A 56,897-nucleotide genomic window follows, 5' to 3' on the forward strand; every position below is an offset into this window, starting at 1 on the left:
GATTATGGGGAAGAACGGTTTGCTTTTCAGATTGCAAAGGCGCTTGTTGCTCGCCGGGCAGAGTCCGACCGTCTCGGGCCTCTCGACAGCACGGGCGAGCTTGCCCAAATCGTGGCTAACGTCGTCAAAACCCGTGAGAAGGGTAAGGACCCGGCAACCCGCACCTTTCAGGCTATACGGATTCACGTCAATCAAGAGCTTGCGGAGCTGCAAGTCGTTCTAGAAGCAGCGTTGTCCGCGCTGGAGCAGGGGGGGCGGCTGGTGGTCATCAGCTTTCATTCGCTCGAAGACCGGATCGTCAAGCGGTTCATGCAGGCGCATGCGAGCGCGCCCGCCGTTGACCGCCGTCTGCCGATCCGCGCAGTCGATCTGCCGAGCCCGCCGCTCAAGCTGCTCGGCCGCGTGTTCGCGAGCGACGCCGAAGTCGCCGCGAACCCGCGCGCCCGCTCGGCCGTGATGCGCATTGCGGAGCGCGTCGCGCCATGAACCGCCTGAATATCTTCCTGCTGATCGTCGTGATGGGCTGTGCGTTGTCGGTCGTCAACGCCACCAATCAGCAGCGCCAGATCTTCATCCAGCTGCAGCGTGCGCAGTCGCAGGAGCGCCAGCTCCAGCAGGACTACGCACAACTTCAGTATCAGCAGAGCGCGCTGTCGAGGACATCGCGCATCGAACAGATCGCCACCGATTCACTCAAGATGCAGGCCGTCGCGACCGGACGCACGCAATACCTGACTCTCGCGCCCGGGGCGACTACCGCTTCGGACGCGCCGGTGCCCACGTCGGCGCCGGCCTCCGCCCCGGCCGCTCCCCCCAGCCGTCGCGGAGGCACGCGATGAAAAAGGGCAATAGCCGCAAGAGCGTCGCCTTTTCGTCGAATCCGATCCTGTCCGTGCGCCTGCCGATGTGGCGCTCGAAGCTCGTCGTGTTCCTGCTGTTCATGGCGTTCGTCGCGCTTGCCGCGCGCGCGTTCTGGATCCAGGGCCCGGGCAACGCGTTCTACCAGAAGCAGGGCGAAAGCCGTTATCAGCGCACGGTCGAGTTGCCCGCTACGCGCGGCAAGATCCTCGACCGCAACGGGCTCGTCCTCGCGACGAGCCTGCCCGTGCGCGCCATCTGGGCCATTCCCGAAGACGTGCCCGACGATCTCGGCGCCGACAAGCTCACGCAGCTCGGCCAGTTGCTCGACATGTCGACAACCGATCTGCGCAAGAAGCTCTCCGAGGATAAAAACTTCGTCTACGTGAAGCGCCAGGTGCCGCTCGAGGTCGCCGCCAAAGTGGCGGCGCTCGACATTCCGGGCGTCTATCAGCGCAACGAATACAAGCGCTTCTATCCGGAAGGCGAGGTGACCGCTCACCTGATCGGCTTCACGAACGTCGAGGACGAGGGTCAGGAAGGCGTCGAGCTCAGCAACCAGAAGATTCTCGAAGGCATGCCGGGCATCCGTCACGTGATCAAGGACCGCATGGGTCACGTCGTCGAGGATCTGGACGAGCAGGTCGTGCCGCACGACGGGCAGGACGTGCGTCTGTCGATCGACAGCAAGATCCAGTACATCGCCTGGTCGAACCTGAAGGCCGCCATCGAGAAGTTCAAGGCGAAAGCCGGCGCGGCGATGGTCGTCGACGTGCGCACGGGCGAAGTGCTCGCGCTCGTCAATTTCCCGACCTACAACCCAAACGACCGCTCGCACCTCACGGGCGAGCAGTTGCGCAACCGCATCCTCACCGACGTGTTCGAGCCGGGCTCGATCATGAAGCCGTTCACGGTGTCGCTCGCGCTGGATTTGCACCGCGTCTCGCCGACTACACTGGTGGATACGGGCCCCGGTCACTTCACGCTGGACGGCGCGACCATCACCGACGACGCCGCATTCGGCGTGCTCACGGTGGGCGGCGTGATCCAGAAGTCGAGCAATATCGGCGCGACCAAGATCGCGATGACGCTCAAGCCCGAAGAAATGTGGGACATGTACACGAGCATCGGACTCGGTCAGGCGCCGAAGGTCGGGTTCCCCGGCGCGGCGGCGGGCCGCCTGCGTCCGTGGAAAAGTTGGCGCCGCATCGAACAGGCGACGATGTCGTACGGCTACGGCCTTTCGGTGTCGCTGTTCCAGCTTGCGCGCGCGTACACGGCGATCGCCCACGACGGCCAGATCCTGCCCGTCACGATCTTCCGCCACCCGGGCGACGATCAGCCCGTGGCCGGCACGCAGGTGTTCTCGCCGACCACGGCGCGCGAAGTGCGCACGATGCTGGAAAGCGTGGTGTCGACCCAGGGCACGTCGCCGGCTGCAGCCGTGCCCGGCTATCGCGTGGGCGGCAAGTCGGGCACCGCGTACAAACATGAGGCCCACGGCTACGACAAGTCGAAGTACCGCGCGTCGTTCGTCGGCATGGCGCCGATGCCCAATCCGCGCATCGTCGTCGCGGTGTCGATCGACGAGCCGACTGCCGGCAGCCACTTCGGCGGCGCGGTGTCGGGCCCGGTGTTCTCGGCGATCGCCGGCGACACGCTGCGCTCGCTGAACGTGCCGCCCGACATGCCCGTCAAGCAGCTCGTCGTATCCGACGACACCGCACGCGATACGGCTTCGAACACGCCGGCTTCCGGTGCAGCCGTCGCCGCGCCGGACAAGCGCGCAGTAGCCACCCCGATTGCTGCACCGAATGCCGCAGCGAATGCGGCAAGGAAACCGGCCGCAACGGCGCGACGCCTGACCGTCGCCGAGAACGCCAGGAACAGCCCAGGAGTCGTCCGATGAGCGCCATGCGCAACCGGCACCCCGCGCACCAGCAGATCGCGGACGCACTCGCGTGGCTGCGTGCGCACGCCGCGCCGCAGGCCGCCCTGCACGCCGATACGCGCGGTTTGAAGCCGGGCGACGTGTTCGTCGCCTATGCCGTCGAGGGCGCTGACAATCGCGCGCACATCGATAACGCGATCGAACGCGGCGCGGCCGCCATTCTTTATCAGCCGGAAGGGTTCGCGGGCCAGCCGGATGAATCGATGTCGCTCGCGGTGCCGCAGCTCGACATGTTGGCCGGTGAGATCGCGAGCGGCTGGTATGGCGACCCGAGCGACACGATGCTGATGGTCGGCGTGACCGGCACCAACGGCAAGACGTCGTGCAGCCAGTGGGTTGCCTCGGCGCTCACGGCAATCGGCCAGAAGTGCGCGATCGTCGGCACGCTCGGCAGCGGTTTTCCCGGCCAGCTCGTGCATACCGGTTTCACCACGCCCGACGCGCCGCAACTGCAGCGCAGTCTTGCGCAGCTGCGCGAATCCGGCGCGCGCGCGGTGGCGATGGAGGTGTCGTCGCACGCGCTGCATCAGGGGCGCGTGGACGGCACGTCGTTCGACGTGGCGATCTTCACGAATCTCACCCAGGATCACCTCGACTATCACCGCACGTTCGCGGCCTACGAGACCGCGAAGGCGCGGCTCTTCGCTTGGCCCGGCCTGCGCGCGGCAGTGATCAACGCCGACGACGAAGCGGGCCGCCGCCTGATCGCATCGACGCGCGGTCACGCGCGCACGATCGCCTATAGCGTGGCGACGACCGCTGCCGAAGCGCCGGTCGCCGATGCCTCGCTGCGCGCCTCGAATGTGCGCGCGACGGCTACGGGCACGGCGTTCCACCTCGAAACCTCCGACTGGGGCGAAGCCGAAGTCGAAGTCGAGACGCTCGGCCTCTTCAACGTGAGCAACCTGCTGGGCGTGCTCGGCGCGCTGCTCGTAGCGAACGTGCCGCTCGTCGCGGCGCTCGGCGAACTGGCGAAGCTGCAGCCCGTGAACGGCCGCATGGAGCGCCTGGGCGGCCGCGTCGACCATGACGAGCCGCTCGTCGTGATCGATTACGCGCACACGCCCGACGCGCTCGAAAAAACGCTCGAAGCGCTGCGCCCGATTGCAGCGGCGCGCGGCGGCCAGCTCGTGTGCATGTTCGGCTGCGGCGGCGACCGCGACGCGACCAAGCGTCCGCTGATGGGCGCCATCGCCGAGCGTCTGGCCGACCAGGTCGTCGTGACGAGCGACAACCCGCGCAGCGAATCGCCTGCCGCGATCATCGACCAGATCGTCGGCGGCATGCGCGATGTAGAGCACGCGCGCCGTGTCGAGGACCGCGCGAGCGCGATCCTGCAAGCGGTGCGCGGCGCGGCGCGCGAAGACGTCGTCGTGCTGGCCGGCAAGGGGCACGAGGCGACTCAGGAAATCATGGGCAAGAAGCGTGCGTTCTCCGACCAGGACCACGCGCGGCTTGCTCTCGCTGCCCGTGCCACGCACGGGCGCGGAGGCGGTGAATGACGATGTTTTCCCTGCTCGAAGCGGCAGCGCTGATTCCGGGTGCGAGTGTGCTGGGCGACGAGCACGCCACGTTCGAGCGCGTGTCGACCGATAGCCGCACGGCCGGTCCCGGCGATCTGTTCGTTGCCCTCAAGGGCGAGCGGTTCGACGCGCACGAATTCCTGCCCGAAGTCGCGAACCGCCACGTGAGCGCGGTGCTGGTGTCGCGCAGTCCCGGCGACTGGCGCATTCCGGCGCTGCGCGTGGGCGACACACGCACGGCGCTCGGCGCGCTCGCGCTCGGCTGGCGGCGGCGCTTCGCGCTGCCGCTCGTCGCGGTGACGGGCAGCAACGGCAAGACGACCGTCAAGGAAATGATCGCGTCGATCTTCGCTGCGGCAGTCGGCGAGTCAGCTCGTCTCGCGACGGCCGGCAACCTCAACAACGATATCGGCGTGCCGCTCACGCTGCTGCGCCTGTCCGGTGCACATCGCCTCGCCGTCGTGGAACTCGGGATGAACCATCCGGGCGAAACGGAGTTGCTCGCACAGTTCGCGGAGCCGACTGTCGCGGTGATCAACAACGCGCAACGAGAACATCAGGAATTCATGGCGACGGTGGAAGCTGTCGCGCTCGAACACGCGAGCGTGATCCACGCCTTGAAGCCCGAAGGCGTCGCGGTGTTTCCCGCCGATGACGCGTACGCGGGCCTCTGGCACATCGCCGCGACCGGCTCGCGGGTGCTCGATTTTGCGCTTCATACCGACGAGCGCGCGGTCGATGCCGCTGTCACGGGCAAGCGCGCGGACAAACTCGCGGGCAATCGCCTCTCCATCGCCACGCCGGACGGGCATCTCGAAGTCGAACTGCAGGTGCTCGGCGCGCACAACGCACACAACGCGCTTGCCGCGACGGCGGCGGCGCTCGCAGCCGGTGTTTCGCTCGACGCGATCCGCCGCGGGCTCGAAGCGTTCGTGCCGGTGAAAGGGCGCTTGCAGGTGAAACATGCGCTGCTCGGGGAACTTGCGGGCGCCACGGTGATCGATGACACCTACAACGCGAACCCGGACTCCGTGCGCGCGGCGATCGACGTGCTCGCGCAGTGCGCCGCACCGCGCGTGCTGGTGCTCGGCGACATGGGCGAAGTCGGCGACGACGGTCCGGCGTTTCACCGCGAGGTGGGCGCGTATGCGAAAGAGCGCGGCATCGACGCGCTTTACACGCTCGGCGACGCCGCGCGCGACACCTCGGCGGCATTCGGCGCGAACGCGCTGCATGCGGCCGGTGTCGGCGAACTGGTGAATGCGCTCTCGGCGGCCGGTTACGGTTCCGGCGCAACGTTACTCGTGAAAGGCTCGCGCTTCATGCAGATGGAACGCGTGGTGGCGGCACTCACGAATCCGCACAATCCTGCGCCGGATGCCAAATCCGGCGCGCACTGAAATACGAAGGAATCCAAGGCATGCTACTGGCGCTGGCGCAATGGCTGCAGAATGACGCAAGCTTCTTGCGCGTGTTCAGTTATCTGACGTTCCGTGCGGTGATGGCGACCATCACCGCGATGGCGATCGGACTTTTCTGCGGCCCGTGGGTCATCCGCAAGCTGACCGAGATGAAGGTCGGCCAGGCGGTCCGCACGGACGGTCCGCAGACGCACCTCGTGAAATCGGGCACGCCGACGATGGGCGGCGTGTTGATCCTCATGGGCATCGCGGTATCCACGCTGCTCTGGGGCGATCTCACGAACCGCTTCATCTGGATCGTGATGCTCGTCACGTTCGGCTTCGGCATGATTGGCTGGGTGGACGACTATCGCAAGGTCGTCTACAAGGATCCGCGCGGGATGTCTTCGCGCGAGAAGTATTTCTGGCAGTCGGTGATCGGTCTTTTCGCGGCCGTGTATCTCGCGTTCAGCGTGTCCGAGGCGAGCAACGTACGCGTGTTCGACCTCTTCATGGCGTGGGTCCGAAGCGGTTTTTCGATCGGCCTGCCCGCGCGCGCCGACCTCTTGCTGCCGTTCCTCAAGTCGATCAGCTATCCGCTCGGCGTGTGGGGCTTCATCGCGCTCACGTATTTCGTGATCGTCGGCGCGAGCAATGCCGTCAATCTCACCGATGGCCTCGACGGTCTCGTCATCATGCCGGTCGTGCTCGTCGGCGGCTCGCTCGGCGTGTTCGCCTATGTGATGGGCAGCTCGGTGTATTCGAAGTATCTGCTGTTCCCGCACATTCCCGGCGCGGGCGAGCTGATGATCTTCTGCTCGGCGATGGGCGGGGCCGGGCTCGCGTTTCTCTGGTTCAACACGTATCCCGCACAGGTGTTCATGGGCGACGTGGGCGCACTCGCGCTCGGCGGCGCGCTCGGCACCATCGCCGTAATCGTGCGCCAGGAGATCGTGCTCTTCATCATGGGCGGCATTTTCGTCGCGGAAACGCTCTCCGTGATGCTGCAGGTCACATGGTTCAAGTACACGAAGAAGCGTTTCGGCGAAGGCCGCCGCATCTTCAAGATGGCGCCGCTGCATCACCACTTCGAATTGTCAGGCTGGAAGGAGACGCAGGTCGTCGTGCGTTTCTGGATCATCACGCTGATGTTGTGTCTGTTCGGTCTGTCCACGCTCAAGCTGCGCTGAGTCAGCAGGCTACACAAGCAGTCCAACGGGTAAGTAACCAAGGGAATCAAGCGATGTTTGGCGAGAAGTTTCGGGATCGGCAAAAGCCGATGGTGCTCGTGCTGGGGCTCGGCGAATCGGGCCTCGCGATGGCGCGCTGGTGCGCCAGGCACGGTTGCCGCCTGCGCATTGCCGACACGCGCGTGGCGCCGCCCGGCTTGCCCGAACTCGCCGCATGCGGCATCGACGCCGATTTCATCGGCGGGGCGTTTTCGACCGCGTTGCTCGACGGCGTCGATCTCGTCGCGATCAGCCCGGGTCTTTCGCCGCTTGCCGCCGACCTCGTGCCGCTGATCGCGGCCGCCCGCGAGCGCGCCATCGATGTCTGGGGCGAACTCGAACTCTTCGCTCAGGCGCTGCGTCATCTCGGCGAGAGCGGCTACACGCCGAAGGTGCTCGCGATCACCGGCACGAACGGCAAGACCACGACGACGAGCCTCACGGGCATGCTCTGCGAGCGCGCGGGCAAGCGCGTCGCGGTCGCGGGCAACATCAGCCCGGCGATGCTCGACAAGCTTGCGGACGCAATCGACAACACCGCGCTGCCCGATATCTGGGTGCTCGAATTGTCGAGCTTCCAGCTTGAGACATCGCAAACGTTCGCTCCGGACGCGGCCACCGTCCTCAACATCACGCAGGATCACCTCGACTGGCACGGCGGCATGGATGCCTACGCCGCCGCGAAGGGCCGCATCTTCGGGCCGCAAACCACACGCGTACTCAACCGCGACGACGCGCGCGTGATGGCGCTCGCGCCCGTGGCCGACAGCGCTGCGCGCGCCGTGACCGCCGTGACCTTCGGCGTCGACGAACCGCAGCGCGATGGCGACTACGGCCTGTCACGCGAGAACGGCATGCTGTGGCTCGTGCAGGCGTATGACCGCGACGCGACGGACGAACCGGTTTCCGCGCGCCGCCGCAAGCAGCAAGAAAGCGCGCCCGCGAACCTCGGCATCAAGCGTCTGATGCCTGCGGACGCGCTGCGCATTCGCGGCCTGCACAACGCGGCGAACGCGCTGGCGGCGCTTGCGCTCACGCGCGCGATCGACCTGCCTGCCGCGCCGCTGCTGCACGGCCTGCGCGACTATCGCGGCGAGCCGCATCGGGTGGAGTTGATCGCGTCGATCGAAGGCATCGACTACGTTGACGACAGCAAGGGCACGAACGTCGGCGCGACGGTCGCCGCACTCGACGGCCTCGCGCAGCGCACGGTGCTGATCGCGGGCGGCGACGGCAAGGGCCAGGACTTCGAACCGCTCGCGGCTCCGGTCGCGCGCTGGTGCCGCGCGGTGATGCTGATCGGCCGCGACGCGCCGCAGATTCGCGCCGCGCTGGAGTCGACGGGCATCGTCATCGACGATCACCCGACGCTCGAAGCCGCGACGCGCGCCGCCACGGCGCTCGCGCAACCCGGCGACGTCGTGCTGCTCTCGCCCGCGTGCGCGAGCCTCGACATGTTCAAAAACTACGCCCATCGCGCGGCCGTGTTCCACGACACGGTCGAGGAAATCGCCGCTGAACGGGGGACGATGATATGAGCTGGTCCGAACGGTTCGGTTCGCGATTCCTCGGCGAGCGTGGCGGCCAGGACGGTGCGTCGAGTGGCACATCGGGCGGCGCGGCGGCGCGCGCGAGCGGGCTTGCGAGCGTCGTCAGCGGCGTGCGGCCCGCGCGCTCGCGCATGCTGGACTACGACCACTCGCTCGTGTGGGCCGTGATCGCACTGCTCGGGCTCGGCGTCGTGATGGTGTATTCGGCGTCGATCGCCATGCCCGATTCGCCGAAGTACGCCTCGTATCACGACTACGCGTTCCTCTTGCGCCACCTCATTTCGCTTGTGGTCGCCGGGATCGCGGCGCTGATCGCGTTCCGCATCCCCGTTTCGACGTGGGACCGCTACGCGCCGAAGCTCTTCATCATCGTGCTCGCAATGCTTGTCGTCGTGCTGATTCCGCACATCGGCAAGGGCGTCAACGGCGCGCGCCGCTGGATTCCGCTCGGCATCACCAACATGCAGCCGTCGGAAATCATGAAGCTCGCCGTGACGATCTACGCGGCGAACTACACGGTGCGCAAGCAGGAATACATGCACAGCTTCGCCAAGGGCTTTTTGCCGATGGCGTTCGCGGTCGGCGTCGTCGGCGCGCTGCTGCTGCTCGAACCCGACATGGGCGCGTTCATGGTGATCGCCGCGATCGCGATGGGCGTGCTGTTTCTCGGCGGCGTGAACGGCAAGCTGTTCGGCGGCCTCGTCGCGACGGCGGTCGGCACGTTCTCGCTGCTCGTGTGGGCATCGCCCTGGCGGCGCGAGCGGATCTTCGCGTATCTCGATCCGTGGGACGACCGCTACGCGCAGGGCAAGGCCTATCAGCTCACGCACTCGCTGATCGCGTTCGGGCGCGGCGAGTGGTTCGGCGTCGGGCTCGGCGTCAGCGTCGAGAAGCTCAACTATCTGCCCGAAGCGCACACCGACTTCATCCTCGCCGTGATCGGCGAGGAACTCGGTTTTGTCGGCGTGCTGATCGTGATCCTGCTGTTCTACTGGATCGTGCGCCGCTCGTTCGAGATCGGCCGCCAGGCGCTCGCGCTCGACCGCACATTCGCGGGGCTCGTCGCGAAGGGCATCGGCGTGTGGTTCGGCGCGCAGGCGTTCATCAACATGGGCGTGAACCTCGGCCTGCTGCCGACCAAAGGTCTCACCCTGCCGCTCGTGAGCTACGGCGGCTCGGGCATTCTGCTCAACTGCGTCGCCGTCGCGCTACTGTTGCGCGTGGATTACGAAAATCGCGTGCTGATGCGTGGGGGGAAGGTATGAACCGCACGCTCATGGTGATGGCCGGCGGCACGGGCGGACATGTGTTCCCCGGGCTCGCGGTCGCGCACCGCATGCAGTCGTGGGGCTGGCGCGTCGTGTGGCTCGGCAATCCCGCAGGCATGGAAGCGACGCTCGTGCCGAAGCACGGCATTCCGATGGAATTCGTGCGCTTCGGCGGCGTGCGCGGCAAGGGCATCAAGACGAAGCTGATGCTGCCGCTCAACCTGCTGCGCGCATTCACGCAGAGCCGCGCGGCGCTCGCGCGCGTGAAGCCCGATGTCGTGCTCGGGATGGGCGGCTACATCACGTTCCCGGCGGGCGTGATGAGCGCGCTTTCGGGCGCGCCGCTCGTGCTGCACGAGCAGAACTCGATTGCGGGCCTCGCCAACAAGGTGCTGGCGAAGCTTGCGAAACGCGTGCTCGTCGCGTTTCCCAGCGCACTGCCGCACGCCGAGTGGACCGGCAATCCGATTCGCGAGGAACTCGAACACGTCGGCGAGCCGCAGGCGCGCTACGCGGCACGCAGCGGTCCGCTGCGCGTGCTCGTCGTCGGCGGCAGCCTCGGCGCGCAGGCGCTCAACGACGTGGTGCCCCGCGCGCTCGCGCTCATCGCGAAAGACGAGCGTCCGCGCGTCGTGCATCAGGCCGGTGCGAAGCACATCGACGCGTTGAAGGCCAACTACATCGAAGCGGGCCTGCTCGATCCGGCAGCATCCGACGACGCGGTGCGGCTCGTGCCGTTCATCGATGACATGGCGAGTGCCTATGAGGACGCGGATCTCGTGATCTGCCGCTCGGGTGCGATGACCGTGGCCGAGATCGCGGCGGTGGGCGTGGCGGCGTGCTTCGTGCCGTTCCCGTTCGCCGTGGACGACCACCAGACCACCAACGCCGCATTCCTCGCCGACAAGGGCGCGGCGCGCGTGGTGCAGCAACGCGACCTGACGGCGGAATCGCTCGCCGGATGGCTGCGGCAACAAACCAGACAATCGCTGGCAGAAATGGCTGGGCGCGCCCGCGCGCTCGCGAAACCCGACGCCGCCGATCAGGTCGCAAGCATTTGCGCGGCCGTGGCCGGTGCCAGTCCGGGAGGAAAGCAATGAAACACATCGTCAAACATATTCATTTCGTCGGAATCGGCGGCGCGGGCATGAGCGGCATTGCCGAAGTGCTCGTCACGCTCGGCTATCAGGTCAGCGGCTCGGACCTCACGAAGAACGCGGTCACCGACCGTCTCGCCGCGCTCGGCGCGCGCATCGCCATCGGCCATGACGCGCAGAACATCGAAGGCGCGAACGCCGTGGTCGTCTCGACCGCCGTGCGCAGCGACAACCCCGAAGTGCTCGCGGCGCGCCATCTGCGCGTGCCGATCGTGCCGCGCGCGGTGATGCTCGCGGAACTCATGCGCCTGAAGCAGGGCATTGCGATTGCGGGCACGCACGGCAAGACCACGACCACGTCGCTCGTCGCGAGCGTGCTCGCCGCGGGCGGACTCGATCCGACCTTCGTGATTGGCGGGCGCCTCATCAGCGCGGGCGCGAACGCACGGCTCGGCACGGGCGACTTCATCGTCGCGGAAGCCGACGAGTCGGATGCGTCGTTCCTCAATCTCCTGCCGGTGATCGAAGTCATCACGAACATCGACGCCGATCACATGGACACCTACGGGCACGACTTCGCGCGACTGAAGCAGGCGTTCATCGAATTCACGCACCGGCTGCCGTTCTACGGCATCGCGGTGCTCTGCGTCGACGACCCGAACGTGAAGCAGATCCTGCCGTTCGTCTCGAAGCCGATCATCCGTTACGGCTTCGCGCCCGAGGCGCAGGTGCGCGCGGTCAACGTCGTCGCGCGCGACGGCAAGATGTACTTCACGGCGATGCGCGAAGACGCGCCGTCGCTCGACATCGTGTTGAACCTTCCCGGTACGCACAATGTCCAGAACGCATTGGCCGCGATTGCGATTGCGAGCGAACTCGAAGTGAAGGATGTGGACATCCAGCGCGCGCTCGCCGAATTCAACGGCGTGGGCCGACGTTTCCAGCGCTACGGCGAAATTGCGGTCAACGGCGGCGGCACTTACACGTTGATCGACGATTATGGCCATCACCCGGTGGAGATGACCGCGACCATCGCCGCGGCGCGCGGCGCGTTTCCAGGACGCCGTCTCGTGCTCGCGTTCCAGCCGCACCGCTATACGCGCACGCGCGACTGCTTCGAGGATTTCGTCAAAGTGCTGTCGACCGTCGATGCGCTCGTGCTGACCGATGTCTACGCCGCCGGCGAAGCGGCGATCGTCGCCGCCGATGGCCGCGCGCTCGCGCGTGCGATCCGCGTGGCGGGCAAGGTCGAGCCGGTGTTCGTCGAAACGGTGGATGAGGTGCCGAACGCGCTGGCCGCAATGGTGCGCGACGGCGATGTGGTGATCACGATGGGCGCGGGGTCGATCGGCAGTGTGCCGGGTCGCGTCGCTGCCCACGAAGAGAAGGTGTGAGATGAGCGGCATTGATCCCAAGCGGTTCGGCAAGGTGGCGGTGTTGTTCGGCGGCGTGTCCGCCGAACGCGAGGTTTCGCTCAAGTCCGGCCGCCTCGTGTACGAAGCGCTGCGTGGCGCAGGCATCGACGCACATCTGTTCGACCCGTCCGAGCGGCCGCTTTCGGCGCTCAAGGAAGAGGGCTTCGTGCGCGCGTTCAACGCGCTGCACGGCGGCTATGGCGAAAACGGCCAGATCCAGGGCGCGCTCGACTTCGAGGGCATCCGTTACACGGGCACGGGCGTGCTCGGCTCGGCGCTCGGCATGGACAAATTCCGCGCCAAGCTCGTGTGGCAGCAGCTCGGTATTCCGACGCCGCCGTTCGAAACCGTGCTGCGCGACGACGACTACGCGGCGAAGTCGCCGGCTATCGTCGCGAAGCTCGGCCTGCCGCTCTTCGTGAAGCCGGCGTGCGAGGGTTCCAGCGTCGCGGTCATCAAGGTGAAGACCGCCGACGAACTCGCACCGGCGCTCGAAGAGGCCGCGAAGTTCGACAAGATCGTGCTGGTGGAGAAGAGCATCGAAGGCGGCGGCGAGTACACCGCGTGCATCGCGGGCGACCTCGACTTGCCGCTCATCAAGATCGTGCCCGCGGGCGAATTCTACGACTACGACGCGAAGTACCTGCTCGACAGCACGCAATACCTGATTCCTTGCGGCGTGGCGCCGGAGGAAGAGGCGCGCCTGAAAAAGCTCGCGCGCCGTGCGTTCGAGGTGCTCGGCTGCACCGAGTGGGGCCGTGCCGATTTCATGATCGACGGCGCGGGCAACCCGTATTTCCTCGAGGTGAACACGGCGCCGGGCATGACCGATCACTCGCTGCCGCCGAAGGCGGCGCGCGCCATCGGCATCCCGTATCAGGACCTGGTCGTGCAGGTGCTCGCGCTTACGTTGAAGGATTGACGCCACTAACGGACCTTTACCGACGAATTGAATTAAGCCAATTGACGCAACAATCTCGACATGTGGAATAACGTACGCCAGCTCAACCTCGCCGCCAATGCCATGCATGCGCTTCTCGCGCTCGCATTGCTGGTGGCCGGTGGTTTCTGGCTGGTGCAGCGGCCGAATTTTGCGCTGCGCGAAATCCGCATCGAGGGCGACACCGATCACATCAATGCGCCGACCGTACGCGCGAGCGTGGTGGGCCGTCTGAAAGGCAACTTCTTCACCGTCGATCTCGATGCCGCGCGCCAGGCATTCGAGCAGATGCCGTGGGTGCGCCACGCGAGCGTGCGCCGCGTGTGGCCGAACGCGCTGGCGGTGAACCTCGAAGAGTACAAGCCGATCGCCACCTGGGGCAGCGATCAGCTCGTGAGCACGGACGGCGAGTTGTTCACCGCGAACCAGGCCGAACTCGACGAGGAGCTGCCGGCGTTCGACGGTCCTGAAGGCAGTGCGAAAGAGGTCGTTGCGCGTTACCGCGATTTCGTCAAATGGTTTGCACCGCTTGGCCTTACCCCGGACGAAGTGACGCTCTCGCCGCGCTACGCATGGACCGTAAAGCTTTCGAACGGCACGCAGGTGGAACTGGGCCGCGAGCGCAACGCGGATACGCTCGGGGAGCGCTCGCGCCGGCTCATCGCGGCATGGGCGGCGGTCACGCAACGTTGGGGGGAAGACGTCGAGTATGCGGATTTGCGCTATCCGAATGGATTTGCGATTCGAGCGGCCGGCATGCGCTTTATCAGCGACACGGCCACCGGCAAGAAGTAACAGCACATCACACGCAACGAGCACGCTATGAGTAAAGACTACAAAGATCTGCTGGTCTCCCTCGACATCGGGACGTCGAAGGTGGTGGCCGTTGTCGCCGAGTTGAAGGGCGAAGGTCACTACGAGGTGATCGGACTCGGCCAGAGCGAATCGAAGGGGCTCAAGAAGGGCGTCGTGGTGAATATCGAGGCCACGGTGCAGTCCATTCAACGCGCGCTCGAAGAAGCGGAGCTGATGGCGGACTGCAAGATCACGAACGTGTTTACCGGCATCGCGGGCAGCCATATCCGCAGCTTCAATTCGAGCGGGATGGTCGCGATCAAGGAGAAGGAAGTCACGCAGGCGGACGTCGCGCGCGTGATCGAGACCGCGAAGGCGATCAACATCCCGACCGACCAGCAGGTGCTGCACATCCTCACGCAGGAATTCATCATCGACGGCCAGGAGGATGTGCGCGAGCCGATCGGCATGAGCGGCATCCGTCTCGAAGTGAAGGTGCACATCGTCACGGGCGCGGTGAGCGCGGCCCAGAACGTCGTGAAGTGCGTGCGCCGCTGCGGGCTCGAAGTGAACGATCTGATCCTGCAGCCGCTGGCGTCGTCGCTCGCGGTGCTGACCGAAGACGAGAAGGAACTGGGCGTCGTGCTGGTGGACGTGGGCGGCGGCACGACCGACATCGCGATTTTCAGTGAAGGCGCGATTCGCCAGACGGCGGTGATTCCGATCGCGGGCGACCAGGTGACGAGCGACATCGCGATGGCGCTGCGCACGCCGACGCCCGACGCGGAAGACATCAAGGTGAGCTACGGCATCGCGAAGCAGGCGCTGGCCGACCCGGACGAGATGATCGAAGTGCCGGGGCTCGGCGAGCGCGGTCCGCGCACGCTGTCGCGCCAGGCGCTGGCGGCCGTGATCGAGCCGCGCGTGGAAGAGCTTTTCTCGCTCGTGCAGCAGGTGGTGCGCGAGTCGGGTTACGAAGAACTGCTGAGCTCGGGTGTCGTGCTGACGGGCGGCGCCGCGATGATGCCGGGCATGGTCGAACTCGGCGAGGACATTTTCCTCAAGCCGGTGCGCATCGGCGTGCCGGAGTATGCGGGCGGTCTCGCCGACGTCGTGCGCAATCCGCGTTACTCGACGGCGATGGGCCTGCTCGCGGAAGGCCGCTCGCAGCGCATGCGCGGTCGCAAGGTTGCAGTGCAGTCGGGATCGATGGGCCAGGTCTTCTCGCGGATGAAGGACTGGTTCCTCGGCAACTTCTGACGGCAGGGCTGGAAACAAGAAGTGAAAAAGCAGTGAAAAAGCAGGGAACAAGCAGTGAAAAAGCGGGAAACAAGTGATTAACAGATGAGAATACGCGCCGGTGACGGCGGCTGGCGCGCACAGGAAGGTTGCCCGATCTTCCTGCGGATAACGGCCGAAGAGCGGTATCTCTTTCTTGACGGAGGCAACATGGAATTCCAGATGCTGGAAACGGAAACCAACGGCACCATCATCAAGGTGGTGGGCGTAGGTGGCGCTGGCGGCAATGCCGTGCAGCACATGATCAACCGCGGCGTTCAGGGCGTCGACTTCATCGTGATGAACACGGATGCGCAGGCGCTTTCGCGTTCGCGCGCATCGGCCGTGATCCAGCTCGGCAACACTGGCCTTGGCGCCGGTGCGAAGCCGGAAATGGGCCGCTCGGCGGCTGAAGAAGCACGCGAGCGCATCGCCGACGCACTGCTCGGCGCGCACATGGTGTTCATCACCGCGGGCATGGGCGGCGGCACCGGCACGGGCGCAGCCCCGGTCGTGGCGCAGATCGCCAAGGAAATGGGCATTCTGACGGTTGGCGTCGTGAGCAAGCCGTTCGAGTTCGAAGGCGGCAAGCGTATGCGCGTGGCAGAGGCCGGTGCGCAGCAACTGGAGGATCACGTCGACTCGCTGATTGTCGTGCTCAACGACAAGCTGTTCGACGTGATGGGCGATGACGCCGAGATGGACAAGTGCTTCCAGTGCGCGGACGACGTTCTGAACAACGCAGTGGCCGGTATCGCCGAAATCATCAACGTCGACGGTCTCGTGAACGTCGACTTCGAAGACGTGAAGACGGTGATGGGCGAGCAGGGCAAGGCGATGATGGGCACGGCGACGGTTGCCGGCGTCGATCGCGCGCGCCTCGCAGCCGAACAGGCCGTGGCGAGCCCGCTGCTCGAAGGCGTCGATCTGTCTGGCGCGCGCGGCGTGCTCGTCAACATCACGTCGAGCCGTTCGCTGCGTTTGTCGGAAACGCGCGAAGTGATGAACACCATCAAGAGCTACGCGGCGGAAGACGCCACGGTGATCTTCGGCGCGGTGTACGACGACGCGATGGGCGACGCGCTGCGCGTGACGGTGGTCGCAACAGGCCTCGGCCGCGCGGCGAAGAAGCAGCAGTCGGCGGCGCCGATGACGCTGCTGCGCACCGGCACGGACAACCATCCGGTTCCGGCGATGCAGACGTACGCACCGCAGTCCTCGGCGGGCACGACGGCCGATTACGGCGCGCTCGATACGCCGGCTGTGTGGCGCACGTCGCGCGACACCGCGGCTTCGCACGTTCAGGCGCTGCAGGAAAAGGGCGTCGATACGTACGATATCCCGGCGTTCCTGCGCAAGCAGGCGGACTGAGGACTGGCGTACATGGGACCAGCGTGCGGTGCGGCCAGGCCGGAGTGAGCACGGCGAGATCCGGGTGAGCGATGTGGGACCTGAGTGAGCGTTGAAGCACAGCTCCGGTCGGCACGCCTGCTCCGGTCGTCAGGCAGACATGCGCCAGCTCCGGCCGACGCGCGCGAAGCGTCGCTATGAAGGCCAGCAGGGCCGCGTCCGCGAGGACGAACGGCAGGGCCGGTTGCCCGCTGCGTTTTATGCGAGCAGCGAGGACGGCATGCCGTCTGACGATCCTGAAAGCCTGATGGCAGATAATGGCGGGATATCGCGCATTGAACGCTGGCGCACCGATGCGAAGGACGCGTAGCAGGACGAGTAGTGATCAAACTGGGTGAATCGCTGCCGGACGTGAACCTCCACGAATTCGTCGAGGACATGCACGAAGGCTGCACGCAGGGGCCGAAAAGCCTGAGCGTGCGCGAAGAGGCGGCGGGCAAATGCGTGGTGATCTTCGGATTGCCGCGTGCATTCACGCCCGCGACTTCGGCGAGACAGGTGCTGGGATACGTCGAGTGGGCCGAGGCGATTGCCCCGGTCGGCATCGACGAAATCTGGTACGTGTCGGTTAGCGATGCGTTCGTGATGGGCGCGTGCGGACGCGATCTGCGTACCGCGGGCAAGGTACGCACGATGGGCGACGGCAGTGCAACATTCACCCGGGCGCTTGGTCTGGAGCAGGATTTGTCGGCGCGTGGCATGGGCATTCGTTCCCTGCGTTACGCAATGGTGGTCGACGGCGGTGTAGTCAAGACGCTGGATGTCGAAGCACCCGGCAAGTTCGAAGTAAAGGATGTGTCGAACATCCACGCAACGTTGAGGCCCGAATGAGCGCTTCGACCGGCGACACGTTGCCGCAGCGCAACGAGCCGACGGCGCAAATGTGACGGGCCATTACGTCGCACCCGGCGGGCCGATGACCGAAAACGCCTCCGTTTCGGACATCGGCTCCGCTGTTTTTCCCGCTGACGTAATAGCGGGAAACAGATTGTCACGCCGGGGGAAACAGCGAAAACCCTATATCTGGAGTATAATTCGCGCTATTAGTTAAAAAGTCCCGATTGGGATTTTCAATGGGCAGAGTTATGTTGAAGCAGCGAACCATCAAATCGATCGTGAAAACGGTCGGCATCGGCCTGCACTCGGGCCGCAAAGTCGACTTGACGCTCCGTCCGGCTGCGCCGGATACGGGCATCGTGTTTTCGCGCGTGGATTTGCCGACTCCGGTGGATATTCCCGCGTCGGCGATGTCGATTGGCGACACGCGTCTCGCGTCGGTGCTGCAAAAAGACGGCGCGCGCGTATCGACTGTCGAGCACCTGATGTCCGCGTGCGCGGGCCTTGGCATCGACAACCTCTACGTCGACGTGACCGCCGAAGAAATCCCGATCATGGACGGCAGCGCGGCCTCGTTCGTGTTCCTGATCCAGTCGGCAGGAATCGAAGAGCAGAACGCCGCGAAGAAATTCATCAAGGTCAAGAAGCCCGTGGAAATCCGCGAGGGCGACAAGTTTGCGCGCCTCGATCCGTATTTCGGCTTCAAGCTCAAGTTCACGATCGATTTTCGCCATCCGGCTGTCGACAAGACGGGCCAGGCGCTCGAAGTCGATTTCGCCAACACGTCGTATGTGCGCGAAATCGCGCGCGCCCGCACGTTCGGCTTCGCGCATGAGGTCGAAATGATGCGCGAGCTGGGCCTTGCGCGCGGCGGCAGCATGGACAACGCGATCGTGCTCGACGAGTACCGCATCCTGAACAACGACGGCCTGCGCTACGACGACGAATTCGTGAAGCACAAGATGCTCGACGCCATCGGCGACCTTTATGTGGTGGGGCACCCGCTGCTCGCGTCGTACACGGCGTACAAGTCGGGCCACGGCCTGAACAACTTGCTGCTGCGCGAATTGCTCAAACACGAAGACGCTTACGAGATCGTCACCTTCGACGACATGCACAAGGCGCCGCGCGGCTTCGGCTACGAAGCGCAGACCGCATTCGCCTGAGCGCGAACGCGTCAGACGATCAGCGAAAAGGGCGGCATCATGCCGCCCTTTTTCATTTTTAGCGCTTCGGTTCTCAGCGCTTCAGTTCTCGCCGCTTCAATTCCCGCTCGCCTCGCCGCGTGCCGCTATCGCAGCACAACCGGATAGCGCGGATCAGCGCTTGTTCGAATGGCGCGCCGCCATTTTCGCCAGCGCGATTTGCAGCGGCGAAGGCGGCAATTCCTCGCTGAGCGCCTGCAGCGCCGCCGCGCCGACCGGCGTCATGCGCGCCTGCTTGGGCGGTTTCGCTTCCTTGACCGACTGCGGACGCACGCGAATCCGCACGGAATCGAGCGGCCAGCCGCGCGCCTGCAGATCGGCAACGAGTCGCGGTTCCAGATGCCGCAGCCGCGCCGCGAGCGCATTATGGGCGGTGAAGAGTGCGAGCTTGCCGTCCTTGATGAAGCCCGGCTCCACGCTGGCCGCGAGGTATTCGGGCAGCAGTGCTTCGAGGTCGCGCTGCATCGCCGCCATCTGCTCGACGCCGGCGCGCAGCGGCGCGAACGCGTCGGTGCGACTCAGCAGTTCGCCCACGGGCTGGGCGTAGCGCGGCGCAGACGGCCTTGAAAATGGCGAGAAGCGGCTCATGTTGGGAAGAGGACGGGCGCACACGTAAAGTCACGTGCAATTGCCGCCATTGTAGCTTGCACGGCAAGCGCCCACGCGCCTTCCGGCCGTCTGGCCCGGACCTGCCAGCAGGCGGGGCCACACAGCCGGGAGGCTTTCCGTGCGGGCATTTGGCGCGCCATCTCGTCTCGCCGCTGACACAAGCGGGCATGAGGGTGCGTGCTAAAATGCCCGATTCGAATCCACCATTTTGGGCTTAAGCCGCCGAGGTCTTTCCGATTCGGGTGCAGCCGCAGGTTTGGCAGGTTGAACGCCGAAAACCACGCACGAATCCCGACCGAAGCCGCGACGCAGACACCGATCCGATGACCACCGGTTTCTTACAGAAAATCTTTGGCAGCCGCAATCAGCGCCTGATCAAGCAATATCAGAAGACGGTCGCGGCGATCAATGCGCTCGAACCGCAGATCGAGCAGTACAGCGACGAGCAACTGCGCGCGAAGACCGTTGAGTTCCGCGAGCGCGTAGCGAACGGCGCGTCGCTCGACGAGCTGCTGCCGGAGGCTTTCGCGGTCTGCCGCGAGGCCAGCAAACGCGTGCTCAAGATGCGCCATTTCGACGTCCAGCTGATCGGCGGCATGGTGCTCCATTACGGCAAGATCGCCGAAATGCGCACGGGCGAGGGCAAGACGCTCGTCGCAACGCTCGCTGCCTACCTGAACGCGCTCTCCGGGCGCGGCGTGCACGTCGTGACGGTGAACGATTACCTCGCGCAGCGCGACGCCGAATGGATGGGCCGCCTCTACAACTTCCTGGGCTTGAGCGTCGGCGTCAACCTGTCGCAGATGGACCACGCCATGAAGCAGCAGGCGTACAGCTCGGACATCACGTACGGCACGAACAACGAGTTCGGCTTCGACTACCTGCGCGACAACATGGTCTACGAGACCGACGCGCGCGTGCAGCGCGCGCTGAACTTCGCCGTCGTCGACGAAGTGGACTCGATCCTGATCGACGAAGCGCGTACGCCGCTCATCATCTCCGGCCAGGCCGAAGATCACACCGAACTCTACGTGCGCATGAATGCGCTGCCGCCGCTGCTCGAGCGCCAGATCGGCGAAGAGAAGGCCGACGGCACGGGCGTCGAAAAGCCGGGCGACTACACGCTCGACGAAAAGGGCCGCCAGGTGTTCCTCACGGAGTCCGGTCACGAGAAGGCCGAGCGCATGCTCTCCGAGTGGGGCCTGATCGGCGAGGGCGAAAGCCTTTACGCGCCGCAGAACATCACGCTGATGCACCACGTGTACGCGGCCCTGCGCGCGCACACGCTGTTCTTCAAGGACCAGCACTACGTCGTGCAGAACAGCGAAGTCATCATCGTCGACGAATTCACTGGCCGTCTGATGTCCGGCCGCCGCTGGTCGGACGGTCTGCATCAGGCCGTCGAGGCGAAGGAACACGTGAAGATCCAGAGCGAGAACCAGACGCTCGCCTCGATCACGTTCCAGAACTACTTCCGCATGTACGCAAAGCTGTCGGGCATGACCGGCACCGCCGACACGGAAGCGTACGAATTCAACGAAATCTACGGCCTCGAAACCGTCGTGATCCCGACGAACCGCGTGCCCAAGCGCGCTGACAAGCAGGATCAGATCTACAAGAGCGCGAAAGAGCGCTACGACGCCGTGATCCGCGATATCCGCGAGTGCTTCGAGCGCGGCCAGCCGGTGCTGGTCGGCACGACGTCGATCGAGAACTCGGAACTGCTCTCCGACCTGCTCACGAAGGCCGGGCTGCCGCACGAAGTGCTCAACGCGAAGCAGCACGCGCGGGAAGCTGCGATCGTCGCCGAAGCGGGCCGTCCGCAACGCATCACGATTGCCACGAACATGGCGGGCCGCGGTACCGACATCGTGCTCGGCGGCAACGCCGAAAAGCAGGCGTCGTTCATCGAAGCCGACGAATCGCTCGCCGACGACGAAAAGGCGCGCCGCGTCCAGCAGCTCAACGACGAATGGCAGACGCTGCACGATCAGGTGAAGGCCGCGGGCGGTCTGCACATCATCGGCACCGAGCGCCACGAGTCGCGCCGTATCGACAACCAGCTGCGCGGCCGTGCGGGCCGTCAGGGCGATCCGGGTTCGTCGCGCTTCTATCTGTCGCTCGAAGACCCGCTGCTGCGCATCTTCGCTGGCGACCGCGTGCGCTCGATCATGGACCGCCTGAAGATGCCCGAAGGCGAGGCAATCGAGGCAGGCATCGTCACGCGTTCGATCGAGTCGGCGCAGCGCAAGGTCGAAGCCCGCAACTTCGATATCCGCAAACAGCTGCTCGAATACGACGACGTGTCGAACGACCAGCGCAAGGTGATCTACCAGCAGCGCAACGAACTGCTCGAAGCGCACGACATCACCGAAACCATCGGCGCGATGCGTCACGGCGTGATGTCCGAACTCGTGCGCGAGTTCGTGCCCGCGGGCAGCATCGAGGAACAGTGGGACGTGCCGGAGCTGGAGGAAGTGCTGCGCAACGAGTGGCAGCTCGACCTGGCGATTCAGGAGATGATCAACGAGTCGTCGTCGATCGACGCCGACGAGATTCTCGAAGCCGTGCTCGCCGCCGCCGACGAAGCCTACGAGCAAAAGGTCGCGCTCGTCGGACGCGAATCGTTCAGCGCATTCGAGCGCTCGGTCATGCTGCAGACGCTCGATCGCAGCTGGCGCGAACACCTCGCTGCGCTCGACCATCTGCGCCAGGGCATCCATCTGCGCGGCTATGCGCAGAAGAATCCGAAGCAGGAATACAAGCGCGAGGCGTTCGAACTGTTCGCCGCGATGCTCGACGCCGTGAAGAACGAAGTCACGAAGATCGTGATGAACGTGCAGATTCAGTCGCCCGAGCAGCTCGAAGAGGCCGCCGAGCAGCTGGACGAGCAGGGCGGTCATCTCGAGAATGTCGAGTTCCGCCACGCCGAATTCGCCGAAGCCGATGCAGTGGCGGCGGCGCCGGTTGCAGCCGACGCGGCTGCGGCGATGGTCGGCGCGGCCATGAGCCACGCGCACGCCGCCGCGCCGGACGGCCAGACCATGCCGAAGGTGGGCCGCAACGATCCGTGCCCGTGCGGCAGCGGCAAGAAGTACAAGCAGTGCCACGGCAAGATCGCGTGATGCCGGGCGGCGCGCGCACCGTACGTACCGAACGAACGATGCGCGCCGCCGTTAGCCGCTGTTAGCTTCATGCGGCCCCGCGGTTGACCTTGCAGTTGATTCCGTGGCCCGGACTTCGTGTCCGGGCCTTGCCTTTTGATTCCCAATGCCGGCCAGGCTGTAAGCGCCTCGGTCGGCATTGCCTTTTCGACAGGTCGCTACCATGGCTGTCAATTTTCCCTCGATCGATCCCGCGCAACTTCATCCGGTCGCCGGCGTGACGCTTGGCTGGGCTGAAGCCAACATCCGCAAGCCCAACCGCAAGGACGTGCTGGTGATTTCCGTCGACGAAGGCGCGAGCGTCGCGGGCGTGTTCACGCTAAACCGCTTCTGCGCGGCGCCGGTGACGGTGTGCCGCGAGCATCTCGCGAAGGTGCGCGGCGGCGGCAAGGGAATCCGCGCGCTCGTCATCAACACGGGCAACGCGAATGCGGGCACGGGCGAGCCCGGTCTTGCCGACGCTCGCGCGACCTGCGATGAACTCGCGCGTCTCGCGGGCATCGAGCCCGCGCAGGTGCTGCCGTTCTCGACCGGCGTGATTCTGGAGCCGCTGCCCATCGACCGCCTGAAGGCCGGTCTGCCTGCCGCGCTCGCGAACCGCAAGGCCGCGAACTGGTACGACGCGGCGCAATCGATCATGACCACCGACACGCTGCCGAAGGCCGCGTCGCGCCAGGTCGTGATCGACGGCCACACGGTCACGCTCACGGGCATCAGCAAGGGTGCGGGCATGATCAAGCCGAACATGGCGACGATGCTCGGCTTCCTCGCATTCGATGCGAACGTGGCGCAACCGGTGCTCGACGAACTCGTGAAGCACGTCGCGGACCGCTCGTTCAACTGCATCACCATCGACGGCGATACGTCGACGAACGACTCGTTCATGCTGGTCGCATCGGGCAAGTCGAGCCTGCCGGCCATCGCGTCGACGGACTCGCCCGCCTACGCGGCGCTGCGCGATGCCGTGACCGAAGTGGCGCAGACGCTCTCGCAGCTGATCGTGCGCGACGGCGAAGGCGCGACGAAGTTCATGACCGTGCAGGTCGAAGGCGGCAAGGACGTCGCCGAATGCCGCCAGATCGCCTACGCGATCGGCCACTCGCCGCTCGTGAAGACGGCCTTCTACGCGTCGGATCCCAACCTCGGCCGCATCCTGGCCGCAATCGGCTATGCGGGCGTGACGGATCTCGATGTCGGCAAGATCGACCTGTATCTCGACGACGTGCTCGTCGCGAAGAGCGGCGGGCGCAACCCGGCGTATCGTGAGGAAGACGGCCAGCGCGTCATGAAGAAGAGCGAGATCCTGATCCGTGTGCTGCTCGGCCGCGGCAATGCGCAGGCCACGATCTGGACCTGCGACCTCTCGCACGACTACGTGAGCATCAACGCCGACTACCGCTCCTGATCCGGCGGCTTACGGTAATTCAAGCCTTTACGCACATGGACAAGCTCGAACAGTTTCTGAAGCGCGCCGAAGCATTGATCGGCCGCCTCGAAGCGGTGCTGCCGCCGGCCGCTCCGGTCGTCGACTGGAACGCGGCAGTGGCGTTTCGCTGGCGCAAGCGTCAGGGCCGCGGCTATCTGCAGCCGGTGCCGTCGGTGTCGCCGATTACGCTCGACGACCTGCAGAACATCGACCGCCAGAAAGATCTCATCGAACGCAACACACGCCAGTTCGTGCAGAACAAGCCCGCGAACAACGTGCTGCTTACCGGTGCGCGCGGCACGGGCAAGTCTTCGCTGATCAAGGCGTGCCTGAACGCGTTCGCGAACGACGGCCTGCGCCTCATCGAAGTCGACAAGGACGATCTGCACGATCTGGGTGACATCGTCGATCTGATCTCGGGGCGCACCGAGCGTTTCATCGTGTTCTGCGACGACCTCTCGTTCGAGGAAGGCGAATCGGGCTACAAGGCGCTCAAGGTGGCGCTGGACGGCTCGGTGGCCGCGCAGGGCGACAACGTGCTGATCTACGCGACCTCGAACCGCCGCCACTTGCTGCCCGAGTACATGAGCGAGAACGAGACGTACCGGCATATGCCGGACGGCGAAATCCATCCGGGCGAGGTGATCGAGGAGAAGATCTCGCTGTCCGAGCGCTTCGGCCTGTGGGTGAGCTTCTATCCGTTCAAGCAGGACGACTATCTGACGATCGTCGGCCACTGGCTGCGCCATTTCGGCTGTGGCGACGCCGATGTCGAAGCCGCGCGCGGCGATGCGCTCGTCTGGGCGCTGGAGCGCGGCTCGCGCTCGGGCCGCGTCGCGTGGCAGTTCGCGCGCGACTGGTCGGGCAAGAAGGTGCAAGACGCATGAGCGGCGCCAACGGAGCAGGCAAGGCGCAGACGCGCCCGGTGACCGAAGTGGCGGTTGGCGTGATGGTGCAGCCGGACGGCCGCTATCTGCTCGCGCAGCGCCCCGACGGCAAACCCTACGCGGGCTACTGGGAGTTTCCGGGCGGCAAGCTGGAGGCGGGCGAGTCGGTCGAGGCGGCGCTTGCGCGCGAGCTGCACGAGGAACTGGGCATCGACGTGAAGGCGTGCCATCTGTGGCACACGCTCGAACACGATTACCCGCACGCCTATGTGCGCCTCTATTTCTGCAAGGTGACCGAGTGGAGCGGCGAGCCGCACGGACGCGAGGGCCAGGCGTTCGTCTGGCAGTCGCTGCCAGCGAGCGTCGAACCGCTTCTGCCAGCTGCAATTCCAGTGCTGGAATTGCTGGCCGCCGAGTGAGGCGACAAAAAAAGCCGCTGCGTGAATTGAACTGCACCCCGTAAGTTGGACACCGATCCAACCTTTGGGGGGCAGTTCAGAATCGCGTAGCGGCTTTTTGCTTTTGGGTGCGCCTGCTTGTTGACCCGCTTAGTGGCCTGCTTATTGGCTTGATTACTGGCGCGTGTCGGTGGGGGGCGCGTCGTCGGGCGGCGTCTCGTCGTCGTTACCGCCGATGCGGTACTTTTCGGCGGCCCAGGCGCCCAGGTCGATTTGCCTGCAACGTTCGGAGCAGAACGGGCGGAACCGGTTTTCCGGCACCCAGCGGACATCCTTGCCGCAAGTCGGACATTTGACGACGGTGACCATTTGCTTAGTCGGCTGCTGCCGCGTTGGTGAACATGTTGCCGCGGCGCGACATCAAAGGCTGCACAGCGTCAGCTGGAACGGCACGTCGACATCGACGGCGCGCGGCCGCAGATCGCCGTCCTGCACGGTGAAGCGCACCCACAGCATGTACTTGTTGGCGCTCGCTTCCGGGATCATGCGCAAATCCGGTGCCACGCGTACCTGCATCAGCTGATAGGCACGGCCCGCGAGCATCTGCTGGTAGCTGCCCTGCATCGCCATCACCTTCGACGCCTGACCCGATTCGCGTGCGAGACGCAACACGATCGAGGCCGCGTCGCGTAGCGGCAGCAGCGGCATCACCCACTTGGCAATGTCTTGACGGCGCTGGTCGGGATGCAATTGTTGCCATGCGTAGTACGACGGCAGGTCGAACTTGCAGGTGCCGCCCGGAATGATCGCGCGGCTGCGGATGCTCGTGAGCCACTCGTTTTCGGAGAGATGCTGGCCGGTCTTGCCCTGCATCTGCGTGAGGCCCGCGAGTGTCTGCTCGATCTCGCCGAGCACGGTTTCGAGCGCGTTCTGTTCGATGCCGGGATTGCCGCGGAACGGTGCGAGCGTCTGACGTTGCCTTTCGAGTTCCTTCATCAGGTCCGACTTGAGGTCGGCGCGGCCTGCGACTTCCGCAATTTCGAAAAGCGTGGTGAGCGCGACGTGGTGTTCCCTCGGATCCTCCTGCGTCAGGAAAAACGTGAAGCGCTCGAACAGGTCTTCGAGGCGCAGCAGCGTACGGATTCGCTCGTTGAAGGGATACTCGTAAAGAATCAAGCGCGCTCGCCTCTGGCGTGGTCGGTGAAGGATTGCAGCACATTCTAATGCCGCAAGACTACGGTCGCAATCGCGAGGGGACCGAGCAGTTGCGCGTAATTTCCGCAGACCGCACGTTGATCACCGCCCGATCACGCGCGGATCGCCGGCTTGTCACCGGGTTATCACCAGCATGACGCGCTCGTGTCGCAACGCTTAAGTACGACGAACGCTTCTTTGCACGCCTATGGCGCAGGCTTGTCGAGGCTGCTGCAGCTCAGGCGTGCGGGCCTGCTGCCTGTTCCTGTGCAAGCGCGACGAACTCCGCGTGCAGTGCGTCCACGTCGCGGCCGAGCGTTTCGAGCGATGCGCCGTCGTTGATCACGACGTGGTCCGCTGCGGCGAGACGCGCCTCGCGCGTAGCCTGGCGCGCGATGATGGCCAGCACCTGCTCGCGCGTGAAACCATTGCGGCGCATCACGCGTGCGATCTGTGTCTCGACGCTGCAGTCGACATCGAGTACACGGTCGACGCGTTTCTTCCAGGTACCGGACTCCACAAGAAGCGGCACCACGACGATCACATAGGGCCCGCTCGCGGCGCGCGACGCCCGCTCGGTCTCCGAGCGGATCAGCGGATGCGTGATCGCTTCGAGACGCTTGCGCGCCGATTCGTCGCTAAAGACCAGCGCGCGCATGCGGGCGCGGTCCATCGAGCCGTCGGGTGCAACGAATTCGGGTCCGAATTGTTCCAGGATCTGTGGCATCGCGGCGCCGTGGGGCGCCGTGATCCGATGGGCGATCAGATCGGTGTCGATCACCGGCACACCGCGTGCCGCAAACAGATCCGCCACAGTCGATTTGCCGCTGCCTATGCCTCCTGTCAGTCCGACTAGGAACATCGATCAGTTCCCCCACACAAAATAGAGCGGCGTGCCTGCGAACAGCGTGACAAACGCGCCCAGGGCGAGATACGGACCGAACGGCAGCGGCTCTTCGAAGCGCATGCGACCGGTCCATGTGGCCGCGAGTCCAATTACGGCGCCCGCGACGGCGGCAATTGCGACGATCTGGGGCAGCGCGCCCCAGCCGAGCCACGCGCCGAGCGCAGCCAGCAGCTTGAAGTCGCCCTGGCCCATGCCTTCGATGCCGCGCAACAGCCGGAACAGCCAATAGATGCACCAGAGTGCGAGATAGCCCGCGATCGCACCGATCACGGCATCGTGCAGGCTGACGAACGTACCGGACAGATTCACGATCAGTCCGCACCAGAGCAGCGGCTGCGTGATTTCGTCGTAAAGCATCTGATGTTCGAGATCGATCGCGCTTGCAGCGATCAGCGCCGCGCATAGTGCGAACGCGGCCAGCGCCTTGCCCGAAGGGCCGAACACGGCGAGCGCGAGCAGTGCACAAATCGCACCCGCGAGTTCGATGAGCGGATAGCGAATGCTCACGCGTGCGCGGCAGTGGCTGCAGCGTCCGCGCAGTACGAGCCAGCTCAGCACGGGAATGTTCTCCCACGCGCGCAGTACGTGGCCGCAGTGCGGGCAGGCGCTGCGCGGAAGCCACAGGTTGTAGCGGCCGGGCAGGCCGTCGTCGGCGAGGTGCTCGCCGGTGGTTTTCGCGACGTCGGCGGAATCGGCGGAGTCGGCGGCATCGGCGCGCCAGGCGCGTTCGAGCATGATCGGCAAGCGATGCACGACCACGTTCAGAAAGCTGCCCACGACGAGCCCCAGCACGATTGCCAGGCACGCCAGAACGGCGGGCGGTAACGCACCGAGTGGTCCGTCAGACGCGAACCCTGTAGTGAACAGAATATGAGCGGGCATGGGCGGTATTGGAATCTGGCAGCGATGCTACACCACGTTGCCGAGTTGGATGATAGGAAGATACATCGCGACGACAAGTCCGCCGACGAGCGCGCCGAGCACGACGATTACGAGCGGCTCGCACAAACTCGAAAGCAGCCCGATTTTTTCGTCAACCTGACGGTCGGCGAGCGACGCGACGTCGAGCAGCATCGCGTCGAGCGCACCCGACTCTTCCGCGACGGCAACCGGCTGGATCACTTCGGCAGGAAAGCAGCCGGCAGCGCGCATGGCGGCCGCGAGCCGCTCGCCATGCCGCAACCGTGCGCTGATGCCCGCACTCGCGTGGTCGAAGTGAGCGTTGCCGCTGGCATGGGTGAGCGAGTCGAATGCGTCGGCGAGCGGCGTGCCCGCGGCGAGTAGCGTTCCGAGCGCCCGGCTCCAGCGCGCTGCGCAGAGTGCGGTGAGCAGCGTGCCCGCGAGCGGTAGTTTCAGCGCGAGGCGACCGAAGGCGATGCGAGCGCGCGCGGAACGGCGCATTGCGCTACGCGACACGAACACGGCTGTTGCGCAGCATGCAGTGACGGGCAAGCTCCAGCGTGCCGCCGCCGCGGACAGCATCAGCACGAACTGCGTGGGCGCTGGCAATGCCGCGCCGAAGCCTTCGAAGATTTGCTTGAACGTTGGGACGACCCAGATGAGCAATGCCGCCGTGATCGCGACCGCGAGCAACAGCACGGCAACCGGATAGGTGAGTGCGGCACGCACTTTGGTGCGCTGTGTGGCGGCGCGCTCTCGATCGTCGGCAATGCGCGCGAGCACCGCGGGCAGCGCGCCCGACGCCTCGCCGACCGCTACCAGCTGGCAATACAGTGCGCCGAAACGCCGAGGATGGCGTGCGAGTGAATCGGAAAAGCGCATGCCGGCCGAGATATCGCGCGCGAGTGTGCCGACGATGCGCGGCATGCCCTGCGGTCCCGGTGACTGTGCAAGCAGGTCGAGTGCGGGCGCAAGCGGCAGGCCGGCGCGCAGGAGGCTCGACAACTGGCGTGTGAAACGCGTGATGTCTGCGGGACTGGCGTGTGGGACCGGTGCTGCGCGCTGTCGTGCGAGCACTGTGACCGTGATGCGTTCGCGCTTGAGCGCGTCGCGCACGGCAGCGGCGTCGATAGCGATCGACGTGCCGCGCCTGGGTGCGCCCGTCGCGTCAATGCCGCGCCATGCGAACCGCCATTCAGACGGCTCGCGATCCGGACGAGGGCGTGCGGGCGTCATGGCGAATCCGTGGCCGAAAGCGCTTCGGCGAGGCTCGTCGTGCCGTCGCGTACGCGTGCCAGTGCGGCTTCGCGCAGCGTCGCCGCGCCGTCAGCGCGCGCCTGCTGCGCAATGACGTGTGCGCCTTGCTTCGCGACGATCCGTTCGCGCATCGCGGCCGTGACCGGCATGACCTCATGGATTCCGATGCGCCCGCGATACCCGATGCCGTGGCACGATTCGCAGCCGCATGCTTCGTAAATCGTTTGATCGCCGTCCAGCCCGGCTTCCAGGCCGGCCGCGCGCAACGCCGCTGCCGATTCGCGGGCCGGCACGCGACATTGCGGGCATAGCCGACGCACGAGCCGCTGCGCCGTGACGAGCCGCAGCGCGCCCGCGAGGTTATACGGCGCGACGCCGATATCGATCAGGCGCGCGGCTGCCGCGGGCGCGTCGTTGGTGTGCAGTGTCGAGAGCACGAGGTGTCCGGTCTGCGCGGCCTTCACCGCGACGCTCGCGGTTTCCTCGTCGCGAATCTCGCCGATCATGATCACGTCCGGGTCCTGGCGCAGCAATGCGCGCAGGGCGACGGCAAACGTGAGTCCGGCCTTCTCGCGCACGTTGACCTGGTTGATGCCCGCGAGCTGGATCTCGGCGGGATCTTCCACCGAACATAAATTGCGCGAGTCGTTGTTGAGCATCTGCAGGAAGCAGTACAGCGAGAGCGTCTTGCCGCTGCCGGTCGGCCCCGTCACGAGCACGAGGCCGTGCGGTGCGCGGATCGCATCGGCGACGCTCTGCCGCTGTGCTTCGTCGAGCCCGAGCGCCGCGAGCGTGAGGTTTTCGGGCAACGCTTCGAGCCGCCGCAACACGAGCTTTTCGCCGAACAGCGTAGGCAGCGAATTCACGCGATAGTCTTCGGCGGCCTGAGCCGGTAGCGGCGATATGAGCCGCAGGCGGCCGTCGAGCGGAACGCGCCGCTCGGCGATATCCATGCGTGCGAGCACCTTGACGCGCGTGATGAACGCATCGCGTAGATGCCTGGGCGGACGCGCCACCTCGTGCAGCACGCCATCGATGCGCAGCCGGATACGCCAGCCGTGCTCGAGCGGCTCGACGTGAAGATCGGAGGCGTTGCGGCGTGCCGCAACGCTCAGCATGTCGGTGAGGAGGTGCACGGCGGGAGCGTCGTCGACGCCCGCCGAGGCAGCGGGTGTGGCCGATGCGGCCGCCGCTGAGGGAGTGACGAAGAGCGGCGCGGGCACCGCGGGGCGCGGCGCGCCGCCGCTTGCCGAAGACTGAAGAGCCGCGAATGCGCGGCTCGACGCCAAACGATCAGGAATGGAAACCATCGGACGGAGCCACCTCGAACAAGGAACGGCTCCATCATCGAACGGCGCACGGCTCGCGCGCCATTCGGCCGGATGGCTAACGGCGCGACAGCAGCTTCTTCGTTTTCTTCGGCGGGTTCGCGCCCGGCTTGAAGAGCTTCACCGTGCGCACGGACTGATCGTCGCTGCGCAGCACTTCGAGTTTCGCGTCGCCGATCTGCATGCACACGTCGCCTTCCGGAATCTCTTCGAGCGCTTCGAGGATCAGGCCGTTGAGCGTCTTCGGTCCGTCGGTGGGAAGCGTCAGGTGCAGCCAGCGATTCAGTTCGCGCAACGGCATGCTGCCGGGCACGATGCATTCGCCGTCCTCGTTCCAGCCGCCGCGGCCCGCGCCGCTTCTCGGCAGCGTCGTCGTGAATTCGCCGATCAGTTCTTCGATGATGTCTTCCGGCGTGACGATGCCTTCCATCTCGCCGTATTCGTTCACGACGAGCGCGATGCGGTGACGGCTTTCCTGGAAGTACTGAAGCTGCTGGAACACGGGCGTGCCGGTCGGCACGAAGTAGGGATCGGCGAGCAGCTCGCGCAGCGTCTCGCGGTCCACTTGCCGGTTGTGCAGCGCGGACAGCGTCTTGCGCACGTGCAGCACGCCCAGCACGCGGTCGATATCGCCCTGATAGACGATCAGCTTGTTGTGATAGCAGGTTTCGAGCTGATGCAGGATGTCTTCGAGCGGCGCTTCGAAGTCGAGCGCCTCGATGCGGCGGCGCGGGATCATCACATCGTCGACGGTGATGTTTTCGAGATCGAACAGGTTCAGCAGGATGCTGCGGTGCTTGGTCGGCATGAAGCTGCCGGATTCGAGCACGATAGTGCGCAGTTCCTCGGTCGAGAGGCGCTGGTCGCGACCCTGGCTCGTGTTGATGCGCAACAGGCGCAGGACGCCGTTCGCGAACTGGTTCACGAACCACACGACAGGCTTGGTGACGCGCATGAGCGGCGCGATCATGAGGCTCGCGGGCAGGGCGATCTTCTCGGGGAAGGTCGCGCCGACGATCTTCGGCATGATTTCCGCGAACACGATGATCAGGAATGCGACGATGCCGGTCGCGATCGACAGGACCAGATTGTCATGGCCGAACGTGCGCAGCGCGATCGAGGTGGTGAGGACCGGGATGATCGTGTTGAACAGGTTGTTGCCGATCAGGATCACGGTGAGCAACAGGTCGGTGCGGCCGAGCAGGTTTTGCGCGGTCTTCGCGCCGAGCGCGCCGTGGTTGACGAGGTATTTCAGTCGATGACGGTTGAGCGCCATCATCGACGTTTCAGAGATGGAGAAGAAGCCGGAGCCGATGAGCAGGAGTAAGACGGCGCAAACTTGCGCCCATAAAGGAATTTGGTCCACGCGTCGTGAATGTCAGAGTGAGTGAAACGGATGAGATGACTATAGCAGAGGGGTGTTGCGGTACTGGCGCCGCGATGCAGCCGGCGTTGGAGTGCACACAGAGGCGGACAGGGCGCGGGGACTGGACCATCCCGGTCGTGCGGCAGGCGCGAAGTGAGTCTTAAGAAGCAAGCCTTAAGACGTGAGCCTTAAAAAGCAGGCAAAAAAAAACCGCACAGCGTGTGTGCGGTTTTTTAGAAATTCTGGTCGGGGTGAGAGGATTCGAACCTCCGGCCTCTACGTCCCGAACGTAGCGCTCTACCAGGCTAAGCTACACCCCGAAATTTCCTGCTATACATCCTGCTACTCAACTAGACTTTACAGCTTGCTTCGTCTTCTTCAAGACTGGCGCGTCGTCGAGTAAGAACATAATTCTAGCAGGCTATCTTTGTAAATGGAAGAGGGGAAGGCTGAAATTGCATCGGCGGCGGCCTGTGCCTCGGCCTTCGCGCACGCGAGCGTGTGATCGAGCGCGCCCGAGCGCGTGATCGCCGTGAAGATTTCATTGAAGCGCGTCGTGCCGCCCTGCTCGATGGCTTCGCGCGCAAGCGCCGATTCCGCTGCCGTGCCGTGCTCGATCAGCCAGATGAGCGGCAGCGTGGGCTTGCCTTCGCGCAGATCGTCGCCGGCGTTCTTTCCCATCGCTTCGGCCGTGCCTGCGTAGTCGAGCCAGTCGTCCATGATCTGGAACGCCGTGCCGATGCGGCGGCCGAACTCCGCAGCCGCTTCCTCGGTGCGCGCATCCGACCCCGAGAGCACCGCGCCGAGCTGCGCCGCAGCCTCGAAAAGCTTCGCCGTCTTGTAACGGATCACGCGCATGTAGCGGGACACGTCCACGTCGGCGTCGTGCATGTTCAGGAGCTGGAGCACTTCGCCTTCGGAGATGATCGTCGTGGCCTGCGACAGGATCTCCATCACGCGCATCTTGCCCACGCCCACCATCATTTCGAACGAGCGCGAATACAGATAATCGCCGACCAGCACGCTCGCCGCGTTGCCAAACAGCGCATTGGCCGTCTGGCGGCCGCGCCGCAGGTCGGATTCGTCGACCACGTCGTCGTGCAGCAGCGTCGCCGTGTGGATGAACTCGACCACGGCGGCGAGTGAGTGCCGGTGCGTGCTGCGGTCGCCGAGCGCGCCAGCCACGAGCAGCAGCAGCGCCGGGCGCAGCCGTTTGCCTCCCGCGCCGATGATGTACTCGGAGATCTGGTTGATCAGCATTACCTCGGACGCCAGGCTTTGCCGGATGACGCGGTTGACCTGCTCCATGTCAGCGGCGATCGGGGCAAGCAGGGTAGTTGCGCTGGGGGTAGGGGTGGCGGTGGACGGCATGATGACGTTTATCGATAGTGCCGCGGATTATAAGGCGAATCGCGCGATTCCCGGACGTTGTCATTCTGTCCTGGTCGCTTCCGCGTCGGTTCCTGATCGCTTCCGTGCAGCTTTCTCGTAGTTTCCAGGTGGCGAGCGGCGATCCCGTCAGGGGCGGCGCCCGGAAAAGGCGCGCCGGGCGGTGCCTGGACGCCTGCTCGCGTCCGGCGTCAAGGAGTTTTGACTGCGCAGCTAACCCCATGTATAATCAGCGGTTTCCAGCGCCAAATGCAGTTCGCAGGTTTGTCAACAAACAGGCTGGAAAGTATTCTCAGAGTGAGGTTCTCAATGTACGCGGTCATAAAAACCGGCGGCAAGCAGTATAAGGTTGCCGTTGGCGAAAAACTTAAAGTAGAACAGATACCGGCAGACATTGACGCAGAAATCACGCTCGACCAGGTTCTCGCAGTGGGCGAAGGCGAATCGATTAAGTTCGGTACGCCGCTGGTCAGTGGGGCTTCCGTCAAGGCTACCGTTGTCTCGCAAGGTCGTCACGCCAAAGTGACCATCTTCAAGATGCGCCGCCGGAAGCACTACCAGAAGCACGGCGGCCACCGCCAGAACTACACCGAACTGCGCATCGACGCGATCAACGCTTAAGTCGACGCAAAGCGCACGAAGGTAAAGGAGCAAACAAATGGCACACAAAAAGGCTGGCGGTTCCTCGCGGAACGGCCGTGACTCAGAGTCGAAACGACTTGGCGTGAAGGTGTTCGGCGGCCAGGCGATCCTCGCAGGCGGCATCATCGTTCGCCAGCGCGGCACCCGCATGCACCCGGGCAACAACGTCGGCATCGGCAAGGACCACACGCTGTACGCGCTGGTTGACGGCCACGTCACGTTCACGACCAAGGGCGCAGCGAATAAGCACATGGTCAACGTCGTCCCGGCAGCGGCCTAAGCTTTCTAGCCCGCTCGCAATCGACGCAAGGAAGGCCCCGCGAAGTTTGCGGGGCCTTTTTGTTTATTGTTGTTTATCGTTGTCGATTGGCCCGGGCCATGCCGGCAGCAGACGTTCGGCCAGGTTGGTCAAGCGAAGCTGCGCGCGGCAAAATAACGACATCCACGGGACGGAGTAACGCATGAAGTTCATTGACGAAGCGAAGATCGAAGTCATCGCCGGCGATGGGGGCGATGGCAGCGCGTCGATGCGGCGCGAGAAATTCGTCCCGTTCGGCGGCCCGGACGGCGGCGACGGCGGGCGCGGCGGCAGCGTCTACGCGATTGCCGACCGCAACATCAACACGCTGATCGACTACCGCTATACGAAGAAGCATCAGGCGCGCAACGGCGAGAACGGCCGCGGCGCGGACTGCTATGGCAAGGGCGGCGACGACGTCACGCTGCGCATGCCGGTGGGCACGGCCATCACCGATCAGGATACGGGCGAGGTGATCGCCGACCTCACCGAGCACGACCAGCGCGTCATGGTCGCGCAGGGCGGCGCGGGCGGCCTCGGCAACCTGCATTTCAAGTCGTCCACGAACCGCGCGCCGCGCCAGAAGACCGACGGCAAGCCCGGCGAGCGCCGCATGATCAAGCTCGAACTCAAGGTGCTGGCGGACGTCGGCCTGCTCGGCATGCCGAACGCGGGCAAGTCCACGTTTATTTCGTCCGTGTCGAACGCGCGGCCGAAGGTGGCGGACTATCCGTTCACGACGCTTGCGCCGAACCTCGGCGTGGTCCGTGTGGGACCGAGCAAGAGCTTCGTGATCGCCGATATTCCGGGCCTGATCGAAGGCGCGGCGGAGGGCGCGGGCCTCGGTCACCAGTTCCTGCGCCATCTGCAGCGCACCAACCTGCTGCTGCATCTCGTCGACCTCGCGCCGTTCGACGAAGCGGTCGACCCGGTGGCGGAGGCGAAAGCCATCGTCGGCGAACTGCGCAAATACGACGAGTCGCTCTACGAGAAGCCGCGCTGGCTTGTGCTCAACAAGCTCGACATGGTGCCTGAAGACGAGCGTGCCGCACGCGTGGCCGATTTCGTGAAGCGCTACGAGTGGGACGGCCCCGTGTTCGAAATCTCGGCGCTCACGGGCCAGGGCTGCGAAAACCTCTGCTACGCCGTGTACGACTACGTTTCCGCGCATTCGGATGCACGCCGTGCCGAGCTGGCTGAAGACCTCGCGTCGGACGTCCGCTTTCGCGACGCTCCGCCTGCCGAAGGCGGCGTGAGCCAGCCGCAGGAGTAATACCTCGCCAGTGTCGGCGCGCGGGGCGCGCCGGCGGTCGCATCGTCATCCGTTATTTGGGGAGATCGCGCAGTATGCGTTCCGTCATCGCCGATTCCCGGCGTCTGGTAGTGAAAGTCGGTTCGAGCCTCGTCACGAACGACGGCCGGGGGCTCGATCACGCGGCGATCGGCCGCTGGGCCAAGCAGATCGCGGCGCTGCGCTCGCAAGGCAAGGAAGTGGTGCTGGTCAGCTCGGGTGCAATTGCCGAAGGCATGCAGCGGCTCGGGTGGTCGAAGCGCCCGCGTGAAATCGACGAACTGCAGGCAGCCGCGGCCGTTGGCCAGATGGGGCTCGCCCACGTGTACGAGAGCCGTTTTGCCGAGCATGGCATCCGCACGGCACAGATCCTGCTCACGCACGCCGACCTCGCAGATCGCGAACGCTATCTGAACGCGCGCTCGACGCTGCTCACGCTGCTGCGTCTCGGCGTCGTGCCGATCATCAACGAGAACGACACGGTCGTCACCGACGAAATCAAGTTCGGCGACAACGACACGCTCGGCGCACTCGTCGCCAATCTGATCGAGGGCGACGCGCTCATCATCCTGACCGACCAGAGCGGCCTTTACACGGCCGATCCGCGCAAGGATCCGTCGGCGACGCTCGTTCAGGAAGCGGACGCGGGCGACCCGGAACTCGAAGCGATGGCGGGCGGCGCCGGATCGAGCATCGGCCGCGGCGGCATGCTGACCAAGATCCTCGCGGCCAAGCGCGCAGCGCACAGCGGCGCGAATACCGTGATCGCGAGCGGTCGCGAGTCCGAGGTTCTCGTGCGTCTTGCTGCGGGCGAGGCGATCGGCACGCAGTTGATCGCGCGCACCGCACGCATGGCCGCACGCAAGCAGTGGATGACCGACCACCTGCAGGTGCGCGGGCACGTCGTGATCGACGATGGCGCCGTTCAGAAGCTGACCACCGACGGCAAAAGCCTGCTGCCGATTGGCGTGACCGGCGTGCACGGCGCTTTTGCGCGCGGCGAGGTGATTGCGTGTCTGAACCTTGCGGGCGTCGAGGTCGCGCGTGGACTCACCAACTACAGCAGCGCGGAAGCAAACCTGATCCAGCGTCACGCGAGCAGCGAGATCGAGAGTGTCCTCGGTTACATGCTCGAACCCGAACTGATCCACCGCGACAATCTCGTGCTCGTCTGACGTCCTTCATACGCGCACCCAGCAAAAAAGCCGCGCCGGCGCAGAGCCGGGGCGGCTTTCGTACTTGAAGGACGCAGCTTCAGGACGTAGCGTCAGCGAACGAACGAGGATTGCGTGCGTCCGTAACGCAGGTTCTGGAGGATGACCGACGCTTTCGCCACGGGCAACTTGTTCGCGCAGAAGTAGTCCTGATAGAGCGAGGCGTGATACGCGTTCAACGAGCCGTTCTCGATGCGCGACCAGTCGTTCGCCACGGTTTTGTCCCAGCCGTTGTGATCGGCGTCGAGGCTCGCGTAGAGGCGCCACTCGTACGTATCGCAGCGAATTCCTTCGTAGTTCACGTTGCGCGCGCCCGTAGGGCTCGTGATGACGATCGTGTAGCGCACGACGCCGTCCGTACCGACCGTCAGCGATGCGGGATCGACGGCGAACTTGAGCGGCGTGTTGTTGGAGACGTCGAACGGCAGCAGCTTCGCGCCGGCCTGGGGCAGCGACGGCAGCCCTTCGAGCTTGTTTTCCTGCCAGTCGCCTTTACGGTCGAGCAGATAGACGAACGCGCTGTCGTCCTTGTTGGTGGGGCCAGAGCTGCCGCAACCGGCCAGCAGGACGCTACTTGCGGCTGCGGCGCACACCGCAGCAAGAGCAATTCGGTTCAAATTGATTTCCCTTCGTAGCAACGTCGCGACGCGCGCGAAGAGCGCCGCGACGCAAATGCAAACGGCGACGCGAGTCTCGCTCGCGCCGCCGGTTCTCGTGTCCAGCGCGCCGTCGTCGGCTTGTCAGTCATGCTCGTCCGGCGCAGGCACGATCATACTCTGGCCCGGCCCGCAGTCGCTTTCGGCCTCTGCGCCGTCCGGTTCGTGGACGAGCGCAGGCTCGGCCTGCACCGCGTTGGCGTGCGCCGACGTGACGACGCGCGGATAGCGCACTTCGTGAGCGTGCACGCAGGCACGATCCTGCCGCGCCGCTGCGGGGCGCCGCAGGAAGCGCGACAATTCCGTCAACGCGAGTTGATAGACGTCGCGCTTGAACTCGATGACCGCTTCGAGCGGCACCCAGTATTCGTTCCAGCGCCACGCATCGAACTCGGGATGCTCCGTTGCCCGCAGGCAGATATCGCAATCGCGCCCGACCATGCGCAGCAGAAACCAGATCTGCTTCTGACCGCGATAATGGCCGCGCACTTCGCGCTTGATGAACTTGTCCGGCACCTCATAACGCAACCAGTCGCGTGTGCGACCGACGATCTTGACGTGCTCAGGTAGCAGCCCGGTTTCTTCTTGCAACTCCCGATACATTGCCTGCATGGGGGTCTCACCATATTTGATGCCCCCTTGCGGAAACTGCCAGGAATGTTCGCGAACCCGCTTGCCCCAAAACACCTCGTTATGCGCGTTCAAGAGGATGATGCCGACGTTCGGGCGAAAGCCTTCACGATCCAGCATACAACCACCTTCGAATCCTTTAAAATTGCTTTGATTATAAACAGATAACGGTCCTCACGCACCCGAGCGCCGGAAGATTGGAGCGATTTACTGCGCATTCTCGCAAGAGCGCGCAAACGACGCGCGCAATCAAGGTACGAAGGGGCGTTCGCTCGCGAGGTCGGCCCGCGCCCTGTTTAGTGCGCTAGCATGTCGACACCGCGCAGTTCCGGGAATTCCTATACCCGTTTCACCTTGTTCGGGCGGTCCGCACGGGCCGCCGCTTTTGGAAAATCTGAATGAAAGCCTCCCGTTTCTTTATCGGCACCCTGAAGGAAGCGCCTGCTGACGCCGAGATCGTCAGCCATAAGTTGATGGTTCGCGCGGGCATGATCCGTCGCGTCGCAGGCGGCATCTACAACTATCTGCCGATCGGCCTGCGCTCGATCCGCAAGGTCGAGCAGATCGTGCGCGAGGAAATGAACCGCGCGGGTGCGATCGAACTGCTGATGCCGTCGGTGCAGCCGGCCGAGCTGTGGCAGGAATCGGGACGCTGGGAGCAATACGGGCCGGAGCTGCTGCGCTTCAAGGACCGCAAGCAGAGCGATTTCGTGATGGGGCCGACGCACGAGGAAGTCATCACCGACATTGCGCGCAACCAGATCAAGAGCTACCGGCAGATGCCGGTGAATTTCTATCAGGTGCAGACGAAGTTCCGCGACGAAATCCGTCCCCGTTTCGGCGTGATGCGCGGCCGCGAGTTCATCATGAAGGACGCGTATTCGTTCGATAAGGACGTCGACGGTCTCAAGGTTTCGTACCAGAAGATGTATGACGCCTACACGCGGATCTTCACGCGTCTGGGCCTCCAGTTCCGCGCCGTGGCGGCCGATAACGGTTCGATCGGCGGCAGCGGTTCGCACGAATTCCACGTGATCGCCGAGACCGGCGAGGACGACATCGCCTACTGCCCGACGTCCGATTTCGCGGCGAACGTCGAAGCCGCCGACGCGCTGCCGCTCATTGCGCAACGCGGTGCGGCAACCGAGGCGCTCACGAAGACCGCTACGCCGGGCGCGCCGAAGTGCGAGCAGGTCGCCGAGCTGCTCGGCATTCCGCTCGAGCGCACGATCAAATCGATCGTGCTGGCGACGGATCACGGCGAAGGCGCCGAACCGACGATCTGGCTGTTGCTCCTGCGCGGCGACCACGATCTGAACGAGATCAAGGCGAGCAAGCTCGAAGGCCTCGGCAATTTCCGCTTCGCGACCGAAGCCGAGATCGTCGAATGGTTCGGCACGCCGCCGGGCTACCTCGGCCCGATCGGCACGAAGAAGCCGGTGAAGGTGATCGCCGATTCGACGGTCGCGAACATGAGCGACTTCGTCGTCGGGGCGAACGAAGTGGACTTCCACACGACGGGCGTGAACTGGGGCCGCGATCTGCCGGAACCGGTCGTCGCAGACATCCGCAACGTGAAGAAGGGCGATCCTTCGCCGGACGGCAAGGGCGTGCTCGACATCTGCCGCGGCATCGAAGTGGGCCACGTGTTCCAGCTCGGCACGAAATACTCCGAAGCGATGAACGCCACGTTCCTCGGTGAAAACGGCAAGCCGCAACCGATGCAGATGGGCTGCTACGGCATCGGCGTCACGCGTATTCTCGGTGCCGCGATCGAACAGAACTTCGACGACAAGGGCATCATCTGGCCGGAATCGATCGCACCGTTCCAGGTCGTCGTGTGCCCGATGGGGCTCGACCGCAGCGAGCTCGTGCGCGAGCACGCCGGGCGCGTCTACGACGAGCTCGTGAAGGCGGGCGTCGACGTGATCCTCGACGATCGCGGCGAGCGTCCGGGCGTCATGTTCGCGGACTGGGAACTGATCGGCGTGCCGCATCGTCTCGTGATCGGCGAGCGCGGCCTGAAGGAAGGCAAGATCGAGTACCAGGGCCGCCGCGACACGGAAGCGACGCTGCTGCCGGCCGACGAGGCCGCGCAGACTGTGGCGCAGAAGGTCCGCGCCGCACTCGCGCGCTAAGCGTCACGGAGCACGGCAAGCGTGGAGTACAGCTTTCTGTCCGCGACGGTCCTGCTGCTGCTCATCACCGATCCGCTCGGCAACATTCCGCTCTTCATCGGGTGTTTGCACCATGTGGCGCCGCAACGCCGGGCGATCGTGATCCTGAGAGAAGTGGCGATCGCGTTCGTGATCCTGCTCATCTTCATGGTGGCCGGCAACGGCTTCCTGCGGATGATGGGGCTCACGGATACGTCGCTGCGCATCGGCGGCGGCATCGTCCTGTTCCTGATCGCGCTGCGCATGATCTTTCCGCATCCGGGCGGTCCGTTCGGCGGCAGCGACAAGGGCGGCGAGCCGCTTATCGTGCCGCTCGCCATTCCGGCGCTGGCGGGGCCCTCGGCGCTCGCGACGGTCATGCTGCTCACCTCGCAGGCGCCGGGCAAGCTGCTCGAATGGATTGCGGCGCTCACAGTGACGATGGTGGTTTGCGCGGTCGTGCTCGTGCTGGCCGAGCGCATTCAGCAGTGGCTCGGCGAGCGTGTGGTGACGGCGTTCGAACGGCTCATGGGACTCGTGCTCGTGGCGATTTCGGTCGAGATGATCCTCGCGGGGATCAGCAAGTTCGTCCACAGCCTTTGATATCCGGCGAATGCGCCAACGAAAAAGCCGCCCTTCGGGGCGGCTTAATAGGATCGGGCTGACCATAGATTTTTATGCTGCGCGTTACGCGCGAGCGGCGGGGCGCATGAAATCGCTTCTGTGCTTGCTTATGCGTCCGCCTATGCGTCTTCCGTCAGCGCACGGATGGTCGGCAGATTGCGCCAGTAGCCCTTGGCGTCCATGCCGCAGCCGAACACATAGCGATCCGGCACCGGGAAGCCGCAGTAGTCGGGATGCAGCGGCTTCGCCTTCGGGATGATCTTCTCGCACAGCACAGCCGACAGGAATCGCTTCGCACCCATCGCGAGAATGCGGTCGCGGATCGCGGCCATCGTCTCGCCTTCGTCGAGGATATCGTCGAGCACCAGCACCACGCGATCCTTCACCGACTCGCGCGGCGCCACGCGCCACTGCATTTCGGCGCTGCCCTTGATGGCATTGCGATAGCGCGTGAGGTGGATGTAATCGAATTCGAGCGGGAAGTCGAGGTGAGGCAACAGCATGCCGGTGAAGACGGCGGCGCCGCCCATCACCGAAAGCACAAGCGGGAAGTCTTCGCTGACTTCGGCGCGGATGGCGTCGGCCATCCGGCCGATCGACTCATCGACCGCTTGCCTGGAAACGATCTCTTCGGAGTGGCGGAATATGTGCAGGGCTTCTTCGCGATTCATGACTCAGGCGGGATCGTAGCTGTAGCTATTCAGTGTGGAAAATAACGCTGGCGCGCGCTACAGCATAAACCCGCGCTTTCCGGCTCGCGCGCCGCATTACGGAGATGGACCGCCGCGCGGCGCCTGAACGCATCCGGGCGCCGCGGCAGGGCCCGCAAGATTACCGCATGCCGGGCATCATGCCCTTCATGCCGCGCATCATCTTCTGCAGATTGCCGCCCTTGAGCTTCTTCATCATGGTGCGCATCTGCTCGTACTGGTTCAGCACGCGATTCACTTCCTGCACCTGCACGCCCGCGCCCGCCGCGATGCGGCGCTTGCGGGTCGCCTTGATGAGTTCAGGCTTGGCGCGCTCGGCGGCCGTCATCGAATTGATGATGCCTTCCATACGGCGCAGCTGCTTTTCGGCGATGCCCATGTCAGCGCCCGCGGCGGCCTGCTGGAACTGCGCCGGCAGCTTGTCCATGAGCGTCGAGAGACCGCCCATTTTCTTCATCTGCGAAAGCTGCGCGCGGAAATCGTTGAGATCGAAGTCGCCGCCTTTCTTGACCTTGTCGGCGAGCTTCTGCGCGGCCTGCACGTCGACGCCGCGCTGCGCTTCCTCGACGAGCGCGAGAATGTCGCCCATGCCGAGAATCCGGTTCGCCATGCGATCCGGATGGAAGACTTCGAGGCCGTCGAGCTTTTCGGCGACGCCGACGAACTTGATCGGCTTGCCCGTGATGTGGCGCACGGAGAGCGCCGCGCCGCCGCGCGAGTCGCCATCGAGCTTGGTGAGCACGACGCCGGTGAGCGGCAGTGCGTCATTGAACGCCTTCGCGGTGTTGACGGCGTCCTGGCCGAGCATCGCATCGACGACGAAGAGCGTTTCTGCGGGATTGAGCGCCGAGTGAAGCGCGGTGATCTCGTTCATCATCGCTTCGTCGATGCCGAGACGGCCGGCCGTGTCGACGAGCAGCACGTCGTGATAGTGGCGCTTCGCCCAATCGACGGCCGCATTGGCGATGTCGACGGGTTTCTGGTCGGGCTGCGACGGGAAGAACTCGGCGCCGACCTGCTCGGTCACCGTCTTCAGCTGCGCGATGGCGGCCGGACGATAGACGTCGCACGAAACGGTGAGCACCTTCTTCTTGTGCTTGTCGCGCAGCAGCTTCGCGAGCTTGCCGACGGTGGTCGTTTTACCGGCGCCCTGCAGACCGGCCATCAGGATGACGGCGGGCGGCGAGACGGCGAGATTGAGTTCGGCGGCCTTGCCTTCGTAATCGCCGCCGATCACGGCGGTCAGCTCGCGCTGCACCACGCCGACGAGCGCCTGCCCGGGCGACAGGCTGCCGATCACTTCTTCGCCGAGCGCCTTTTCCTTCACCTTGGCGATGAATTCGCGCACGACCGGCAGCGCGACGTCCGCTTCGAGCAGTGCGAGACGCACTTCGCGCAGCATTTCCTGCGTGTTGGCCTCGGTCAGCCGGGCTTCGCCGCGTAGCGTCTTGACGACGCGCGCCATCCGTTGAGTGAGATTGTCGAGCATGGGGAGCGGTAGACAGTGCAGCCCGAGTCACAAGCGCGCGGGTGTAAGGGTGTAACCGTCGCAGCCTGAGGGGGCTATAGTAAACTTCGAATATGGATATTGTACTGTATGCCCTCACTGCACTCCTCTACGGCGGATTGTGCACCGCCGACTGGCGCGCGCTGCGCCGCGCAGGCGCGCGCCCGCTCCTCGGCAGCGTGCCGCCGGTGCCGATCACGGCGCCGGTAGACGTCGCCGGCGACGGAGTGCCGCGCACGCGCAGTTTCGGGCCGATATCGCGCACCTTGCTGTTCATCGCGCTCGCGGCGCACGGCCTGCTGCTGCACACGACCATCTTCCACGATAACGAAATGATCTTCGGCTTCGCGTTCGCGTTGTCGGCGATGTTCTGGCTCGGCGTGGGCATCTACTGGATCGAGAGCTTTTTCTTCCAGCTCGACGGGCTGCGTCTCATGCTGTTACCGCTCGCCGTGGTGGCGTCGCTTTTGCCCATTTTGTTCGGTGGCGTGCGCGTGCTTCCATATGCCGCAGCGCCGATGTTCAAGCTCCACTTCGTCATCGCGAACGTCGCTTACGGCCTCTTCGCCATCGCCGCTTTGCACGCAATCCTGATGCTCGCCGTCGAGCGCCGTCTGCACGCGCTGCGCGGCGGCGGCATGCCGCGCAATGCGCTGACGCGCGGCGGCGGCTGGCTGTCGAGCTGGATCGAGACGCTGCCGCCGCTCCTCACGATGGAGAAGCTGCTGTTCCGCCTGATCAGCGCGGGCTTTGCACTGCTCACGCTCACGCTTATCTCGGGCATCGTGTTCAACGAGCAGTTGATCGACAAGCCGCTCTCGCTCGACCACAAGACCGTCTTCGCGATCCTCTCGTGGCTGATGTTCGGCGCGCTGCTCACGGCGCGCAAGATTTCGGGCTGGCGCGGCCGCGCCGCGCTTCGCTGGGTGATCGCCTCGTTCGTCGCGTTGCTGCTGGCGTACGTCGGCAGCCGGTTTGTCTTCGAGGTGCTGCTGCACCGTTCTGTCGCCTGAGCGCGTATCGATGCCATGAGACAGCTTTTCCTTCTGATCCTGCTGTTCGTCGTCGGACAGTGGTTCGTCAAGTCACTGCGCGGCGGACAGTCGCGTTCCGGCTCGCAAGGGCAACGCACGCCAGGCGCTCAGGGTGCTCAAGGTGGCCAGGGCGCTCAGAGCGCCCGGAACGGGCAGGGCGCAAGGCGCCCGAATGGCCAGCCGGCGCTCGCTGAACCGATGGTGCGCTGTGCCGAATGCGGCGTGCACGCGCCGCGCAGCGAGTCCGTGATGATGGGCTCGCAGTCGTTCTGCAGCGACGAACACGCGCGCGCCTACGCTGCACGCACGGCGAGCCAGGATCGCGCCGCGCGATGAGCGCAGCGTCACCGTTCGAGGCGGACGCGCAGGGCTGGGTGGCCGCCGCGCGCCGCCGGCCGTCACCGAACTTCGAAGCGCGTCCCGCAGGCGCCGTGCCGACGCTCATCGTCGTGCACAACATCAGTCTGCCGCCCGACACCTTCGGCGGCCCTGAAATCGCCGACCTCTTCCTCAATCGCCTCGACTGCGACGCGCATCCTTACTTCGATCGGCATCTGCGCGGCGTGCGTGTGTCGGCGCATTTCGTGATCCATCGCGACGGCGTGCTCGAACAGTTCGTCTCCTGCGACGCGCGCGCATGGCACGCGGGCGTGTCGAGCTTCTTCGGCCGCGAGCGCTGCAACGACTTCTCGATCGGCATCGAACTCGAAGGCAGCGACACGACGGCATTCGAGCCCGCGCAATACGCGACGCTCGCGGCGCTCGTGAAGGCGCTCGCCGCGCGCTATCCGATCAGTGCGCTCGCGGGTCATTCAGACATTGCACCGAGCCGCAAGACCGACCCCGGGCCGCATTTCGACTGGGCGCGCCTGCAACGCGACACGCAGCTTGCCGACGCGTACTTCCCCTGCTTTCGTCAACCGGGCGCACCCGATGCGACGCAGTGACACTGCGTTGCTGGCATAAAAAATCACTCTGACAGTTGCGTTACCGCAAGGGGCCGGCGCGCCGGAGCGTTTCTAGTTGTCAAGAGTTTGCGCTGAAATAAATTGGTTTGATCGAATCCGAATCTTCACTATACTTGGTGAACAACATTCGCTTTTACACCATATGTTGTGTTGTGATGCGGCGCCCGGCTCCATGAGCACGGCGCCGCGTGCATTAGCGGCACAGGAAAAAAAGAATGATGTGCGGTGTATCCGGCGCAAGTAGTGGCTAGCCGGCGCACCGGCTGTAGTCGGGAAAGAGGGCGCAGCCAATGATCGCGGCATGCACGATGAAGCTCGTATCGCGTTTGTCCCATCTACCTTGCCGCATCCGGCAGCCTCGCCAGGCTGGCTTTCTTTCTCCACCCGATCGACCGCGCACGGGGGCGCGGCATCCGATTTAATCCGCGAAAACGCTTCGCACACTTCCAGGACCAGGAGCTTTGCACATGCAAACGACCGATAACGTCTCGAGCCGGGTAGAAGGCGCGCCTGTTGCGCACACGCCGGGCGGCCAGCCGCAAGCCGGCCAGGCGAGCACGTCGCAGTTCGAGGACCACAAGGTGATCCGTCGCAACGGCAGCGTGGTGCCGTTCGAGCCGTCGAAGATCGCGATCGCGATGACCAAGGCATTTCTGGCCGTCAACGGCGGACAAGGCGCGGCGTCGGCACGCGTGCGCGAACTCGTCGAACAACTCACGCAGAACGTCGTGCGCGCACTCGTGCGCAGCCGTCCGAATGGCGGCACGTTCCATATCGAAGACATCCAGGATCAGGTCGAACTCGCGCTGATGCGCGGCGGCGAGCACAACGTCGCGCGCGCTTACGTGCTGTATCGCGAGAAGCGCAACCAGGAGCGCGGCCACGCGCTCGAAACGCAGGCAGCGGCGGCGCCTGGCCTGAACGTCACCGACAACGGCGTGACGCGTCCGCTCGACATGGGCGCGCTGCGCGCGCTGATCGTGTCGGCGTGCGAGCACCTCGGCGATGCAGTGAACCCGGATCCGATCGTCGCGGAAACGGTGAAGAACCTCTACGACGGCGTGCCGATGGCACAGGTCTACGACTCGGCCATCCTCGCCGCGCGCACGATGATCGAAAAGGACCCGGCATACAGCCAGGTTACGGCGCGCATTCTGCTGCACACGATCCGTCGCGAAATTCTCGAAGAGGAAGTGACGCAGGCGCAGATGGCCGAGCGCTATGCCGAATACTTTCCGCAGTTCGTGAAGCGCGGCGCGGAAGCGGGCCTGCTCGACGACAAGCTGCTCCAGTTCGATCTGAAGCGCCTCGCAGCGGCGCTCGACGCGAACCGCGATCTGCAGTTCGGCTACCTCGGCCTGCAGACGCTCTACGACCGCTACTTCCTGCACGTCGAAGGCACCCGCATCGAGATGCCCCAGGCATTCTTCATGCGCGTAGCAATGGGCCTGTCGCTCAACGAGATCGACCGTGAAGCGCGCGCGATCGAGTTCTACAACATCCTTTCGTCGTTCGACTTCATGTCGTCGACGCCGACGCTGTTCAATTCGGGCACGCACCGCTCGCAGCTTTCGTCGTGTTATCTGACGACCGTCTCCGACGATCTCGACGGCATCTACGAGGCGCTCAAGGACAACGCGCTGCTCTCGAAGTTCGCCGGTGGCCTCGGCAACGACTGGTCGCGCGTGCGCGCGCTCGGCTCGCACATCAAGGGCACCAACGGCAAGTCGCAGGGCGTGGTGCCGTTCCTGAAGGTGGTCAACGACACGGCGGTCGCCGTGAACCAGGGCGGCAAGCGCAAGGGCGCAGTCTGCGCGTACCTGGAGTCGTGGCACCTCGACATCGAAGAGTTCCTCGAGCTGCGCAAGAACACCGGCGACGACCGTCGCCGCACGCACGACATGAACACGGCGAACTGGATTCCCGACCTGTTCATGAAGCGCGTGATGGAAGGCGGCGACTGGACGCTCTTCTCGCCGTCTTCCTGCCCGGACCTGCACGACAAGTTCGGCGTTGCATTCGAGCAGGCTTACGTCGCTTACGAAGAGAAGGCCGCGCGCGGCGAGATCAAGCTGTACAAGAAAATGCCGGCCGCTCAGCTGTGGCGCAAGATGCTCGGCATGCTGTTCGAAACCGGCCATCCGTGGATCACGTTCAAGGATCCGTGCAACGTGCGCTCGCCGCAGCAGCATGTCGGCGTCGTCCACTCGTCGAACCTGTGCACGGAAATCACGCTCAACACCAACGACAACGAGATCGCGGTCTGCAACCTCGGCTCCGTGAACCTCGTCGCGCACATGGTCAAGCAGGCCGACGGCAGCTACGCGCTCGACCAGGACAAGCTCAAGCGCACGATCAGCGTCGCGATGCGCATGCTCGATAACGTTATCGACATCAATTACTACGCGGTGCCGAAGGCGCGCAACTCGAACCTGAAGCATCGTCCGGTCGGCATGGGCATCATGGGCTTCCAGGACTGTCTGCATCTGCTGCGTACGCCGTATGCGTCGCAGGCGGCGGTCGAGTTCGCCGATCAGTCGATGGAAGCGGTCTGCTACTACGCCTACTGGGCGTCGAGCGAACTGGCCGAAGAGCGCGGCCGCTACTCGACGTATCGCGGCTCGCTGTGGGATCGCGGCATCCTTCCGCAGGACACGCTGAAGCTACTGGCCGACGCGCGCGGCGGTTATGTCGAAGTCGACACGAGCGAGACGATGGACTGGGCGTCGCTGCGCGCGCGCATCGCGACGCACGGCATGCGCAACTCGAACTGCGTGGCGATCGCGCCGACGGCAACGATCTCGAACATCATCGGCGTCGCGGCGTGCATCGAGCCGACGTTCCAGAACCTCTACGTGAAGTCGAACCTCTCGGGCGAGTTCACGGTGGTCAACGAGTACCTGGTGCACGACTTGAAGGCGCGCGGTCTGTGGGACGAGGTGATGGTCGCCGACCTGAAGTACTTCGACGGCACGCTCTCGCGCATCGACCGCGTTCCGGCCGATCTGCGCGCGATCTACGCGACGGCGTTCGAAGTCGATCCGACGTGGCTCGTCGAAGCGGCGTCGCGTCGTCAGAAGTGGATCGACCAGGCGCAGTCGCTGAACATCTACATGGGGGGCGCGTCGGGCAAGAAGCTCGACGAGGTCTACAAGCTCGCGTGGGTGCGCGGCCTGAAGACGACCTACTACCTGCGCACGATGGCGGCGACGCACGTCGAGAAGTCGACGGTCGCGCACGGCGCGCTGAACGCGGTGCCGACGAGCGGCAATAGCGGCGCTGGCGGCAGTGGCCCGGCTGGCTCCGGTGGTGCATTCGGCGGCGCGGGTTTTGGCGCGGGTTCCGGCGCAACAGGTGGTGGTGCCGACTCGACGCTCCTGCGATCGGCAGCTGCGGCTGAGCCGGTCGCGGCAGCGCCCGAGGCCGACGGTCCCGTGTGCATGATGCGTCCGGGCGATCCGGGCTTCGAAGAGTGCGAAGCCTGCCAGTGATGCACGCTGCAGTGCACCGCGTTTGAAGCGGCACAGCAGCAGTACTAGTAGTAAACAGTAGGCGGCAGTTAACAGGAAAGGGCGGCGCGTGCGATGCGCGCCGCCTGCCGCAAAGTTCGCGGCGCTCGCATCAACCGCGTCCGCACATTTCCCGGCACGCAAGACACGCGCAACATGCACGGCACGCACGCCGCGACTCGCACCAAGATTGGCGAGAGGGCATCAGGAATCCCTGGAGTTTTCGCCGATGCACGCGGGTTGCTTCACGGGTTGCTTCACGACGACCGGCGACGAGCATGCGAAGTCCGCCGGTGAAGCAGTGAACGAGGCATGCAGTGCTCTTGCACGTCGTGCGTCGCGCGCTGCGAACACACACTCTTTCACGACTCATTCGACACACGCGAAGGCATTCACTCACGCAGTTATCGCAGCGCTTGCGCGAAGCGATCGACACGATGCGATGACAAAGTGTTGTATGCAGGTCGCACCGTGAATCGAAATCAGAACTTTTCGTGTGCGAACCCTTTTACCGCTCACGAAAAGATGGTACAAACCGATCTAAATTGATGGTGACATTTATGCTCAACTGGGATGACGAGATCACGGCCGTAAATCCGTCGAGCGGTGCGCAGCAAAACACGATGCGTAACGCCGCGGGCCAGGCTGTCCCGGCTGCCGATGTGCAGTTCGGTCTGCGTTCCACTCCTCAGGCAACCACGGCGGAAAATATTTTCTCCAGCGACTTCGCAGTTCCCCCGCCGCCTCCGGCGCCGGTGTCTTCCGAAGCGCGCGTGAATGTCGCCGACAAGCGCATCATCAACGGTCAGACCGACGTGAACCAGTTGGTCCCGTTCAAGTACAAGTGGGCCTGGGAAAAATATCTGGCGGGCTGCGCGAACCACTGGATGCCGCAGGAAATCAACATGTCCCGCGACATCGCGCTCTGGAAGGACCCGAACGGTCTGTCCGACGACGAGCGACGCATCGTCAAGCGCAACCTCGGCTTCTTCGTGACCGCCGACTCCCTCGCCGCGAACAATATCGTACTGGGCACCTACCGCCACATCACGGCGCCCGAATGCCGCCAGTTCCTGCTGCGCCAGGCGTTCGAAGAGGCGATCCACACGCACGCTTACCAGTACATCGTCGAATCGCTCGGTCTGGACGAAGGCGAGATCTTCAACGCGTACCACGAGGTCAAGTCGATCCGCGACAAGGACGAGTTCCTGATCCCGTTCATCCATACGCTCACGGATCCGTCGTTCAAGACCGGCACGCTCGAAGCCGACCAGAAACTGCTCAAGTCGCTGATCGTGTTCGCCTGCATCATGGAAGGCCTGTTCTTCTATGTCGGCTTTACCCAGATCCTCGCGCTTGGCCGCCAGAACAAGATGACTGGCGCGGCGGAGCAATATCAGTACATCCTGCGTGACGAGTCGATGCACTGCAACTTCGGCATCGACCTCATCAACCAGATCAAGCTCGAGAACCCGCACCTGTGGACCCCCGCGTTCCGTGCAGAGATCGCTGATCTGTTCAAGCAGGCGGTCGACCTCGAATACCGCTACGCGGAAGACACGATGCCGCGTGGCGTGCTCGGTCTGAACGCGGCGATGTTCAAGGGCTATCTGCGCTTCATCAGCAACCGTCGTTGCCAGCAGATCGGTATCGATCCGCTGTTCCCGAACGAGGAAAACCCGTTCCCGTGGATGAGCGAGATGATCGACCTGAAGAAGGAGCGTAACTTCTTCGAGACACGTGTGATCGAATATCAGACAGGCGGTGCACTGTCCTGGGAGTGAGCGGGACGCACCGCGATCAAGTCTTTGTGGGGATGCCGGCGGCGCTTGCGCAAGCGCGCGTACCGGCTAGATGATTAGGAGCAGGAACGCCTGATGCAAAGCGTGCCCCGAGCCCTGGCGGCTCACCGATATGACTGGCACTTTGCGAACCCTTCAGAGGGATGGGCAAACTTCCCCCCGGAAAAAGGCGCGGGCCGTGTGGCCGGCGTCTTCAACGAACGTTGGCCGGCGTCGGTATCCGATGCCGGATTGACATGGCGCGCGGTGCCAAAGGGCATCGCGCGCCTTACCGCATTCATTAGCGTAAGCGCGCGGGATCAGCGTACGCCGATGAATAGCCCGCTTCGCAGCGTGCGCCCTGAGAAGCGTTCGCGGGAAGCGGGTTTTGACGAAGGGCGATGTTTGAACTGACTCTCATCTGAACCTGAAGGAGAAGAAAATGGTTACTGCCAAGAAGAAACCGGCGGCCAAGAAGGCTGCAGTGAAGAAAGTCGCAGCGAAGAAAGCCGCTCCGGCAAAGAAAGTTGCTGCGAAGAAAGTAGCGGTCAAGAAGGTCGCCGTGAAGAAAGTCGCCGTGAAGAAGGTTGCTGCGAAGAAGGCCGCGCCGGCGAAGAAGGCTGCTGTGAAGAAGGTTGCAGCCAAGAAGGTCGTAGCGAAGAAAGTCGCGGCCAAGAAGGTTGCAGCGAAGAAAGTCGCCGTGAAGAAGGTCGCAGCGAAGAAGGCTGCACCGGCGAAGAAGGCCGCAGCGAAGAAGGTTGCAGCGAAGAAAGTCGCGGTAAAGAAGGTCGCGGCTAAGAAGGCTGCACCGGCGAAGAAGGCCGCTGCGAAGAAGGCTGCGCCGGCGAAGAAGGCCGCTGCGAAGAAGGCTGCGCCCGCCAAGAAGGCAGCGCCCGCGAAGAAGGCCGCTGCGAAGAAGGCTGCGCCCGCCAAGCCGGCTGCGCCTGCCAGGAAGGCTGCACCTGCGAAGAAGGCCGCTGCGAAGAAGGCCCCGGCGAAGAAGGCTGCTGCCAGGAAGGCCGCCGCCGCGCCCGCACCCGCTGCCCCTGCTGCTGCGCAACCGGCCGCTCCCGCAGCAGCCGTGAAGACTGCCCTGAACCCGGCCGCAGCATGGCCGTTCCCGACCGGCAGCCGTCCGTAATACGCAGTACCAGGCGAGGCGCGCATCGCGCGCTTTGCGCTTCGGGCAGATTCGGCCCGATGCAGATCCCGTCGCAGGGCATGCCCGCGACGGGATTTTTTTCGCCCCTCATCGGCGCGAACGCCCGTGCTCAGGCATGAAAAAAGGCGCATGCACAGGGGAGCACATGCGCCTGAGGTTCCGCGTGTGGCGAGAGGCGCCTTTCGCGGTACAGGGGAAATCGGTGTCGCTGTTTTAGTGCGTGACGCGGGTGACGCCGCCGCTCGAGAGCAGCCGTACGCGGTCTCCGGCGTTGAAGACTTCGCCGGTGGCGGTCTGCGTGATCGCACGCATATCGCCGGTGTCGAGGCGCACCGTGATCTCGAGGCCGTCGTGCATCGCGAGACCGTTTTCCGCCGCGTTGCCGGCCACCGCACCCGCAATGCCGCCAATGATGCCTGTGACGATCGAACCGCGCCCGCCGCCGATCGCGCTGCCGGCCACCGCGCCGAGCGCACCGCCGCCGATGGCGCCCAGGCCGCTCGGCTGGCCGTCGTTCGAGCTGATCTTCACGACACGCACGCTTTCGACCGTAGCCATGCGAACCGTGGCCTCGCGCTGCGCTTGCGACGCCGTGTAGACGTTGGCGGAACTGCTGTTATACGCACACCCCGTGACCGCAAGCGAGCCTGCGATCAGAACTGCAACAATTGGACGATTCATTATTCTGATACCCCGTAGTTCTCAACCGCATTCTCAACGGCATTCTCAAAGGCCCTCGCGTGGGGCCCGGGTTCAATTCGGCAGTTCGTATCCGAACGCCTGCCTGAACCGTTCATTGATCTGCGAGCGCGTGGGCGCGTAGGTCTGCGGACCAAGATGTTCGATCTTGAGCGCGCCCATCAGGCTGGCGAGCCGGCCGGCGGTTGCCCATCCGAGACCGTTCTCGATGCCGTAGAGCAGGCCGCCGCGGAACGCGTCGCCGCAACCGGTCGGATCCAGCACGCGAGCAGCCTGTACCGGAGGAATTTCCTCGACGCTGCCGTCGTGGTAGATCTGCGAACCGTGCTCGCCGCGCGTGACGATCAGCGCATCGACCTTGCTGGCGATTTCCTCGATCGACCATCCGGTGCGGTGACTGACAAGGTTGGCTTCGTAGTCGTTGACCGCGACATAGGTCGCAAGTTCAATCGCGTGCCGCAGCGACGGACCGTCGAAGAGCGGCAGACCCTGGCCCGGATCGAAGATGAACGGCACGCCCGCGGCGGCCATCTGCTCGACGTGCTGGACCATGCCGTCGAAGCCGTCCGGCGCGACGATGCCGAGCTTGATGCCGGGCGCTTCATCGGCGCGGTTCAGGTGCGACTGCATCATCGCGCCCGGGTGGAATGCGGTGATCTGGTTGTTCTCGAGGTCGGTCGTGATCATGGCCTGCGCCGACCACGTGTCGGGCAGTACACGCACGTGCGCCTTCGACAGGCCGAGCGTGTCGAGGCGGTCGAGGTAGGGTTGCGCGTCGGCGCCGCCGAGCGTCGCCATGATGCGCGCATCGCCGCCGAGCAGATGCAGCGAGTAGGCGATGTTGCCCGCGCAGCCGCCGAATTCGCGGCGCATCGTCGGCACGAGGAAGCTCACGTTCAGGATGTGCACCTGTTCGGGCAGGATGTGCTCCCGGAAGCGACCTTCGAAGGTCATGATGTTGTCGTAGGCGAGCGAGCCGCAAATCAGCGTAGCCAAAGCTGGAATTCCTGTAGGGCGTGGAGAGAGTTGAGAAAGCCGCACGTCGCGCACTGCACATGCAGGGCGGCGGCGCGCGGCTGCCAGATTACTTCAGTGCTGCGAGCGCAGCGTCGTAGTTCGGTTCGTTCTTGATTTCGGCCACGCGCTCGGCGTAGACGACCTTGTCGTTCGCATCGATGACGACCACCGCGCGCGCGGTCAGGCCGGTGAGCGGGCCGCTCGTTACATCGACGCCGTACGCCTGGGCGAAGTCATGGCCGCGGAAAGTCGAGGCCGTGACGACGTTGTCGATGCCTTCGGTCGTGCAAAAGCGCGCAGCCGCGAACGGCAGATCGCCCGAGATCACGACGACGACCGTGTTGTCGAGCTTGCCCGCGGCTTCGTTGAACTTGCGCGTCGAGGTGGCGCAGACGGGCGTGTCGAGGCTCGGGACGATGTTGAGCACCTTGCGCTTGCCCGCGAAGTCGGCGAGCGAGACGGGCTTCAGGTCCTTGCCGACGAGCGAGAATGCCGGTGCTTTCTGCCCGGCAGTCGGGAACGGACCCGCGACGTCGATCGGGTTACCACCCAGCGTGACTTGACTCATGATGTGCTCTCCGGAGGTTCATGTAGCAACGAAAGACGCACCCGGCAGCGCCGGGCGCAGGGAGCGCGCGAGCCGCGCGATAGCGGCTCGCGCCGAGGGAACGCGCATCAGGGATAAAAGATCTCGATGCGGAAGTTCGATGCGACGACCGTGCCGGTGTCGAGCCGCACGACGATCGTCTGCGTGGTGCGAGCGGGCAGGCCCGCCTCGATACGCGTGCCGGGCGCGACGTAATCCTGCGGCCACAGCACGCGGCGCACGACCACGTTGTTCTGACGGTCGAGCAGCGTGAGTTCGATGGCCGGATACGCGAGCGCCACGTCGAAGTGATTGCGCAGCGGCACCTTCAGTTCGAGATGGTGCGGATCGTCGACCTGGCGCAGATCGGACGGCTCGACCTGGAGGCCGTCGATGTCGCGCGGCGGCAGCACGCGGCAGCCGAGTTGCTCGCACGCCTGCACATAGAACCGCTGCGAGGCGGGCCAATTGACCATCACGGTTTCGCGCATCCACCAGGCAACCTGAGCTGCGAGCAGCGCGAGCAGGACAAGCGCGAGCAGCGCGCCGACGATGCGCCAGCCCGTGCGGCGCGACCCGCGTGCGGGCGCTTCGCGGGTGACGGCGAACGGTGCGGCGCCTTCATCCGGTGAAAGCGCGCTGAAGCCGGGCTGAGCGGATGCGGCCGCGGCGGCTGCTGCTGCGGCGGCAGCGCCCGGCAGCACGGGATCAGGCGCGCCGGTGCGCGCGGACGATGCTTCGTTCGCCGAAAGGGTCGGTTCGGTGAGATCGGGTGCGACTTCTCGCCGGTGCGCGGCAGCCGCTGCTTGTGCAGCACCTGTGTCCGCTGGCGGTTCGGGCGGGAGGTGCGGCTCGGCGGGGCCGTGCACGATCGTCGGCGTGACGCCTGGCGTCAGTGCGGACGACGGCAGATGCTCGGCGTTGTAGAGGAAGCGGTCGTCGATATGAGTGTCCGCGCGCGGCGCCCACGGATCCCATCCGGGGTTCGCGAAGTCGCGCCCGCCGGGTGTACCGGGTGTACCGGGTGTACCGGTTGGCCGGCTCGCCGCAGGCGAGCCTTCCGGCGGATGCACGGCGGCGGGCGCGGGCTGCGCTGAAGTCAGGCCCGCAACGACGTCGGCGGCAACGGGTACGGCACTGGCGAAATCGCCGCCCACTGGCACGTCGAACAGGCTGCCCGACGCGTCAAACGTCTCCTGACAGTGGCCGCAGCGCACAAGGCCGCGCCGCGTGGCGAGCTGCGCGGGCTGGATTCGGAAGACGGTTTCGCAGAATGGGCAGCGCGTTGCCAGGAGCATGTGGGCTGTGGATCCGGGTAGGCCGTACAGTTGGCGATACCCGTCATTCTACTGGCATTCAGCGGTTAGCCGCGCCGCGTGCCTGCGAGGCACACCCAGCCTTCGTGTTCGCGCCAGACCGAGATGTCGATCCACGGCTCGTAGAAGCGCGCGACTTCCTCCGCCTGGCGTGCGAGGATGCCTGACAGCGCGAGGCGTCCGCCCGGCTTCACGCGCGACGAGAGCATCGACGCCATGAGCTTCAGCGGGTTCGAAAGAATGTTCGCGACGACGATGTCGAATTCGCCCGGCGGGCAGTCGTCGGGCAGGCCGTAGGTGACATCGGCGTGATTGCGCGCGCTGTTCTGGCGTGCCGATTCGACGGCCTGCGGATCGATGTCGATGCCGATCACGGGATGGGCGCCGCACTTCTTCGCGAGAATCGCGAGGATGCCCGAGCCGCAGCCGTAGTCGAGCAGCGAAGCGCCCGGCTTCACGTTCTGTTCGAGCCACTCCATGCACAGACGCGTGGTGGGATGGCTGCCGGTGCCGAACGCAAGACCCGGATCGAGTTCGAGCACGAGCGCATCGGGATCGGGCGCATCGTGCCATGACGGCACGACCCAGATGCGCTCGCCGATCTGGATCGGCGCGAACTGCGATTGCGTGAGCCGCACCCAGTCCTGCTCTTCGACTTCGCGCAGCGCGAACGTCGGCGTTTCAGCGAGGCCGACTTCGTTCGCTGCCGCCGCGAGCAGCACCGCCGGATCCTGATCGTCGCCGATCAGCGCGATCACGCGCGAGTGCTGCCATGCCGTGCGCTCGGGCGTGAGGCCCGGCTCGCCGAAGAGCGGCTGTTCGTCGGGCGTGTCGGCGTCGGCGTCTTCCACCGATACCGACAGCGCACCGAGTTCGATCAGCGCGTCGGAGAGTGCTTCGGCGCGCTTGCGATCCAGCTCGACGATCAGTTCGCGATAGCTCATGAATTACGCTTCTTCCTTCTGAACCTGCTGGCGCGCGGCCAGACGGTTTTCGAGGTAGTGGATGCTCGTGCCGCCCTCGACGAACTTCGCGTCGAGCATCAGCTCGCGGTGCAGCGGGATGTTGGTCTGGATGCCTTCGACCACCATTTCAGACAGCGCGATACGCATACGCTGGATCGCCTGCTCGCGCGTCGCGCCGTAGGTAATCAGCTTGCCGATCATCGAATCATAGTTCGGCGGCACGAAATAGCCGTTGTAGGCATGCGAATCGACGCGCACGCCGGGGCCGCCCGGCATGTGCCACGACGTGAGACGTCCCGGCGACGGCGTGAACTTGAACGGATCTTCGGCGTTGATGCGGCACTCGATGGCGTGACCCTTCAGCTGGATGTCGCGCTGGCGGAACGAGAGCTTCTCGCCCGCGGCGATGCGGATCTGTTCCTGCACGATGTCGATGCCGGTGATCAGCTCGGTGACCGGGTGCTCGACCTGCACGCGCGTGTTCATCTCGATGAAGTAGAACTCGCCGTTCTCGTACAGGAATTCGAACGTGCCCGCGCCGAGGTAGCCCA

52 protein-coding genes, 1 tRNA gene and 1 pseudogene (1 of these 54 running past the window's edge) are annotated in these 56,897 nt (G+C 64.8%); 34 read left to right on the top strand and 20 right to left on the bottom strand.

Annotation, left to right across the window (positions count from 1 at the left end; genetic code table 11):
• From mraW to lpxC, 17 genes are all read left to right on the top strand, one after another.
• Positions 1-486 (top strand): 16S rRNA (cytosine(1402)-N(4))-methyltransferase (gene mraW / locus Q0L30_RS12540; protein ID WP_296655380.1); only part of this gene is annotated, 486 nt, incomplete at its 5' end.
• On the top strand, positions 483-839 hold the full coding sequence (ftsL, locus tag Q0L30_RS12545; protein WP_293042888.1) for a cell division protein FtsL: 357 nt from the start codon (positions 483-485) through the stop codon (positions 837-839). The genes mraW and ftsL, both read left to right, overlap by 4 nt.
• Positions 836-2,767 (top strand): penicillin-binding protein 2, encoded by a 1,932-nt coding sequence (locus Q0L30_RS12550; protein WP_296655386.1) that lies wholly within the window; start codon positions 836-838, stop codon positions 2,765-2,767. The genes ftsL and Q0L30_RS12550 overlap by 4 nt, the downstream gene beginning before the upstream one ends.
• The gene (locus Q0L30_RS12555; protein WP_296655390.1) at positions 2,764-4,311 is read left to right on the top strand and encodes a UDP-N-acetylmuramoyl-L-alanyl-D-glutamate--2,6-diaminopimelate ligase; all 1,548 of its coding nucleotides are present in this window, start codon (positions 2,764-2,766) and stop codon (positions 4,309-4,311) included. The genes Q0L30_RS12550 and Q0L30_RS12555 overlap by 4 nt, the downstream gene beginning before the upstream one ends.
• On the top strand, positions 4,308-5,732 hold the full coding sequence (murF, locus tag Q0L30_RS12560) for a UDP-N-acetylmuramoyl-tripeptide--D-alanyl-D-alanine ligase (RefSeq protein ID WP_296655393.1): 1,425 nt from the start codon (positions 4,308-4,310) through the stop codon (positions 5,730-5,732). The genes Q0L30_RS12555 and murF overlap by 4 nt, the downstream gene beginning before the upstream one ends.
• Positions 5,733-5,752: 20 nt before the next feature.
• Positions 5,753-6,922: a phospho-N-acetylmuramoyl-pentapeptide-transferase gene (gene mraY, locus Q0L30_RS12565; RefSeq protein ID WP_296655396.1), complete on the top strand. Its 1,170-nt coding sequence runs from the start codon at positions 5,753-5,755 to the stop codon at positions 6,920-6,922.
• 53 nt (positions 6,923-6,975) lie between these two features.
• Positions 6,976-8,499 (top strand): UDP-N-acetylmuramoyl-L-alanine--D-glutamate ligase, encoded by a 1,524-nt coding sequence (gene murD, locus Q0L30_RS12570; RefSeq protein ID WP_296655397.1) that lies wholly within the window; start codon positions 6,976-6,978, stop codon positions 8,497-8,499.
• Positions 8,496-9,776 (top strand): putative lipid II flippase FtsW, encoded by a 1,281-nt coding sequence (gene ftsW, locus Q0L30_RS12575; protein WP_296655400.1) that lies wholly within the window; start codon positions 8,496-8,498, stop codon positions 9,774-9,776. Before murD ends, ftsW begins: the two co-directional genes overlap by 4 nt.
• Complete coding sequence (murG, locus tag Q0L30_RS12580; RefSeq protein ID WP_296655402.1) at positions 9,773-10,879, top strand: undecaprenyldiphospho-muramoylpentapeptide beta-N-acetylglucosaminyltransferase; 1,107 nt, start codon at positions 9,773-9,775, stop codon at positions 10,877-10,879. The genes ftsW and murG overlap by 4 nt, the downstream gene beginning before the upstream one ends.
• Positions 10,876-12,270 carry a UDP-N-acetylmuramate--L-alanine ligase gene (gene murC, locus Q0L30_RS12585; protein ID WP_296655406.1) on the top strand — a complete coding sequence of 465 codons (1,395 nt, stop codon included), beginning with the start codon at positions 10,876-10,878 and terminating at the stop codon, positions 12,268-12,270. Before murG ends, murC begins: the two co-directional genes overlap by 4 nt.
• Position 12,271: 1 nt before the next feature.
• The gene (locus tag Q0L30_RS12590; protein ID WP_296655409.1) at positions 12,272-13,213 is read left to right on the top strand and encodes a D-alanine--D-alanine ligase; all 942 of its coding nucleotides are present in this window, start codon (positions 12,272-12,274) and stop codon (positions 13,211-13,213) included.
• Between the two features lie 60 nt (positions 13,214-13,273).
• The gene (locus Q0L30_RS12595) at positions 13,274-14,026 is read left to right on the top strand and encodes a cell division protein FtsQ/DivIB (RefSeq protein ID WP_296655412.1); all 753 of its coding nucleotides are present in this window, start codon (positions 13,274-13,276) and stop codon (positions 14,024-14,026) included.
• Between the two features lie 27 nt (positions 14,027-14,053).
• Positions 14,054-15,286 carry a cell division protein FtsA gene (gene ftsA, locus Q0L30_RS12600; RefSeq protein WP_296655414.1) on the top strand — a complete coding sequence of 411 codons (1,233 nt, stop codon included), beginning with the start codon at positions 14,054-14,056 and terminating at the stop codon, positions 15,284-15,286.
• Between the two features lie 189 nt (positions 15,287-15,475).
• Positions 15,476-16,675 (top strand): cell division protein FtsZ, encoded by a 1,200-nt coding sequence (ftsZ, locus tag Q0L30_RS12605; protein WP_296655598.1) that lies wholly within the window; start codon positions 15,476-15,478, stop codon positions 16,673-16,675.
• 91 nt (positions 16,676-16,766) lie between these two features.
• Positions 16,767-17,024 (top strand): hypothetical protein, encoded by a 258-nt coding sequence (locus tag Q0L30_RS12610; RefSeq protein ID WP_296655417.1) that lies wholly within the window; start codon positions 16,767-16,769, stop codon positions 17,022-17,024.
• Between the two features lie 11 nt (positions 17,025-17,035).
• On the top strand, positions 17,036-17,545 hold the full coding sequence (locus tag Q0L30_RS12615) for a redoxin family protein (protein WP_296655419.1): 510 nt from the start codon (positions 17,036-17,038) through the stop codon (positions 17,543-17,545).
• A 254-nt stretch (positions 17,546-17,799) separates the two neighbouring features.
• Positions 17,800-18,717, top strand: a complete 918-nt coding sequence (gene lpxC / locus Q0L30_RS12620; protein ID WP_296655422.1) for a UDP-3-O-acyl-N-acetylglucosamine deacetylase — start codon at positions 17,800-17,802, stop codon at positions 18,715-18,717.
• Positions 18,718-18,870: 153 nt separating this feature from the next.
• Here lpxC and Q0L30_RS12625 read toward each other — a convergent pair whose 3' ends face one another.
• The gene (locus tag Q0L30_RS12625) at positions 18,871-19,344 is read right to left on the bottom strand and encodes a DUF721 domain-containing protein (protein ID WP_296655601.1); all 474 of its coding nucleotides are present in this window, start codon (positions 19,342-19,344) and stop codon (positions 18,871-18,873) included.
• A gap of 344 nt (positions 19,345-19,688) precedes the next feature.
• On the opposite strand from Q0L30_RS12625, the gene secA reads away from it, so the two are divergent.
• The 4 genes from secA (at position 19,689) to mutT (ending at position 25,261) form a co-directional block, all read left to right on the top strand.
• Positions 19,689-22,490, top strand: coding sequence for a preprotein translocase subunit SecA (gene secA, locus Q0L30_RS12630; RefSeq protein ID WP_296655425.1), 2,802 nt, complete (start codon positions 19,689-19,691; stop codon positions 22,488-22,490).
• 202 nt (positions 22,491-22,692) lie between these two features.
• Positions 22,693-23,934, top strand: coding sequence for a bifunctional glutamate N-acetyltransferase/amino-acid acetyltransferase ArgJ (gene argJ, locus Q0L30_RS12635; protein WP_296655427.1), 1,242 nt, complete (start codon positions 22,693-22,695; stop codon positions 23,932-23,934).
• Between the two features lie 35 nt (positions 23,935-23,969).
• Entirely contained in the window at positions 23,970-24,842 is an 873-nt protein-coding gene (locus Q0L30_RS12640) for an ATP-binding protein (RefSeq protein ID WP_296655430.1), read from the top strand.
• Entirely contained in the window at positions 24,839-25,261 is a 423-nt protein-coding gene (gene mutT, locus Q0L30_RS12645; protein WP_293042853.1) for an 8-oxo-dGTP diphosphatase MutT, read from the top strand. Before Q0L30_RS12640 ends, mutT begins: the two co-directional genes overlap by 4 nt.
• 153 nt (positions 25,262-25,414) lie before the next feature.
• Here the strand turns inward: mutT and Q0L30_RS12650 are convergent, their stop codons facing one another.
• From Q0L30_RS12650 to Q0L30_RS12690, 9 genes are all read right to left on the bottom strand, one after another.
• The gene (locus Q0L30_RS12650; protein ID WP_296655434.1) at positions 25,415-25,609 is read right to left on the bottom strand and encodes a DNA gyrase inhibitor YacG; all 195 of its coding nucleotides are present in this window, start codon (positions 25,607-25,609) and stop codon (positions 25,415-25,417) included.
• Positions 25,610-25,660: 51 nt separating this feature from the next.
• On the bottom strand, positions 25,661-26,416 hold the full coding sequence (zapD, locus tag Q0L30_RS12655; protein ID WP_293042848.1) for a cell division protein ZapD: 756 nt from the start codon (positions 26,414-26,416) through the stop codon (positions 25,661-25,663).
• Positions 26,417-26,672: 256 nt separating this feature from the next.
• Entirely contained in the window at positions 26,673-27,296 is a 624-nt protein-coding gene (gene coaE, locus Q0L30_RS12660; RefSeq protein WP_296655437.1) for a dephospho-CoA kinase, read from the bottom strand.
• A gap of 3 nt (positions 27,297-27,299) precedes the next feature.
• A complete protein-coding gene (locus tag Q0L30_RS12665; RefSeq protein WP_296655440.1) occupies positions 27,300-28,223 on the bottom strand; it encodes an A24 family peptidase in 924 nt (307 codons plus the stop codon).
• A gap of 27 nt (positions 28,224-28,250) precedes the next feature.
• A complete protein-coding gene (locus Q0L30_RS12670) occupies positions 28,251-29,477 on the bottom strand; it encodes a type II secretion system F family protein (RefSeq protein ID WP_296655442.1) in 1,227 nt (408 codons plus the stop codon).
• A complete protein-coding gene (locus Q0L30_RS12675) occupies positions 29,474-30,808 on the bottom strand; it encodes a GspE/PulE family protein (RefSeq protein WP_296655445.1) in 1,335 nt (444 codons plus the stop codon). Before Q0L30_RS12675 ends, Q0L30_RS12670 begins: the two co-directional genes overlap by 4 nt.
• Positions 30,809-30,884: 76 nt before the next feature.
• Positions 30,885-32,192, bottom strand: coding sequence for an HlyC/CorC family transporter (locus Q0L30_RS12680; RefSeq protein WP_296655448.1), 1,308 nt, complete (start codon positions 32,190-32,192; stop codon positions 30,885-30,887).
• 243 nt (positions 32,193-32,435) lie between these two features.
• Positions 32,436-32,512 (bottom strand) — tRNA-Pro (locus tag Q0L30_RS12685).
• Positions 32,513-32,570: 58 nt separating this feature from the next.
• Entirely contained in the window at positions 32,571-33,563 is a 993-nt protein-coding gene (locus tag Q0L30_RS12690; protein ID WP_293042833.1) for a polyprenyl synthetase family protein, read from the bottom strand.
• A 327-nt stretch (positions 33,564-33,890) separates the two neighbouring features.
• Here Q0L30_RS12690 and rplU point away from each other — a divergent pair, with 327 nt between their 5' ends.
• The 4 genes from rplU (at position 33,891) to proB (ending at position 36,987) form a co-directional block, all read left to right on the top strand.
• On the top strand, positions 33,891-34,202 hold the full coding sequence (gene rplU / locus Q0L30_RS12695; RefSeq protein WP_007180329.1) for a 50S ribosomal protein L21: 312 nt from the start codon (positions 33,891-33,893) through the stop codon (positions 34,200-34,202).
• A 37-nt stretch (positions 34,203-34,239) separates the two neighbouring features.
• Entirely contained in the window at positions 34,240-34,503 is a 264-nt protein-coding gene (gene rpmA / locus Q0L30_RS12700) for a 50S ribosomal protein L27 (protein ID WP_293042744.1), read from the top strand.
• 181 nt (positions 34,504-34,684) lie between these two features.
• Positions 34,685-35,794 (top strand): Obg family GTPase CgtA, encoded by a 1,110-nt coding sequence (gene cgtA / locus Q0L30_RS12705; protein ID WP_296655527.1) that lies wholly within the window; start codon positions 34,685-34,687, stop codon positions 35,792-35,794.
• Between the two features lie 74 nt (positions 35,795-35,868).
• Positions 35,869-36,987, top strand: a complete 1,119-nt coding sequence (proB, locus tag Q0L30_RS12710; protein WP_296655530.1) for a glutamate 5-kinase — start codon at positions 35,869-35,871, stop codon at positions 36,985-36,987.
• Between the two features lie 92 nt (positions 36,988-37,079).
• Here the strand turns inward: proB and Q0L30_RS12715 are convergent, their stop codons facing one another.
• Both Q0L30_RS12715 and Q0L30_RS12720 read right to left on the bottom strand, forming a co-directional pair.
• Complete coding sequence (locus tag Q0L30_RS12715) at positions 37,080-37,643, bottom strand: CNP1-like family protein (RefSeq protein WP_296655532.1); 564 nt, start codon at positions 37,641-37,643, stop codon at positions 37,080-37,082.
• 291 nt (positions 37,644-37,934) lie between these two features.
• Positions 37,935-38,432: pseudogene (locus tag Q0L30_RS12720) on the bottom strand (RNA pyrophosphohydrolase); the annotation flags it as partial.
• A 278-nt stretch (positions 38,433-38,710) separates the two neighbouring features.
• Here Q0L30_RS12720 and Q0L30_RS12725 point away from each other — a divergent pair.
• Complete coding sequence (locus Q0L30_RS12725) at positions 38,711-40,450, top strand: proline--tRNA ligase (RefSeq protein WP_296655536.1); 1,740 nt, start codon at positions 38,711-38,713, stop codon at positions 40,448-40,450.
• 21 nt (positions 40,451-40,471) lie between these two features.
• Entirely contained in the window at positions 40,472-41,071 is a 600-nt protein-coding gene (locus tag Q0L30_RS12730; protein WP_296655538.1) for a MarC family protein, read from the top strand.
• A 140-nt stretch (positions 41,072-41,211) separates the two neighbouring features.
• Here the strand turns inward: Q0L30_RS12730 and Q0L30_RS12735 are convergent, their stop codons facing one another.
• Positions 41,212-41,763, bottom strand: coding sequence for a hypoxanthine-guanine phosphoribosyltransferase (locus Q0L30_RS12735; protein ID WP_296655540.1), 552 nt, complete (start codon positions 41,761-41,763; stop codon positions 41,212-41,214).
• 160 nt (positions 41,764-41,923) lie between these two features.
• Positions 41,924-43,291, bottom strand: coding sequence for a signal recognition particle protein (ffh, locus tag Q0L30_RS12740; RefSeq protein ID WP_296655542.1), 1,368 nt, complete (start codon positions 43,289-43,291; stop codon positions 41,924-41,926).
• Positions 43,292-43,383: 92 nt separating this feature from the next.
• On the opposite strand from ffh, the gene Q0L30_RS12745 reads away from it, so the two are divergent.
• The 7 genes from Q0L30_RS12745 (at position 43,384) to Q0L30_RS12775 (ending at position 51,742) form a co-directional block, all read left to right on the top strand.
• Positions 43,384-44,322: an inner membrane protein YpjD gene (locus Q0L30_RS12745; RefSeq protein ID WP_296655545.1), complete on the top strand. Its 939-nt coding sequence runs from the start codon at positions 43,384-43,386 to the stop codon at positions 44,320-44,322.
• Positions 44,323-44,337: 15 nt separating this feature from the next.
• Entirely contained in the window at positions 44,338-44,679 is a 342-nt protein-coding gene (locus tag Q0L30_RS12750; RefSeq protein WP_296655548.1) for a PP0621 family protein, read from the top strand.
• Positions 44,676-45,290 carry a 1,6-anhydro-N-acetylmuramyl-L-alanine amidase AmpD gene (gene ampD / locus Q0L30_RS12755; protein ID WP_296655550.1) on the top strand — a complete coding sequence of 205 codons (615 nt, stop codon included), beginning with the start codon at positions 44,676-44,678 and terminating at the stop codon, positions 45,288-45,290. The genes Q0L30_RS12750 and ampD overlap by 4 nt, the downstream gene beginning before the upstream one ends.
• Positions 45,291-45,778: 488 nt before the next feature.
• On the top strand, positions 45,779-48,802 hold the full coding sequence (locus Q0L30_RS12760) for a ribonucleoside-diphosphate reductase subunit alpha (protein ID WP_296655553.1): 3,024 nt from the start codon (positions 45,779-45,781) through the stop codon (positions 48,800-48,802).
• Positions 48,803-49,380: 578 nt separating this feature from the next.
• On the top strand, positions 49,381-50,604 hold the full coding sequence (locus Q0L30_RS12765) for a ribonucleotide-diphosphate reductase subunit beta (protein WP_296655556.1): 1,224 nt from the start codon (positions 49,381-49,383) through the stop codon (positions 50,602-50,604).
• 93 nt (positions 50,605-50,697) lie between these two features.
• Positions 50,698-51,015 (top strand): hypothetical protein, encoded by a 318-nt coding sequence (locus Q0L30_RS12770; protein ID WP_296655557.1) that lies wholly within the window; start codon positions 50,698-50,700, stop codon positions 51,013-51,015.
• Between the two features lie 28 nt (positions 51,016-51,043).
• Complete coding sequence (locus Q0L30_RS12775; RefSeq protein ID WP_296655560.1) at positions 51,044-51,742, top strand: histone H1-like DNA-binding protein; 699 nt, start codon at positions 51,044-51,046, stop codon at positions 51,740-51,742.
• 234 nt (positions 51,743-51,976) lie between these two features.
• On the opposite strand, the gene Q0L30_RS12780 is transcribed toward Q0L30_RS12775, so the two are convergent.
• The 6 genes from Q0L30_RS12780 to accC form a co-directional block, all read right to left on the bottom strand.
• Complete coding sequence (locus Q0L30_RS12780) at positions 51,977-52,453, bottom strand: glycine zipper 2TM domain-containing protein (RefSeq protein WP_296655603.1); 477 nt, start codon at positions 52,451-52,453, stop codon at positions 51,977-51,979.
• A gap of 63 nt (positions 52,454-52,516) precedes the next feature.
• On the bottom strand, positions 52,517-53,458 hold the full coding sequence (locus Q0L30_RS12785) for a carbohydrate kinase family protein (RefSeq protein WP_296655563.1): 942 nt from the start codon (positions 53,456-53,458) through the stop codon (positions 52,517-52,519).
• Between the two features lie 88 nt (positions 53,459-53,546).
• Positions 53,547-54,047: a thiol peroxidase gene (gene tpx / locus Q0L30_RS12790; protein WP_293034747.1), complete on the bottom strand. Its 501-nt coding sequence runs from the start codon at positions 54,045-54,047 to the stop codon at positions 53,547-53,549.
• Positions 54,048-54,154: 107 nt separating this feature from the next.
• Complete coding sequence (locus Q0L30_RS12795) at positions 54,155-55,363, bottom strand: zinc-ribbon and DUF3426 domain-containing protein (protein WP_296655567.1); 1,209 nt, start codon at positions 55,361-55,363, stop codon at positions 54,155-54,157.
• A 65-nt stretch (positions 55,364-55,428) separates the two neighbouring features.
• The gene (gene prmA / locus Q0L30_RS12800; RefSeq protein WP_296655570.1) at positions 55,429-56,325 is read right to left on the bottom strand and encodes a 50S ribosomal protein L11 methyltransferase; all 897 of its coding nucleotides are present in this window, start codon (positions 56,323-56,325) and stop codon (positions 55,429-55,431) included.
• 3 nt (positions 56,326-56,328) lie between these two features.
• On the bottom strand, positions 56,329-56,897 hold the final stretch of the coding sequence (accC, locus tag Q0L30_RS12805) for an acetyl-CoA carboxylase biotin carboxylase subunit (RefSeq protein ID WP_296655572.1). It continues 799 nt past the right edge of the window; the window shows 569 of its 1,368 coding nt (coding positions 800-1,368); its start codon lies off the right edge, out of view; the stop codon is at positions 56,329-56,331.

Source organism: Paraburkholderia sp. (assembly GCF_024281035.1).
In the GTDB taxonomy this organism is placed as follows: domain Bacteria; phylum Pseudomonadota; class Gammaproteobacteria; order Burkholderiales; family Burkholderiaceae; genus Paraburkholderia.

What these genes read in the sequence shown, in the direction of transcription:
- ftsL (WP_293042888.1), top strand. Translation starts at nt 483, where the DNA reads ATGAACCGCCTGAATATCTTCCTGCTGATCGTCGTGATGGGCTGTGCG.
- Q0L30_RS12550 (WP_296655386.1), top strand. Translation starts at nt 836, where the DNA reads ATGAAAAAGGGCAATAGCCGCAAGAGCGTCGCCTTTTCGTCGAATCCG.
- Q0L30_RS12555 (WP_296655390.1), top strand. Translation starts at nt 2,764, where the DNA reads ATGAGCGCCATGCGCAACCGGCACCCCGCGCACCAGCAGATCGCGGAC.
- murF (WP_296655393.1), top strand. Translation starts at nt 4,308, where the DNA reads ATGACGATGTTTTCCCTGCTCGAAGCGGCAGCGCTGATTCCGGGTGCG.
- mraY (WP_296655396.1), top strand. Translation starts at nt 5,753, where the DNA reads ATGCTACTGGCGCTGGCGCAATGGCTGCAGAATGACGCAAGCTTCTTG.
- murD (WP_296655397.1), top strand. Translation starts at nt 6,976, where the DNA reads ATGTTTGGCGAGAAGTTTCGGGATCGGCAAAAGCCGATGGTGCTCGTG.
- ftsW (WP_296655400.1), top strand. Translation starts at nt 8,496, where the DNA reads ATGAGCTGGTCCGAACGGTTCGGTTCGCGATTCCTCGGCGAGCGTGGC.
- murG (WP_296655402.1), top strand. Translation starts at nt 9,773, where the DNA reads ATGAACCGCACGCTCATGGTGATGGCCGGCGGCACGGGCGGACATGTG.
- murC (WP_296655406.1), top strand. Translation starts at nt 10,876, where the DNA reads ATGAAACACATCGTCAAACATATTCATTTCGTCGGAATCGGCGGCGCG.
- Q0L30_RS12590 (WP_296655409.1), top strand. Translation starts at nt 12,272, where the DNA reads ATGAGCGGCATTGATCCCAAGCGGTTCGGCAAGGTGGCGGTGTTGTTC.
- Q0L30_RS12595 (WP_296655412.1), top strand. Translation starts at nt 13,274, where the DNA reads ATGTGGAATAACGTACGCCAGCTCAACCTCGCCGCCAATGCCATGCAT.
- ftsA (WP_296655414.1), top strand. Translation starts at nt 14,054, where the DNA reads ATGAGTAAAGACTACAAAGATCTGCTGGTCTCCCTCGACATCGGGACG.
- ftsZ (WP_296655598.1), top strand. Translation starts at nt 15,476, where the DNA reads ATGGAATTCCAGATGCTGGAAACGGAAACCAACGGCACCATCATCAAG.
- lpxC (WP_296655422.1), top strand. Translation starts at nt 17,800, where the DNA reads ATGTTGAAGCAGCGAACCATCAAATCGATCGTGAAAACGGTCGGCATC.
- Q0L30_RS12625 (WP_296655601.1), bottom strand. Translation starts at nt 19,344, where the DNA reads ATGAGCCGCTTCTCGCCATTTTCAAGGCCGTCTGCGCCGCGCTACGCC.
- secA (WP_296655425.1), top strand. Translation starts at nt 19,689, where the DNA reads ATGACCACCGGTTTCTTACAGAAAATCTTTGGCAGCCGCAATCAGCGC.
- argJ (WP_296655427.1), top strand. Translation starts at nt 22,693, where the DNA reads ATGGCTGTCAATTTTCCCTCGATCGATCCCGCGCAACTTCATCCGGTC.
- Q0L30_RS12640 (WP_296655430.1), top strand. Translation starts at nt 23,970, where the DNA reads ATGGACAAGCTCGAACAGTTTCTGAAGCGCGCCGAAGCATTGATCGGC.
- mutT (WP_293042853.1), top strand. Translation starts at nt 24,839, where the DNA reads ATGAGCGGCGCCAACGGAGCAGGCAAGGCGCAGACGCGCCCGGTGACC.
- Q0L30_RS12650 (WP_296655434.1), bottom strand. Translation starts at nt 25,609, where the DNA reads ATGGTCACCGTCGTCAAATGTCCGACTTGCGGCAAGGATGTCCGCTGG.
- coaE (WP_296655437.1), bottom strand. Translation starts at nt 27,296, where the DNA reads ATGTTCCTAGTCGGACTGACAGGAGGCATAGGCAGCGGCAAATCGACT.
- Q0L30_RS12665 (WP_296655440.1), bottom strand. Translation starts at nt 28,223, where the DNA reads ATGCCCGCTCATATTCTGTTCACTACAGGGTTCGCGTCTGACGGACCA.
- Q0L30_RS12670 (WP_296655442.1), bottom strand. Translation starts at nt 29,477, where the DNA reads ATGACGCCCGCACGCCCTCGTCCGGATCGCGAGCCGTCTGAATGGCGG.
- Q0L30_RS12675 (WP_296655445.1), bottom strand. Translation starts at nt 30,808, where the DNA reads ATGGTTTCCATTCCTGATCGTTTGGCGTCGAGCCGCGCATTCGCGGCT.
- Q0L30_RS12690 (WP_293042833.1), bottom strand. Translation starts at nt 33,563, where the DNA reads ATGCCGTCCACCGCCACCCCTACCCCCAGCGCAACTACCCTGCTTGCC.
- rplU (WP_007180329.1), top strand. Translation starts at nt 33,891, where the DNA reads ATGTACGCGGTCATAAAAACCGGCGGCAAGCAGTATAAGGTTGCCGTT.
- rpmA (WP_293042744.1), top strand. Translation starts at nt 34,240, where the DNA reads ATGGCACACAAAAAGGCTGGCGGTTCCTCGCGGAACGGCCGTGACTCA.
- cgtA (WP_296655527.1), top strand. Translation starts at nt 34,685, where the DNA reads ATGAAGTTCATTGACGAAGCGAAGATCGAAGTCATCGCCGGCGATGGG.
- proB (WP_296655530.1), top strand. Translation starts at nt 35,869, where the DNA reads ATGCGTTCCGTCATCGCCGATTCCCGGCGTCTGGTAGTGAAAGTCGGT.
- Q0L30_RS12725 (WP_296655536.1), top strand. Translation starts at nt 38,711, where the DNA reads ATGAAAGCCTCCCGTTTCTTTATCGGCACCCTGAAGGAAGCGCCTGCT.
- Q0L30_RS12735 (WP_296655540.1), bottom strand. Translation starts at nt 41,763, where the DNA reads ATGAATCGCGAAGAAGCCCTGCACATATTCCGCCACTCCGAAGAGATC.
- ffh (WP_296655542.1), bottom strand. Translation starts at nt 43,291, where the DNA reads ATGCTCGACAATCTCACTCAACGGATGGCGCGCGTCGTCAAGACGCTA.
- Q0L30_RS12745 (WP_296655545.1), top strand. Translation starts at nt 43,384, where the DNA reads ATGGATATTGTACTGTATGCCCTCACTGCACTCCTCTACGGCGGATTG.
- Q0L30_RS12750 (WP_296655548.1), top strand. Translation starts at nt 44,338, where the DNA reads ATGAGACAGCTTTTCCTTCTGATCCTGCTGTTCGTCGTCGGACAGTGG.
- ampD (WP_296655550.1), top strand. Translation starts at nt 44,676, where the DNA reads ATGAGCGCAGCGTCACCGTTCGAGGCGGACGCGCAGGGCTGGGTGGCC.
- Q0L30_RS12760 (WP_296655553.1), top strand. Translation starts at nt 45,779, where the DNA reads ATGCAAACGACCGATAACGTCTCGAGCCGGGTAGAAGGCGCGCCTGTT.
- Q0L30_RS12765 (WP_296655556.1), top strand. Translation starts at nt 49,381, where the DNA reads ATGCTCAACTGGGATGACGAGATCACGGCCGTAAATCCGTCGAGCGGT.
- Q0L30_RS12770 (WP_296655557.1), top strand. Translation starts at nt 50,698, where the DNA reads ATGCAAAGCGTGCCCCGAGCCCTGGCGGCTCACCGATATGACTGGCAC.
- Q0L30_RS12775 (WP_296655560.1), top strand. Translation starts at nt 51,044, where the DNA reads ATGGTTACTGCCAAGAAGAAACCGGCGGCCAAGAAGGCTGCAGTGAAG.
- tpx (WP_293034747.1), bottom strand. Translation starts at nt 54,047, where the DNA reads ATGAGTCAAGTCACGCTGGGTGGTAACCCGATCGACGTCGCGGGTCCG.
- Q0L30_RS12795 (WP_296655567.1), bottom strand. Translation starts at nt 55,363, where the DNA reads ATGCTCCTGGCAACGCGCTGCCCATTCTGCGAAACCGTCTTCCGAATC.
- prmA (WP_296655570.1), bottom strand. Translation starts at nt 56,325, where the DNA reads ATGAGCTATCGCGAACTGATCGTCGAGCTGGATCGCAAGCGCGCCGAA.